Origin of the sequence: Mycobacterium sp. 29Ha (assembly GCF_032883055.1) — a bacterium.
GTDB lineage: Bacteria > Actinomycetota > Actinomycetes > Mycobacteriales > Mycobacteriaceae > Mycobacterium > Mycobacterium gallinarum.
On sequence record NZ_JAMQTI010000015.1, the window covers coordinates 1 to 56,852 of the forward strand.

Sequence of the window (56,852 nt, forward strand, 5' to 3'; positions counted from 1 at the left end):
CCGCTACAGCGAGTCGTCACACTTTCTCAACCAACCTGCCTGGGCAGTACACCTAGGCCAAGCCGTACAGGAGCGAGGCGCAACGCTGCGCACCGAGGAAGTCACAGGCGTGTTCAGCTCAGGCAACTCCGTAGAGGTGCACTTATCCAGCGGGCCGTCGCTGACCGCCGATGCTGCCGTGATCGCGACCGGGGCGTGGCTGTCGCGGCTGGCCGGTAATCGAGTGTCGGTTCCGGTGCAGGCCGGTCGCGGCTACTCGTTCACCGTGCCAGTGGACCGCCCGATGCCCACCCCCATCTATCTGCCGGACGTGCGGGTGGCGTGCACGCCGTACCGAGGGGCCATGCGGGTCTCGGGCACCATGGAATTCCGCGACCCGCACGAACCGGTGATACCGCAGCGGGTGCGCGCCATCGTCGCGTCAGCCGGCCCACTGCTTGAAGGTGTGTGCTGGGCGGAACGCAGCGACGTCTGGGTGGGTCCGCGCCCGGTCACCCCGGACGGTCGCGCCCTAATTGGTGAGATTTCCCGGGGCGTGTATGTGGCTGGTGGCCACGGCATGTGGGGGCTAGCGCAGGGCCCGGTGACCGGCCGGTTGTTGGCCGAACAGATCACTACCGGTAAACAGCCCGAGATCCTGCGGGCGTTCGATCCGCTGCGCCGATCGCTGCGCTAGCCAACCCGCGAGATACCGAGCGCGGCTTGATTCCGGCCGAACGGCCTTACGCCAACCCGGGTCGGAAAGGATGTCAACACTGGCCAGGACCCAGCGCTCCTGAAGAACCACCGCTTTGTGCACGGCGATTTAGTACGAGTCGGTGGCAGGCCACCTGCCATGAAAGGGAACATGATGGGGAACACAGCACGCGGGTGGATTTCACCAGCTCGTTGGCGGTTGGCGAACCCCGAGCCCTCACCTCGTAGCGGCCACGATATGCGTTGTCGGAGCACAACAACGGGCGTGCCAATGATTGTCGACGAGAGGCAACTGTTCGTGGGCCAATGTCGACGACCATTGAGGTAGCAGCAGTATGGCCGAGACCCTCAAGGTCGCGACGACCGACAGTGGCCAAACGTAGCCGCCGACACGACGGCCGGCTGACACAGCTGCCGCAAGCCCAAACAACGGGCACCCGTCCTCACGGCACCCACGCAGAACGAGATACCGAAATGCCCATAAAGAAACATATTTCAATGACACGACAGGCCCGAATCCGCCTGAAGAAGGAACTCGCGACGCTGCGAGGCCGTCCAGGCATCGAAGTCCCCGACGACTACATGGATACCGACGAAAATCGCGACGACTATCGAGCGCGGCAATCGCGCATCGGTGCCATTGAAACGCTACTCACCGACGCGATCGTCGTGGACGATTCGACAGATGACCGCATCGCCGCGCCCGACATGGCGGTCACCGTCTACTACGACGACTCCGGCCACATCGACACCTTCGTCCTAGGCGGCTATGGGGCCGGAGACCACGACAACAAGATCTACCCGTTGCGATCCCCGATAGGCCGCGCCGTAGCCGGCGCATGGCCTGGAGAACACCGCACCTGCATCCTGCCCGGAACAGCCCCGATCGCGGTCACGGTGCTGAAAGTCGAGCCGGCGTCCCGGGTCAGATTGAACACACCCGACATCGGCTCCGGTGCGCAGCGGGCGCCCCAGCCAAAATCCGGGTCGGATAACGGCGACCGAGCTGCGTGAATCCTTGAGTAAACCCGTGTGGGCGTCCAAATATGTTCGAACACATATATTTTCACGCGCGACCCATCGGCTCCGCAGCCGGCCAAACACCGACGCAGTCGCGCGAACGTGTCCGACGTGTCCGATCAGAGCATCCCGCTAGCGACTCGACACACCGATGAAAGGAACAGGTGACACATCATGGTCATGATTGACCGCCTTGACGATATTGGTCTGCGGGACCTCTCCCGACGCACCGACCCGCTCGGCGTGTTATCGGTCTACGTAAACGCTGACCCCCATCAAGACCCGAATCTGCGGGCCGCCGCAATCGACCTTAGAAACAGATTCGTCGAGCTGCAGCACCGGATCAGCCAAGGCAGTGGCGGCGATCGAAGCCATCAGATCGCCGCCCAATTAGAGCGGCTATGGCCGCAGTTGGAGACCCTGACAAGCCCCATCGCATCTGGGCGAGGCCGCATCGCCTTCGCCGCGCTAGGTGCTGACTGGATCGTGCGACTGGAGAGCGCGATGCCGGCACCCACCCGGATGGTGTTAGAAGACGGCCCGTTCATCCACCCGCTACTGGAGCTCGTCGACGAAGGCAGCCCGGCCGGGGTCGTCCTCGTCACCGCCGAAGAGGCCCGTCTGCTGGAGTGGCGGCTCGGCTCGGTGACGACGGTCGACCGGCTGCAGCAGCAATATGTTCAGGCGCCGCACGAGCGCGCTGGCCAAATCGGTGGCGGCCCGAAGGGGCAGCTCCACACGCCGATGCGTGAACAGCGTCAATCTCGGGAAAGACAACGCGCACAGCGATTCTTAGAACGGGTCAGCATGCGTTCAGTCGAACTTGCCGAAAAGCTCGGCTGGGATCGGATCCTGGTCAGCGGCGGCGAACGGTGGACCGAAACAATGATTTCGTTGTTCCCGCAAGCGCTGCGCGACAACATCATCGCTGACCCCCGGAACTTGTACGGGCTTGGTGACGCCGCTCTGGCCGACGCGGTCACCGAGCAGGTCCACAAAGAACACAAGGACCGTGAAAAACGGCTGCTGGCGCGAATCGGCGACGCCGCAGGCGCGGGAATGGCAGCCCTAGGATTGTCCGAAGTGGCCGCCGCCTTGAACGCCGGCAGGGTCGCGCACTTGGTGTATGACCCACAGGTTCGGTACACGGGAGCTGTCGATGCCGACGATGCGCTCTATGGCGGTGACGAGGTCGGCCCCGGCAGCCAGCAGCCGCGACCGGAACCCCGGTTGACCGAACGGCTGGTCGAGCGCGCCCTCGACACCGCCGCACTGATCACTCCTATCGAGGGCGCGGCCGCCGGCGAGCTGGCCGACGCAGCCGGAGTCGCTGCGCTGCTGCGGTGGTGACATACACGGCGGATACGAAACGGAATCACGCTGCCGCCGGTTGGTGAATCCTGAACGGGCCCTGACAGCGCCAGATTGCGACGGCTGCCGACGCCGAGCATTAGCGAGTCCGGTGCGTTCACAACGCGACGGTAGGCCATTCACGGCACGGCATCGGCCCGCAGCGATCGCCCATTGTCCACGGTATTAGCGGACGAGCGCTGAAACCGCGGAGCCAGTGTTGTGCAGCCGGCCTACGAACAGCCGTCAGATGATGCGCGTCGCAGTGTCGAGCAGCCGTCGGGAAACGACAGTGCCCCGGGGACCACCTGAGTCGACAGTGCGAGTGTGACGTGTGACGGCGTCTTCGCCGAGTGCGAACGCGTGCCCGAACGCGGCGCCATCAGAAACCGCCCGCCCCCGCGCCGAACAGTATCGCGATCCCTCGGTATAGCGTTGACCATACGGCGGCGGAAGGTGCGCGCTTTGCGCGCCGACGCCGCCGAGATCGTGGCCTGGCGGCATCGGCGAGGATTGTATGTCGCTTCGGGCGCGGGATAGCGCGGACGCGAGTTGATCCTGCTTCTACGCGGCGTACATCGCAGCACCAGGGATTGACAGAGTGACCAGCATCAGCACGAGCAGGAACCATCCGGCGCCCTGCCATGCCGGCCACGCGCCCTGGTGTTTCCACACCCGGTAGGTCTTCACGAATGCGCCGATCCCGCCGGCCAGCAGAATTGCCGGGATCAGTGAGGCCGCGATCACCGATTCCCGCGCGGTGAATGCGTAGACGGCGAATGCCACCGCGGCCACTGCGACGAACGCCCCTGCATACCGCGCGGCTGCTCGGAATGTGGGGGGCCGATCAAATCGTTTCTCGACATCGTGGGTCATCGGTCTGGATCCTTTGTCAATGCTCGCAACAAGTCACGCGCCGTGCATTTGCAATTTCGTTCTGCGGCGGCCGTTTAGGCCCCCCGAGCTAACCGGCTGATGAAGCCGTCGGCGGTTTCCAGGTGAGCTCGTAGGAACCACTGAAATTTCTCCAGCTCGGCCGCATGCCCGATCAGGACATCTTGGGTAACGACGTCCAAATCCTCTAAGCGCTTGACGTTTTCGCGCGTCTCGGCGATGACCCCGCTGTAGACTCGCTCGAGCGCGGCCAGATGGACGTCGGCACAGTCTCGATCATGCGGGTACTCAGTCCAGCCGTGCTCGTTCATGATCGCGTCCGCAGTGCCCCGCGGCGATCCGCCTAGCGTCGCGATGCGTTCGGCGACTTCGTCGGCGTAGCCCCGTACAAGGGCCACCTGGGGATCGATCATCTGGTGTACCGCGATGAAGTTCGGACCGATAACGTTCCAGTGCACGTGCTTGAGGGTCAGGTGCAAGCCGTTGTATCGGCTCAGCTGTGTTTGCAGCATCGCGGCGACCTCAGCTCCCTGTTTGTCGGACAAACTCGGAACGGTGTAGTGGCTAGACATCAATGACTCCTTCGATTTGATTGAACATTTGCATAATGAGGGCAACTGGCTATGGCACGTTGTTGCCGAAACTATCTCTACGGCAATCTCTTTCGCCAAAAGTGAGGGGGACAGCATACTTCGGACGCTGCTGTGACGTCGCGGCAATCCAGTGTTGCGCACGCGCCACTAACTCGGGCCTGTTGTCACGCCACCTGCGTAGAGCTCGCCGCGAAGTCCGCTACGGCCGCGCCCACACCCACGGTGATTGCCGCCCAGCCAACCCAGGGCTCATTCGAATCCACCACTTCGTGCTCCTTTGACATATTCGTTGACTGCTCTCGTTGCTTTACCTGCAGCGGTCGACTTGGTGGGGGACTATGGGCTCCCCGGCAGCAGCGATCGACTCTTTCCATCGTCGCGCGAGGTGTAGGTCTGGGACTTGCCCGCACTGAACAATCTCGCTGCCTGGCTTTGTCGAGTTTCGACAGCACGAGCGCGGCGGTTCTGCTGTTGAACAAGCTGGAGTCTCGGTCGAAACCCGCCAGTTGAGCGGGCGCCCGCCGACAACCAGGATGCCGCAACATCATTCAGGCCCGAAAACGATGCCGAATTTTCGATGTTGTGGCATACGCGTGTTCGTCGGCGCCGGGCCGAACATACTCGCGTCCGACTCCGGTGTGCCGGGAAACGTGCTCGGCACGTCTGCGCCGAACATCGCTACGACTGTAAACAAGACGGCATACGTGACGCTGAGTTGCTAACCATCCACAGGTTTTAATCGGTCCACCTAGGGTGGGCGGGCCGCCCTGGACAGGGGTCCGCCACCACTCGTCTGCGGCTCAATTTGTCGGCCGCTTCTCCTCAGGCCCGGCACCGTTTCGGCAGGCAACGGTGGCTACGGTCCGGTCTCGACTCGAATTACCGACGCAGTGTTGGTGTCGGACTTTCCATCAAAATGTGACCTGGCGCCGCCTAATCTTTGCGCGACAGGGCCGCGCGCGGGCACTCGGCGATGGCTTCCTCGGCGAGCGCCTGCTGGCCGCCCGGGACGGGGTCGGCAGTGACCACGGCGTAATCGTCATCGTCGAGTGTGAACACCTCAGGCGCAATTCTCACGCACACGGCATTGCCTTCACAGCGGTCACGGTCCACTACGACACGCATATGCGTCCTCCTTCACCTCGCCTTGAGTTAGATACTGGCTGTCCGAGGATGCCGGGGATCACCGTGATGAACGCCGTTGCGGCCAGCGATGCCCTCGCGATGGGTGGACTCATTGCAGGACACCCTTTTCGATCCGATCGCCGAGGTCACGGTCGATGTTGCGCCAGTAGTCGAAGGCGCGTTGCAGTACCGGTTCGCTGACGCCGGCCCGAAGATGATCAACGACGTTGTCCACCAATCGGTCCCGTTCGGCCTCGTCCATCACATCGCGGACAAGGGTGCCGGCCTGGCCCCAGTCGTCGTCGGCGGCGCGCAGCGTGTAGGCGGTGCGCACCATGTCACCATCGGTGTGCCAACCCCCTGCATCGCCGTAACGGGCGGTGTCGGCGGCGGGCCCGCCCTTGGAGTTGGGCGCGTACACCGGATCGGTGGCCAGCTGGTAACGCATGTGACCGGCGGTGCTGTAGCAGTGCACCGGCGACGTGGGTGCGTTGACCGGGAGTTGGTTGTAGTTGGCTCCGATGCGGTAGCGGTGGGCATCGGCGTAGGCGAACATCCGGCCCAACAGCATCTTGTCCGGGCTGGGCGCGATTCCGGGCACCATGTTGGACGGCTCCCAAGCGCCCTGCTCGATCTGGCTGTGATTGTCGGTGGGATTGCGATCCAGCGTCAGCTTGCCGACCTCGATCAGCGGGTAGTCGGCGTGCGGCCACACCTTGGTCAGGTCGAACGGGTTGAACCGGTAGGCCTTGGCCTCGTCGAATCCCATGATCTGCACCTTCAGCGTCCAGGACGGGCGCTCGCCACGATCGATCGACTCGAACAGGTCACGGGTGTGGTGATCGGTATCGAGTTTGACCAGCTCGTCGGCCTCGGCCTGAGTCAGGTTCTGCACGCCCTGATCGGTGATGAAATGGTATTTGACCCAGGATCTTTCGCCGGCGGCGTTGATCCACATGTAGGTGTGGGAGCCGTAGAGGTTCATGTGCCGCCACGTCGACGGGATACCGCGATCGCCCATCAGGTAGGTGACCTGGTGGGCGGACTCTGGTGAGAGCGTCCAGAAATCCCACTGCATGTCGTGGTCGCGCAGGTTGCTGTCGGCGCGGCGCTTCTGCGAGCGGATGAAATGGCCGAACTTGAGCGGGTCGCGCAGGAAGAACACCGGAGTGTTGTTGCCGACGATGTCGTAGTTCCCCTCTGTGCTGTAGAACTTCAGCGCCCAACCGCGCACGTCGCGCCAGGTGTCTGGGCTGCCGCGCTCACCGGCCACAGTGGAGAACCGGATCACCGTCTCAGTGGTGGTGCCGGGCGCAAACACCGCTGCCTTGGTGAACGCACTGACGTCATTGGTGACCTCGAAGCGCCCAAAGGCCCCGCTGCCCTTGGCATGTGGTTGGCGCTCGGGGACGCGCTCGCGGTTGAACGCCGCCATCTGTTCGATCAGATAGTGATCGTGCAGCAGGATCGGCCCGTCGGGTCCGACGGTCAATGAGTGCTCGTCACTTTGCACCGGGATGCCGGCATCGGTCGTCGTCGGCGGTATGGGTGTCGTGTCGGTCATGTCGTTGTCTTTCGGTCGAGGGTGGGTATTCGGGATCTACTGGGCCGATGTGGCCGGCAAGTCATCTCGTGCACGGCGTGTTCGGTATGCACAGCGCGCCAGCGTGATTGGGTCGTGTGCGGATCCGTCGCGCGATGTCTGTCGTCGCCGCCCAGCGCTTGGCCGACTGTGGATGAATCGTTGGCGCTGGTCGCGGTTCTTGGCAGGCCGGATGCGGGGCCGGTGGAGGGCGGTGCAATCACGGCGTCACCGTTCCGACGTGCGGCCGGGATGATGTCCACCGCTGTTGTCGACCAAGTTGTCGAGATCGTGTTGCCATCCGGCGAAACGGATACGGTCACAAACGGCCCGGGTGACGGTGAACAGGGTCGCTGCGATGGCGGCCACGCTAATCCAGATCACGAGCGCGCCCATTGCCGCCTCAACGGCGGCGCGTGTGGTCGGCAGTGGTGCGGGGACCTGCGCTCCGGTGTTGTCGACCCAGATCTCAATGGAGTCACCGGTCTGGGTTGTTGATTGCGCCTTGACCGTGCCGGTGTGTTCGGCGTCGCCGGCCGTCCATCGGGCGGCAACGGTGGTGGTACCTGTTCGCAAGATTTGTTGGGAGGCAGGGACGTCGGCGACCGTCGCGGTCACCGTGTGGCGGGTATGGGCCTGCTCGGCGTAGAGGTGACGGCTCGAGTCATAGACCGCGGTGCCCACGGCCGCTGTGATCGGGAGCGCGAGCAGCGACACCACGACAGCCAGCACCAACACCAGCGCCTCGATCCGATCGGTCGTGCGCACCAGTGGATCGCGACCGACCAGCCGCAGCACGACAGGCCACCGAGGCAACCGCACCGTGAAGGTGTCCATCTCGGCTGCGCCAGCCCGATGGTGAGCCGTCGCGCGTTGATCGTGGGGACGGTGGGGGTTCATCGACGCCACCCTTCGGCGACTCGCCTACGTCCGGCGCTGCACCGACTGCTACCGGTGTGATCAGCAGCGGTGCCATCCATCCGCACGCTGGTGACCATCACCCACCTCCACAGCTCGACCATTCGATGCTTTCCATCGTGGCCTGGATCTCCCGCGCAACGATTGCCGTAGCCAGACAACGAGGCCCCGACGCTTTGTCGGATTCCGACAGCGCGCACGTAGGTCGGCGTCGGTGGCCGTGAGTGTGGTCGCCAAGCTTCATAGCCCGGGCAGGTCGTCGTCATAGATGGATTCGCGGTAGCGCTGAACGGATTTGGCGACGGTGAGCAGTACGACGCTGTCGTCAAGCGCGTGTAGTCCGTGGCGGGTCGGGGGGATGACGAGGTGATCGCCGAGGCGACCATCCCAACGGGTGTTCGCGCTGGTCAGCTGGACTCGTCCGTGTAGCACCTGCAACGTGGCCTCGCCGGGACTGTCGTGATCGTCGAGACGCGTGCCCGCGGTCAGGGCAATTACGGTTTGGCGCAACGTATGTTGATGTCCGCCATAGACGGTGTGCGCGCTGCGGCCGCTGGGGCTGTCGTGCGCGGCCGCCAGCTGCTGTCGGCTAAGCACGGTCAGGGAGATTTTGTCCATGGTGGCTATCGCGATTCTCAGGGGCTCGACGTTCGGCTCAGCTGCCGGTGTAGGTCGGCGATATATCCGTCGTAGGCCGCGGCGACCGCGTCGAGGTCGACCTGCTCGGGCAAGTCGTCGGCGCTCTGACGGTCAATTAGGTAGGCCGCTGTTGCCTCGACGACGCGCTGCTCGTTCTCAGCGATCTGTGCAACCACGGCAGGGTCGGCGTACACGCGCACGACTACGGTGTCCTCGTCCCGCACAAACCGCACGAGGTAGTCGTGATCGCCGAGCGCCTCGAGTTCTGGCTGATGAACGCTCATGTGACTTCTCCTTCCATGTGTCGTTGTCGGGTTGGTCATGCCGCCAGCAGGGCAGCGCCCAGGACGACCAGGGCGGCCGCCTTGAGCACCTCCAACCCGATGTAGGCGTGGTGCGCCCGGGAGCGGGGCGCCTCGTGGCCGGCCAGTACGTACGCCGATCGCCGGTTGAGCCGGGGCTGCACAAACAGGAGTTGAACGGTCAGCAGCACGGCGATCCCCGCACCCACCGCGACCAGCGGGCTCGAAGGCCCGCCGAGGATTAGGCATGTCGCGATGACCACCGCCCAGATCAACTCGACGCTGTTGAGGGCACGGAACACGACGCGCCCGATCGCCAGACCCACCGCCAACTCGAGACCTTCGGCGCGAAACTTCAGCGGTGCTTCCAGAAAGGAGATCGCCAAAACCATTCCCAGCCACATCAGCGTGGCAGCGGCCGCCACCCGGATAGCGATCTCGGTCATGAGGATGCTCGATCACCTGACGGCGCGGCAGCCAGGTGTGCCACACACAAGTCGGGCTCGACGAACGGGTCGAGCCGATCCACCGTGACCGGGGCGCGCATCGCACTCAACGCGCCCTGCATCAAGCCCAAGTGCACCGAGCAGATCACCTCGCCGTGTTCTTCGGCCAGATTCTGGAAAGGACAGTGCCGCAACCGGATCTCGCGTGTACGCGGACCGTCCGCGGGTTCGGGCTCAAAACCCAACTCCGCCAACAACTCCACCAATTCGGTGACCGCGCGGGTTTTCGACGGTGCCCGACGCCGCCCGGGAGGCTCGACCAGCGCCGGGCTCGTCGCACGGCCCAGCTGGGTGGCGACGGTGGCGGGGTCGGGTTCGCGGGCCAGATAGTCGGTGAGAATGCCGGCCAGCAGCCGATAGTTGGTCGGCCCTGTCGGGTCCATCCGGCGGCTGGCGCGAAACAGGAGCGGGGGACGGCCGCGACCGGCGGAGTCACCGAGGACTTGCTCGACGCGGCCAGCGCGCGCCAGCGCGTCGATGTGAAACCGAACCGTGTTCGGGTGCACGCCGAGTTCATCGGCGACGCTGGCGATGCTGCGCGGCTCGGCCGAGGCCCGCAACATCGCCAGGATGACGTCGCGGCGCCCCGGGGGGCCCATCCCCGGTTTGGGTGTGGTCGCGTCGGTGGGCATCAGTCGCCCTGCGGCGGCAGCGCCGCCACCATCGGGGTGTCGGCATCGACGACGCCGAGTTTCGCGGCTCCTCCCGGTGAGCCCAGGGGATCGGCCTGCCCGGGCAGGGTGTCGGTGAAGAACTTGACGTTCTCATCGATGTAGGGCCGCAGCGGTTCGGGCAGGTCGTCTTCGTAGTAGATCGCCTCCACCGGGCATACCGGTTCGCACGCGCCGCAGTCGACACACTCGTCGGGGTGGATGTAGAGCATCCGTGCCCCCTCGTAGATGCAGTCCACCGGGCACTCGTCCACGCAGGCCCGGTCCTTGATGTCCACGCACGGTGCTCCGATCACGTATGTCATGGCCACGACATTACTCCAATTATCACTTGTAGGAATAGGATGTGCTCATGACCCTCTACGACGATCCGCACGCAACCGCTGACACCGACGAGCTCGACGTGCGCCAGATACCCAAACCCCAACGGCACCCGATGATCTTCGCCCGCTTCGACTCACTAGCCGCCGGCGAGTCGTTCGTGCTCGTCAACAGCCACGACCCGATACACCTGCGCGAGGAGTTCGCCCGCTACCGGCCCGGCGCCTATGACTGGCGCTATCTGCAGGGCAGCCAGGCCGACAGACTTTGGCGGATCCGGATCATCCGAATCACCGAACCCGGGCCAGCCGGCCTGCCCTGACAACCACCACGTCAACGACGGGGTGCAGAGGAAACACTGTGACGACATTGTCGACTGACTGGTCGCGCGCGATGGGCCTTGACGCGCCGATCGTCAACGCGCCAATGGGGGGAGTGGCCGGGGGCGCGCTGGCCGCAGCGGTCTCGCGTGCCGGCGGGCTGGGCATGGTCGGGATCGGTAGCGCCGGTTGCGCTTTGGCGCTCGATGAACAACTCCGGCACCTGCGCGAGCTCGGCCACCCGTTCGGCATCGGCCTGGTCGCATGGGTGATTGAGAGCGAACCCCAACTGCTCTCCGCGGCGATCGCCGCCAAACCGGCTCTGCTGTCCGTCAGTTTCGGCGAGGACTTCTCCTGGATTCGGCGCGCGCACGACGCGGGTATCACCGCGGCCACCCAGGTCGGCGACCTTGCGGCCGCCGAGCGCGCAGCCGAGGCCGGATGCGACGTCGTGATCGCCCGCGGAGCCGAAGCAGGCGGGCACGGAGAGCCCACCGTCGGCACCCTGCCACTGTTGGCGGCCATCCTCGATCACCTGCCCGTGCCCGTCCTTGCCGCCGGCGGAGTGTCCTGCGGCCGCGCTCTGGCAGCCGTTTTGGCCGCCGGTGCCTCCGGGGCGTGGCTGGGCACCGCATTCTGTGCCTGCACCGAAACACTGTCCTCCGACGAGGTGCGCCGCGAACTGCGGGCCGCGCAGGACACCGATACCGTGAGCACCCGCGTCTTCGATATCGCCCAGCGATATCCATGGCCGGTATCGATCCCAGAACGGGTGCTGCGCAACAGATTCACCGACCGCTGGCACGGACACGAGCAGGAGCTGTCCGCCGACCATCATGCCCATGAGGCACTGGCAGCGGCCATCGCCGCAGACGATCACCAGCTGGCACCGATCAATGCCGGACAGGGCGTCGCGATGCTGCGAACCGTCCGTCCCGCAGCCGAGGTGATCGAACAACTAAGCGGCCAAGCTGCCCGACTGCTCGGTCGCTTCATTACGCCCTAGCCTGCCCGCGCGCCCTTAACAAATCTTATTTAACGGGCTATAGTCCGTTAAATAGGAGCGATGTAGGAGTTGGTGCACATGGCGCACGAAATCGCCTATCCCCGTGCCGGTGTGGGCACGCCGTGAGCGCCGTCGCTGAACTGACCCCCACCCGGCCGTTCCCGCAGCGTCGTGGACTCAGGGGCACGTTCATATACCGGGTGGTGACGACGACTGACCCCAAGCTGCTCGGGATGATGTACATCGTCACCTCGGTCGCATTCTTCATGGCCGGCGGAGTGATGGCGCTGTTCATGCGAACCGAGCTTGCCGCGCCGGGTTTGCAGTTCTTTTCCAACGAGCAGTACAACCAGCTGTTCACCATGCACGGCACGATCATGCTGCTGCTGTATGCGACCCCGATCGTCTTCGGCTTCGCCAATTGCATTCTGCCGCTGCAGATCGGCGCACCCGATGTGGCGTTCCCGCGCTTGAACGCGCTCAGCTACTGGCTATTCCTGTTCGGCGCTCTCGTTACCGTGTCCGGTTTCCTCACCCCGGGGGGCGCCGCGGATTTCGGATGGACGGCGTACACGCCCCTGAGCGACGCCATCCACTCCCCGGGCGCCGGCGGTGACCTGTGGATCATGGGCCTGATCATCGCCGGCCTCGGCACCATCCTGGGCGCGGTCAACATGATCACCACGGTCGTGTGCATGCGAGCACCGGGGATGACGATGTTCCGGATGCCGATCTTCACCTGGAACATCCTCATCACCATGATCATGATCCTGTACGCCTTCCCCTTATTGACCTCCGCGCTGTTCGGGCTGGCCGCCGACCGCCACCTCGGCGCACATATCTATGACCCGGCCAATGGCGGAGTGATCTTGTGGCAGCACCTGTTCTGGTTCTTCGGCCACCCCGAGGTGTACATCGTCGCGATCCCGTTCTTCGGCATCATCACCGAAATCGTTCCGGTGTTCAGCCGCAAACCGGTCTTCGGCTATACCACCATGGTGTACGCAACCGTGAGCATCGCCGCCCTGTCGACCGCGGTGTGGGCGCACCACATGTTCGCCACCGGCGCCGTACTCCTGCCCTTCTTCTCATTCATGTCGTATCTGATCGCCATCCCGACCGGCATCAAGTTCTTCAACTGGATCGGCACGATGTGGCACGGGCAGTTGACATTTGAGACACCGATGCTGTTCTCGGTGGGCTTCATGACCACCTTCCTGCTGGGCGGTCTTTCGGGGGTCATGCTGGCCAGTCCGCCGATCGACTTCCACGTCACCGACACTTATTTCCTGGTCGCGCACTTCCACTACGTGCTGTTCGGCACCATCGTGTTCGCCACCTACGCCGGCATCTATTTCTGGTTCCCGAAGATGACCGGCCGGCTAATGGACGAGCGGCTGGGCAAGCTGCACTTCTGGCTGACGTTCATCGGCTTCCACACCACCTTTTTGGTGCAGCACTGGCTGGGCAACGAAGGCATGCCGCGCCGCTACGCCGACTACCTGCCGACCGACGGATTCCAGGCGCTCAACGTCGTCTCAACGATCGGGGCGTTCACCCTCGGCGTATCCATGCTGCCGTTCGTCTGGAACATCTTCAAGAGCTACCGCTACGGCGAGCCGACGACCGTCGACGACCCGTGGGGCTACGGCAACTCTCTGGAGTGGGCCACCACCTGCCCGCCGCCGCGGCACAACTTCACCGAGCTGCCCCGGATCCGTTCGGAGCGGCCAGCTTTCGAACTGCACTACCCCCACATGTCGGAGCGGATGCGCGCCGAAGCCCACATCGAGCGCGGGCGCCGTTCCGCTGTGGCCGCGGACGACACTGCCGTTGCAAGCCGCAACCAGCCTCCCGGTCAATGAGCCGGGCCCGGCGCTGGAGATGGCCTCAGACTACGAACCACGAAGTCGTCACAGGCCTTGCTATGCGACGACCATGGCTATAACGGCCCCGCACGATTGTCGATGAATCCACGTGGCACGCAGCGGTAGGCGCGGCGCCGTCGCACCTATCTAACGCCACAGTTCGGCGACGGCTGAGAACTGGACTGCATACTCCGACTTCGTAAGTCAGGGTGAAATCGCCATTCCTGGGATGCTCAGGCTGACGAGCATGAGGGTGAACAAAATCCATCCAGCGCCATGCCAGATGGGCCATGTTCCGCCGGCTCGCCAGACCCGATAGGTCTTGATGAACGCTGCGATCCCGCCGACCAGAAGGACGATCGGGGTTCCCAGCGCCGACAGCGGCACCTCGCGGCCGATGAGCAGAAACAGAATGAACGCAAGGCCGGCCACGGCGATGATCGATGCGACATACACTGATGCTGCGCGAAACGCGGCGGGGTCATGCCAGCGTTTTTCGACGTCGTTCGTCGTCATACGTGTTTGCATAATTGGGTTCTCCCAACGAGATCGGGCGCGCTCACGGGTGCGCCGGGGTCGGCGTGGCAGGGCATGTCGTCGAGGGCGGCGAGCAGTGCGACGAGCGCGGTGTGCTCGGTGATCATGTGATGCTCAAGACCGTCGACCATTCGTCGTAGTTCCGGCAGGGTGCAGGAGGCGGCGTCGATGTGCTCGAGCTGGTCGGTGAGGGCATAGATGTGAGCGTGCTCTGCGCGCAGCTGCGTGAACGGTGCTGCCACCCCGGCAGGGTTCAAACGATCCTCTTCGTTTGTGGCGTGAGGCAGCACCGCGGCTCGCAGGAATGCGGTCAAAGTGTCTAACTCCGCGTACGGCCACGTCCTGGCTGCGGCCAGGGCCAGTACCGAGGCGGCACGGCGCTGCACACCGCGCAGCAGCAGTGCATCGTCTTCAGCCAGCCGACGGAGCTCTGCATCGAGGACGGCCTCGGGCAATGACCGCCCCGCCGTCCGCACTGGTGTCACCATTGCGGCTCCTATCTCTAACTGTCAAATAATCCGTTCGCCCTCGGCGCGGTTGTGCTACCGATCGCTGGTCGCATTGCCGGCGAGGTACATCAACAGCACTTCGGGGTCGGCAAGCTCGGCTGGATCGACGCGTGCACCGGAGCGCACAAGCGCCTCGATGGCATCGGTGACACCCCAGGTGTTGACGTTCATACCGGCCAGCACCCGCCCATCGCGCATCCAGAAGGCGATGAACTCGCCGCTGGCGACGTCGCCGCGGAAGACGACCTCGTCGTAGCCGCCCGGCCCGACATAGCCGGAATACTCCATGCCACAGTCGTATTGGTCGGAGAAGAAGTAGGGCACGCGGTCGTAGGAGGTGAGGGTGCCCATCATGTTCGCCGCCGCGACCGGTCCTTGATTGAGGGCAGCCGACCAGTGCTCGAGGCGCAGGTGGGTGCCCAGCAGCGGGTAGTAGGAGTTGGCGACATCGCCGGCGGCGAATACGTCGGGGTTGGTCGTGGCCAGGTGCTCATCGACGACGATGCCGTTGTCGATGGTCAGGCCCGCCGCGGCGGCCAGTTCGGTGTTGGGCGTGATGCCCACGCCGATCACGACTGCGTCGGCGGGAACGACGTCGCCGTCGACCAGGCGCACGCCGGTCGCCTTGTCGCTGGCGCCGATGATTTCGGCCACCCCGACGCTGGGCCGCAGCTCGACATCGTGCGCGCGGTGTAGCGCGGCGTAGGTTTCGGCCACCTCGGCGCCGAGGACGCCCAGCAAGGGCAGCTTTGCACGCTCGATGAGGGTCACGTGACAGCCGGCGGCCCGGGCGGCGGCCGCGCTCTCCAAGCCGATCCAGCCGGCCCCGATGATGGCTACCCGCTGCGCAGCGGCGAAGGTCTCCTGTAATGCGTCGCTGTCGGCGACAGTGCGCAGGTAATGCACACCGGCCAGGTCGGCACCGGGCACCTCAAGGCGCCGGGGCGAAGAACCCGTCGTCACGAGCAGCTTGTCGTAGCCCAGCGTCTGTCCGCTGGCTGTGGTCACTTCGTGTGCAGTGCAGTCGATTTCGGTGATTCGCGTGCCCAGACGCAGGTCGATGTCGTGTTCGAGGCGCCACTGCGGGGGATGGATGTAGATCTTTTCCCGCTCGGTGCTGCCCTGCAGATAGCCCTTCGACAGGGGCGGTCGGTCGTACGGGCGCTCGGTCTCGGCCCCGATAAGGATGACCTTGCCGCCGAATCCGTTGGTGCGCAACGCTTCGGCTGCCTTGGCGCCGGCCAGCCCGGCGCCCACGATGACAAAAGTCTGTTGTGTGCTCATGTGTGGGTTATCCCTGTCTTCGAAGTAGTGCGGGCACGCGCACGCCGCCCGAATCTCGTTGCGGTGCTGCATTGCGGCGACCTTGTACTGGGACGCTGAGCTTGTCGACGACCCGCCCGAGAGCGCCGGTCCCCGAAGGCTATTGTGCGCGGGCTCGCCGCAACGGCGATCATTGCTGGGTCACCCGTCGTGCCTTGGCGTCCAATGTGACAAGCAGATCGGCGAACGACTTGTGGAAGCCGGCGACGCCTTGGTCTTCGAGGGCGTGCCCGACGTCATCCATGTCGACCCCCACTGTCTTCAAGTCGTGCATGACTCTTTCGGCCTGCTCGATCCCCGTATCGACGGTGCGCGCGACGGTGCCGTGGTCCTCGAACGCGGTGATGGTGGCCTCGGCCATGGTGTTGATGGTGTCGGGACCAATCAGGCTGTCGACGTAGAGGGTGTCGGGGTAGTGGGGGTTCTTCGTCGACGTCGAGGCCCACAACGGGGGCTGCGCACGGGCGCCGCGGGCGGCGAGTTTCTCCCACCGCTCACCGGCAAATCGGTTCCGGAACATCTGGTAGGCCAGACGTGCCTGGGCCACTGCGGCACGTCCGCGCAACGCCAAGGTGTCCTTACCGCCGATCTGCTCCAACCGCTTGTCGACCTCGGTGTCGACGCGGCTGACGAAGAACGACGCCACGCTGCGGACCGCCGCGAGAACGCCGCCGCGTTCGGCGAGGGTTTCCAGGCCTTGCAGGTAGGCCTCGATCACCTGCTCGTAGCGCGACAGCGAGAAGATCAGCGTGATGTTGATGCTCAACCCCTGACCGATCAGCGCCGCGATCGCCGGGATGCCCTCGGCGGTGGCGGGGATTTTCACCAGCAGGTTGGGGCGGGCGATGCGCTCGTGCAATCGGGTAGCCGCGGCGATCGTGGCCTCGGTGTCGCGCGCCAACTCCGGGGCGACTTCGATCGACACGAAACCGTCGCTGCCGTGCGAGTTGTCGAACGTTGGACGCAACACCGCCAGCGCATCGGTGACGTCCTGGATGGCCAGTTCCCAGTAGGCATCCCCGAGCGAATAGCCCTGGGCGGTGAGTAGGTCGAACTGGGTGTCGTAGGCATCGGAGCCTTCGATGGCTCTCGCCAAGATGGTCGGATTGGCTGTCACCCCGCGTATCCCGTCGGCGACGAAGCCGGCCAGTGTGCCGTCGCGCAAGTACGGGCGGGTGAGGTTGTCGAGCCACGGGCTTTGCCGCTGCTCGGTGTAGAGGCTCTCGAGTCGTGTCATGGCCGCCACCGGCTGTCGGGTCGCTCGCTGATTGTGCGGTCAGCCGTGCTGTACGGCGACCGCGTCAAGGACGTCATGGTGACCTCTTCCCCTTCGCCTTTCCTCTGGGCGCCGACGCGCTGTCGGCGGGACTGCGCCGCGACGATGCCTGCGGCGGCGACAGGCGTGCCCGTGGCGGGGTCACGTTGTGCACCACCACGCAGCAGCGCTCGGGGTCTGGATCGAGTTCGGCGTGCGCGCGCGGGTCACCGCAACCCGCGATAACCCCCTGCACGAGGCGCAGATTCAGCCCACACACGACGTCTCGGTGATCTTGGGCGACCGTGTGAAACGGACAATTTCGCAGGGTGATGCGACCGTCATCGCCGGCCCGCGGCAGGTAGCCACAGTTGCGCAGCGCCCCAAGGACGTTGCCGCCTGTCTCGCTGCCCGCGCGCATGCCGGCTTCGGCGGCGGCCGCGTTCACGGCGGATTGCACTGCTCCGCTGTCATCCTGCTCAACGGAGGCGACGAGCAATCTGGCGAGCAGTTCGTAGTCGCGGGGCGGAACGCTGACGGTGAGTTCCCGGGCCGCTCGGGTGTAGAGCTTGGCCGGGCGCCCCGCCCCCGGCCCCCCACGTCCAGGGGGTCGTTGGTAGCTGACGGTCAGCAGGCCCGCCTCGGCCAACTTGTCCAGGTGGTAGGCCGCCAGCGTGCGTCCGATCGACGCGGTGGCAGCGGCCTGCTCACGCGAAACCGGCCCATCGCTTTCGATCACGTACTCGTAGAGCTGCCGCCGCAACGGGTCGTCCAGGTGACGCAGACCGTTCAGCGCGGCCAGGTCGGCGGGGCGGTTGATGGGCATACCCCAATTCTAACACCAAAGAAGTTTGACAAATAGGCGTGAGAGGCAGATTCTAAAAGCAGATCCGATTGGTCTTACAAAGGAGATTGCGATGACCGCCTCAGCACTACCCGGCTCAGCCGCCCACACCCCCTCCGAGATCTTGCAGCGCGCCCGTTCCGATCCGCGCTACGCGGCGTTTCTGCTGCTGCGCATCGGATTCACGGTGCTGCCGATCGTGTTCGGCCTCGACAAATTCACCAACGTGCTCACCAACTGGGAGACCTACCTGGCGCCGTGGATCGTGGACCTGAGCCCGATCAGCGCGCACCAGGTGATGCTGGTGGTCGGAGTGATCGAGATCGTGGCCGGCATCGCCGTGGCGATCAAGCCGCGCTACGCCGCCTACATCGTCGCCGCCTGGCTGGCCGGCATCATCGTCAACCTGGTGAGCTACCCCGGCTTCTACGACATCGCGCTGCGCGACTTCGGGCTGCTGCTGGCCGCGCTGACCTTGGGCCGTCTGGCCTTCGTGTACGACCCGGCCTGGCACCGGCGCACCAGGTCGGGCACCGATACCCCTGTCAGGTAGTCGAACCCACCATGTGCCTCCCTCCGTTCATCCGGCGCCACTACGCCTGCGACGGGTGAACGGAGGGATCCTCTCGTCTCCCGGAAGGAACCCCCGATGCATTCCAGCGCCGCACTGCAACTCGTGCACCCCTCGGCGGAGCGGGATCTGGCCGCCGCGGAAGTCGCCGCCGCGGCATTCCTTCGCGCCCTGGGGATTTCACTGGATTCCGAAAGTCTTTCCGGCACCCCCGCGCGGATGGCGCGCGGCTACGCCGAGCTGTTCACACCGCGGGCCTTCGATCTGACCACCTTCCCCAACGACGAGGGCTACGACGAACTCGTCATTTCGCGCAACCTGCCGCTGCGGTCGGTGTGCGAGCACCACATGTTGCCCTTTGTCGGGATCGCCCACATCGGGTATCTGCCCGGCGCGCGCATCATCGGGCTATCCAAGCTCGCCCGCGTCGCCGAGCACTTCGCCTGCCGACCCCAACGCCAGGAACGACTCACCAAACAGATCGCCGATTGGCTCGACGCACAGCTGCAGCCCCGCGGCGTCGGCGTGGTCATCGAGGCCGAGCACACCTGCATGACGCTGCGAGGCGTGCAGGCCGCCGGATCGGCGACCATCACCTCCACCCTTCTGGGCACCCTGCGCGAAGACCCGCGATCACGCCAGGAGTTCTTCGCACTGACCGGCGCCAACACCTAACGGCGTGGCGGCCGATCGCCCAAGGAGTTCGTCATGCAGACCTTCACCCTCCTGCCGCGGCTGGAAAGGCGCTCGACATGAGTGATTACAAGAGCAACGTGCGAGATCTCGAGTTCAATCTCTTCGAGTTGCTCGACCTGGACAAGGCGCTGGCCACCGGAGTGTTCGGCGACCTCGACGGCGACACGGTGCGCGAGATGTTGGCTGAGGCCTCGAAATTGGCGGCCGGACCGGTCGCGGAGTCCTTCGCCGACGGCGACCGAAACCCGCCGACGTTCGACCCCGAAACCCATGTGGTAGCGCTGCCTGAGTCGTTCAAGAAGTCGCTGCGGGCGTGGCGCGACGGCGAATGGTTCCGGATCGGCCTCGACGAGCATGTCGGTGGGGTGCCCGCACCGGCGATGGTCGCCTGGGCGATCAACGAGTTCGTGCTCGGGGCCAACCCGGCGGTGTTCATGTATCTGGCCGGTCCGCAATTCGCGGACATCCTCTACGACATCGGCAACCCACAACAGCGCCAGTGGGCGGCGATGGCGATCGAGCGCAACTGGGGCGCCACGATGGTGCTCACCGAACCCGACGCGGGTTCCGATGTCGGCGCCGAACGCACCAAGGCGATCGAACAGCCCGACGGCAGCTGGCACATCGAAGGTGTCAAGCGGTTCATCACCAACGGGGACAGCGATGACCTGTTCGAGAACATCATGCATATTGTGTTGGCCCGCCCGCAGGGCGCCGGACCCGGCACCAAAGGGTTGAGTCTGTTTCTGGTGCCCAAATTCCTGCCCGATCCGAAGACCGGTGAGCCGGGGAAACGCAACGGTGTCTTCGTGACCGGTCTGGAACACAAGATGGGCCTGAAGGTTTCGGCGACAACCGAGCTGAGCTTCGGTGAGCATGGGCTGCCGGCGACCGGCTGGCTGGTCGGTGACATCCACAACGGCATCGCGCAAATGTTCAAGGTCATCGAATACGCGCGAATGTTTGTGGGCGTCAAGGCGATTTCGACGTTGTCGACCGGTTACATCAACGCGCTGGACTTCGCCAAGACGCGGGTGCAGGGTGCTGATCTCACCCAGATGACCGACAAGACCGCGCCGCGCGTCACGATCATCCACCATCCCGACGTGCGCCGGGCACTGCTGATCCAGAAGGCCTACGCCGAGGGCCTGCGGGCGCTTTATCTCTATACCGCCGCCCATCAGGACCCGACGGTCGCCGCGATCGCCTCTGGTGCCGACGCCGAGTTGGCTCACCGGGTCAACGATCTGCTGCTGCCGGTGGTCAAGGGCGTGGGTTCCGAGCGCGCCTACCAGCATTTGACCGAATCGCTGCAGACCCTGGGTGGTTCGGGTTTCCTGCAGGATTACCCGATCGAGCAGTACATCCGCGACGCCAAGATCGACAGCCTCTACGAGGGCACCACCGCGATTCAGTCGCAGGACTTCTTCTTCCGCAAGATCGCCCGTGATCGGGGTGTGGCGTTGGGCCACGTCGTCGGCCAGGTGCAGAAATTCCTCGACAGCGCCACCGCCCGCCCGAACTCGCCGACAACCGCAAACTCCTGGCTGAGGCCCTGGAGGATCTGCAGGCCATGGTCGCCGCGCTGACCGGCTATCTGCTCGACTCCGCGCACGATGCCGCAGAGCTTTACCTCGTCGGTCTGGAGGCGGTGCCGTTCCTTCTCGCTGTCGGTGATGTGCTCATCGGCTGGCTGCTGTTGCAGCAGGCCGAGATCGCGCTCAACGCGCTGGACGGCGCTGCGGCGCAGGATGATCGTGCCTTCTACATCGGGAAGGTCGCCACCGCAACGTTTTTCGCGAAGAACATGCTGCCGCTGCTGGCCGCCCAGCGGCGCATCATCGACGCTGTTGACCTGACGGTCATGGAAATGCCCGAGGAGGCCTTCTGAACTTCAGTCATAGTCGGGGACAACCCGTGGCCAGTAGTACGCAACTCGTATTTGTAGAAACAATCCATCCACTCCTGCCGCACATGTCCACCTCGGCGCCGGGAGTGCAGACAGTAAAGGAGTTCGTGACAATGAGCATCGCCGATCGCGCCATGCAGACCACCTGGGAGGGCCCTCTAGCCTCTGGCGAGGGCACGCTATCGCACGGCAGTAGCGCAGCGCTGGACGGCCTGCAGGTGACCTGGGCATCCCGAACCGAACAGCCGGGCGGAAAGACCAGCCCGGAGGAGCTGGCGGCGGCAGCACATTCCTCCTGTTTCGCGATGGCGCTGGCATTGAAGTTGGGCGAGAACAACACGCCGCCACAACGATTGGAGGTGCAGTCCACCGTGACCCTGGACGCCGTCGACGAGGTCCCGACGATCACCACGTCCCGGCTGAAGGTCAGGGCACAGGTGGCGGGGCTGGATGCCGACGCCTTCGCCGCCGTGGTGGATGAGGCCGCAATGTTGTGTCCGGTGTCGCGGTTGTTCGCCGGGGCGAAGATCAGCGTCGATGCCAAGCTCGACTAGGGGGAGAAAGCGATGCCCGTTGGGATTCTATCGGTCGTTCTGAAGCGTGAGCACCACGAAATAGACAGCGCAATAGCGACTTTCATCGGGAAGCTCGACGGCGGCTGCGTGCAACCGGAGCTGCTGAACGCGGCGTTGGAAGCGCTGCGCCGACACATCTACCTGGAGGAGACCATCCTGTTCCCTCCGATCCGCGAGGCCGGCATGACCATGCCGATCTTTGTAATGATGCGCGAACACGGCGAACTGTGGCGCACCATGGACGTCCTCGCCGATCTACTCGTTGGCACAGGCGACAGTGAACAGTTGCGGGATACGTGCCATCGGCTGCTGGGGCAACTCGAGCAGCACAACTCCAAAGAGGAACCCATCATCTATCCGCATGCCGATAGCGAACTTCCAGCCCAGGTAAGCGCGGAACTGGCCCGCTTCATCGAAACCGGCCGCATCCCGGACGGATGGGCTTGCCAGCAGGCTGTTCGATGAGACGCAGCCGCTGCAAGAGTGGAAACAAGCGTCGTAGGACTTGTGGCTGCTGGAGGTTGCGGCGCTGATGGTCGATGCGATGCCCATAATCCCCATGTCGGCATGCCGTGCGATCGTTCGCGTCTAGCATGCCGGAGGTGACGGTCCAGTCTCTGACGCCAGCTCAGCGCCGCGGGTCGGCGTTGCGGTCGACGGTGGTGCTCAAGGCGGCGATGGCGGTCTCGGGCCTGGTCATGGTGCTGTTTTTGCTGGTGCATATGTACGGCAACCTCAAGGCGTTCTCAGGGCGGGCAGCGTTCGACGACTACGCGCACCATCTCCGTACGGTCGGTGAGCCGTTCCTGCCATACGCCGGCGCACTTTGGATCGTGCGGGTGGTGCTAGTAGTCAGCGTGGTGATCCACATAGGTGCGGCGCTGATCCTGTGGAGACGTGCTCGCTCGGCGACGGCGGGGCGCGGCGGTTGGCGCTATGAGAGCACCCGGGCGCGCGGCGGTGTCCAACGCAGCTACGCATCATTCACGATGCGTTGGGGCGGGGTGACGGTGGCAGCGTTCATTGTCTATCACCTGCTGCACCTGAGCACGGACATCATTCACCCGGGCGGGGCCTCGTCGAGCCCGTACGTGCGGCTGGTGAACGGATTTCAGATTTGGTGGGTGGTCGCGAGCTACACCGTCGCGCTGATCGCGGTGGGATTCCATCTGCGGCATGGGTTTTGGAGTGCGTTCGCGACGTTGGGCGCGAACACCAGCGTCCGGCGGCGTCGCCGCCTCAACGTTGCCGCAGTCGTGGTCGCGGTGGTGATCACGGCCGGCTTCCTGATTGTCCCGTACTCGGTGCTGTTCGGATGGGTCGGCCGGTGAACAACTCGCAGACCGAGGTGTCCGCCGGCTACTACACGGTGGGGGATCCGATCGTCGACGAGAAGGCGCCGCCGGGCCCGATCGAGGAACGCTGGGACACCCGCAAGTTCGAGGCCCGGCTGATCAGTCCGGCGAATCGGCGCGAGCTCTCGGTGATCATCGTCGGCACCGGCCTGGCCGGGGCGTCGGCCGCGGCGACGCTGGGCGAGGCGGGCTACCAGGTCACCAGCTTTTGTTATCAGGACAGTCCGCGCCGCGCGCACAGCATCGCCGCGCAGGGCGGGATCAACGCGGCGAAGAACTACCGCAACGACGGTGACAGCGTTTACCGGCTGTTCTACGACACCATCAAGGGCGGCGACTTCCGTTCACGCGAATCCAATGTCTACCGTCTCGCCCAGGTCAGCGGCTCGATTATTGACCAATGTGTCGCCCAGGGGGTGCCGTTCGCCCGCGAGTACGGCGGGCTGCTCGACACCCGCTCGTTCGGCGGTGTGCAGGTCTCTCGCACCTTTTACGCCCGCGGGCAGACCGGCCAGCAGCTGCTGCTCGGCGCGTACCAGGCGCTTGAACGCCAGGTCAGGATGGGCACCGTGGACGTGCATTCTCGTCACGAAATGCTCGACCTGATCGTCGCGGACGGCAGGGCTCGAGGGGTGATCGTGCGCGACATGACGACCGGCGAGATCCAAACGCACGTCGCCGATGCCGTCGTGCTCGCCTCCGGCGGTTACGGCAATGCGTACTTCCTATCCACCAACGCGATGGGGTGCAACGTCACCGCGACCTGGCGCGCGCACCGCAGGGGGGCGCTGTTCGCCAACCCGTGCTTCACCCAGATCCACCCGACCTGCATCCCGGTCAGCGGCGAGCACCAGTCCAAGCTGACGCTGATGAGCGAGTCGCTGCGCAACGACGGGCGGATCTGGGTACCCGCCAACAGCGGCGACGACCGCCACCCCGGCGAGATTCCCGAGTCCGACCGCGACTATTACCTCGAGCGCCGATATCCGGCGTTCGGCAACCTGGTCCCGCGCGATGTCGCTTCCCGCGCAGCCAAAAAGGTGTGTGACGACGGGCGCGGTGTCGGTCCCGGCGGGCTCGGTGTTTACCTCGACTTCGCCGACGCCTTGGCGCGGCTGGGCCGCCCGGTGATCGAGGACCGCTACGGCAACCTCTTCGAGATGTACCGGCAGATCACCGGCGAGGATCCGTTCCGCAGGCCGATGCGAATCTACCCCGCGGTGCACTACACGATGGGCGGACTGTGGGTCGACTACGACCTGCAGAGCACCATTGCGGGCCTGTTCGTGATCGGTGAGGCCAACTACTCCGATCACGGTGCCAACCGGCTGGGCGCCAGCGCGCTGATGCAGGGTCTGGCCGACGGCTACTTCGTGTTGCCCGCCACCCTCACCGACTATCTGGCAGCGGCGCCGTTCGAGCCGATCGACGCCTCGCACCCGGCCGCGCGCGAGGCCGCCGACACGGTCCGCGGGCGGATCGAGGCCCTGCTGTCCATTGGCGGCGACCGGACGGTTCACTCCTTCCACAAGGAACTTGGCACCATCCTGTGGGACCACTGCGGGATGGAACGCACACAGGCGGGCCTGACCGAGGCCATCGAGCGGGTGCGAGAGCTCAAGGCGCAGTTCTGGCGCAGCGTCGCGGTCACCGGTGAGAATGCGGAGCTGAACCAGACCCTGGAGCGGGCGGGCCGAGTAGCGGATTTCTTCGAACTGGCGGAGCTGATGTGCATCGACGCCCTGCACCGCGAAGAGTCGTGCGGGTGTCACTTCCGGGTCGAAAGCCAAACCGCCGACGGTGAGGCGCTGCGCGACGACGACCGGTTCGCGTATGTCGCCGCCTGGGAGTTCACCGGCGCGGACCACCCTCCGGTGCTGCACCGGGAAGACCTCGAATATCGCAGCGTCAAGATGAAACAGCGGAGCTACAAATGAATCTCACCCTGCGGATTTGGCGCCAGAAGGCCCCGGGTGAGGCGGGTGCGATGGTTGGCTATGGGGTGCGGGGCATCTCGCCGGACATGTCGTTTCTCGAGGTGCTCGACGTCCTCAACGAACGGCTCACCCGGGCAGGAGAGGATCCGGTCGCGTTCGACAGCGACTGCCGCGAAGGCATCTGTGGGGCGTGCGGGTTGGTCATCAACGGCGTTGCGCATGGGCCACAAGGCGTGATTACAACCTGCGAATTGTATATGCGCAGTTTCGCCGACGGCGACGTGATCGACGTCGAACCCTGGCGCGCTGCACCGTTCCCGGTCATCAAGGACCTCATCGTCGATCGCAGCGGATTCGACCGGATCATCGCCGCGGGCGGGTATATCACCGCGCCAACGGGCGCTGCCCCCGATGCGCAGGCTGTGCCGGTGCCCAAGACGCGTGCCGAAGCGGCGTTCGACGCGGCGACCTGTATCGGTTGCGGCGCCTGCGTTGCGGCGTGCCCAAATGGCTCGGCAGCGCTGTTCCTGGGCGCGAAGATCACCCACCTCGGCGACCTACCCCAAGGCCAGGCCGAACGTCGGGCCCGCGCGCTCGCCATGATTGACCAACACGATGCTGAAGGGTTCGCCGGCTGCACTCAGATCGGCGAATGTACGGCGGTGTGCCCGAAGGGCATCCAACTCGACGTGATCTCCCGCTACCACCGCGATGTCCTCGGCGCACTGATCCACCGCGAAGACTGACCAGAGCCTGCGCAAGTGTGCGACGCCGACGCGCAGTCGCTTCACGCCGTGGTTGCGGTGAATCCGCGTGGGCAGCGCACTCGCCCATCTAAATCTAAAGGAGTCCGTCGGAATGCAGTGATCGGGCCGTGGCGGCACGGCTACTCGTCATTCGCGGGACTTAAGAAGCTGATCGTCGGGTAACCAATCTCATGAGCCAACACAGCTAGACTGGCTCGCAGACCACCACCGGAATCACGCGGTCGGTCCACGATTGGTATCTCGCCCATCGCGGGTTGTGTGCAATGAGTCGCGGCCAGAGCTGGTTCCGTTCCGCGTCTTCGGCGAGGCGGGCGCGCATGGTGTGGGTCTGCGCTCGGATTTGCACGTGAACCTCAGGATTCGCGCACAGGTTCAGAAACCACTTTGGGTGTGTGGGCAGACCGCCCTGTGATGCCACCAGGACCACATGGCCACCGTCGGCCATGAATATCAGTGGACTCGTTCGGGATAACCCGCTCTTGCGGCCAGTCGTGATCAACAGACACAGGGGCAGCTCCAGCTCGTGGCCGCCGACGCGCCCGTCGGTGGCGCGATAGATTGCCACGTTCGATTTCGACATCCATTTCAAGAGACGGGGAGCCAGAACCGAGATAAATAGCGGCGGCCTCTTGAGTGCCATTCTTTCGAGTATAAAGGGATTGCCGTAGCACGCCCGATGCGAAAAGATGCTCCTGAGCTTGCTGATCGATCAGGGGCTGCCTTGGGCTCTACGCGCTCATCGGTCACCTAGTGAGGTAGCTCGGCGGCTATGTCCCAGCCTGGCTGGCCCGAACCTTCCAGGCGGTTTTCGCTTCGATGTCACGATACTAATTCGCCGTTGGGTGCATGTTGATCGTTTCTGTTGTGTCGATTTCATTCACTCGATTCGGGGAAATCCACGGGTCGGTGTGCCAGGTTGGGACCTTGGTCCTGCGTGCGTGAAGGCCAACGCCCCTTTCGGATCGGCAGTGGGTGAGGTCATCCTCAGGGTGTGTTTGCTAAGCGAACCGGCGCAGATATGCGCGCGAATGATTGAGCGGAGACCGATGATTTCGACACCCGGGCGCGAAGGTCACGACACACCAACGCCGGAGACACGACAATGACAGTCGATCTAGGTGATTCTAGGTTGCCGTACAGTGTTGGGCGACAACCTTTTTGGCTGAACTGCTCATCTTCCGCTCACCACGTGGTTCTCTGGTGGATGTGAACACGGCGACACCGCCGGACACCGGCGCCAGCAGAAGTGTGAACCTGGTGCTGGCCACCTGGGTCTCGGCGATCAACTTCTGGGCCTGGAACATGATCGGCCCGCTGTCCACCACCTACGCCGGCGATCTGAACTTGAGCAGTACCGAGGCCTCGATGCTGGTCGCTACACCGATCCTGGTCGGATCTTTGGGGCGGATCGTCATCGGCTCGCTCACCGACCGGTTCGGGGGACGGACGATGTTCATCGCCGTGTCGCTGGCATCGATCGTGCCGGTTTTGGCCGTCGGTGCGGCCGGAGCAGCAGGGTCGTATCCGCTGTTGCTGGTATGCGGCTTCTTTCTGGGTATCGCCGGAACAATCTTTGCGGTCGGCATCCCCTTCGCGAACAGCTGGTTCGAGGCGTCGCGGCGCGGCTTTGCGACCGGGGTGTTCGGCATGGGCATGGTCGGTACCGCGCTGTCCGCGTTCTTCACACCGCGGTTCGTGCGCTGGTTCGGCCTATTCACCACGCATGTGATCGTCGCGGTTGCCCTCGCGGTAACTGCCGCTGCCTGCGTGGTCGTGATGCGAAACTCACCAGCCTTCGCCCCGAATACCCGACCCGTCGTTCCGAAGTTGATCGCGGCCGCCAAACTGCCGGTTACCTGGGAGATGTCGTTTCTCTACGCGGTCGTGTTCGGCGGCTTCGTCGCGTTCAGCAATTACCTGCCCACGTATATCAAAACGATCTACGGGTTCTCCGCGGTTGACGCGGGCGCGCGCACGGCCGGTTTCGCCTTGGCTGCCGTGTTGGCCCGGCCGATCGGCGGCGCCCTGGCGGACCGGATCGCTCCGAAGCATGTGGTGCTGGCGTCGTTGACGGGTGTCGCTGTGCTGGCGTTCGTCGCGGTCTTTCAGCCCCCACCCGATGTGTGGTCGGCGGCGACGTTCATCACCCTTGCGGTGTTCCTGGGCATAGGGACCGGCGGTGTGTTCGCCTGGGTCGCGCGCCGCTCACCTGCGCAGTCGGTGGGCTCGGTGACCGGAATCGTCGCTGCCGCAGGCGGATTGGGTGGTTACTTCCCGCCGTTGGTGATGGGCGCGACCTACGACCCGGTCGCTAACAACTACACGATCGGCCTGCTGCTACTGGTGGCAACCGCGCTGGTGGCGCTGGGTTACACGGCGTTGCGGCTGCACGCCCACGAACCGGCGACTCAACCCAAGGAGGCCGCGACGTGACGACATCACCGCGCAACGGCGGGCCGATCGAGGAACTGCTGGGGCGCAGCGGCCGGTTCTTCACCCCTGGCGAGTTCTCCGAGGACCTGCGTACCGTCACCCGCCGCGGTGGCCGACAAGGCGATGTCTTTTACCGCGACCGGTGGAGTCATGACAAGGTAGTGCGCTCCACGCACGGGGTGAACTGCACCGGGTCGTGTTCGTGGAAGATCTACGTCAAGGACGGCATCATCACCTGGGAGACCCAGGAAACCGACTACCCCTCGGTGGGCCCGGACCGGCCGGAGTACGAACCGCGCGGCTGCCCGCGCGGTGCGGCGTTCTCCTGGTACACGTACTCGCCGACCCGAGTCCGTTATCCGTATGCCCGTGGCGTGCTGGTGGAGATGTATCGGGAGGCCAAGGCCCGCCTGGAAGATCCGGTGTTGGCGTGGGCCGACATTCAAGCCGACGCCGGGCGGCGCCGCTGCTACCAGCAGGCCCGTGGCAAGGGTGGGCTGGTGCGGGTGACGTGGGCCGAGGCGACGGAGATGATCGCGGCCGCGCACGTGCACACCATCAAGACCTATGGGCCGGACCGTGTCGCGGGCTTCTCGCCGATCCCGGCGATGTCGATGGTCAGTCACGCCGCGGGGTCACGGTTCGTGGAACTGATCGGCGGGGCGATGACGTCGTTTTACGACTGGTACGCCGACCTGCCGGTCGCTTCGCCGCAGGTGTTCGGCGATCAGACCGACGTGCCGGAGTCCGGCGATTGGTGGGACGCGTCGTATCTGATGATGTGGGGCTCTAACGTCCCCGTTACCCGGACACCGGACGCGCACTGGATGGCCGAGGTGCGCTATCGGGGTACCAAGGTGGTCACCGTTAGCCCGGACTATGCCGATAACACTAAGTTCGCCGACGAGTGGATGCCGTGTGCTGCGGGCACCGACGGCGCGTTGGCGATGGCGATGGGTCATGTGATTCTGTCGGAATGCTTTGTTCGTCAGCGTGTCCCGTTCTTCGTCGACTATGTGCGTCGTTACACCGACTTACCGTTCCTGGTCAAGCTCGAGGAGCGTGACGGCGCCCTCGTGGCGGGCAAGAACCTGACGGCGGCGGATCTGGGACAGGACGTGGAGAACGCGGCGTTCAAGCCGGTGTTGCTCGACGGCGCAACCGACGAGGTCGCGGTGCCGCGCGGGTCGCTGGGATTCCGCTATGGCGACGAGGGTGTGGGCAAGTGGAATCTTGACCTGGGTGACGTGGTGCCGGCGCTGACCGTCACGCCGCCGCACGGCGAAGACGGCGAGACCGCGCAGATTCAGCTGCCGCGCTTCGACACTGTTGACGGGCATGGCGAGACCCTCGCTCGAGGGGTGCCCGTGCGGCGGGTGGGTGAGCATCTGGTGTGCACGGTGTTCGATCTGATGCTGGCCCAGTACGGCGTCTCGCGGCCCGGGCTGCCGGGTGATTGGCCCGCCGGCTATGACGATGCGAGTCAGCCCTACACGCCGGCGTGGCAGGAGCCGATCACCGGAGTGTCTGCGGCCCAGGCGATCCGGGTCGCCAAGGAGTTTGCGCGCAACGCCGAGGAATCGGGTGGTCGGTCGATGATTATCATGGGCGCCGGTATCTGTCAGTGGTTCCACGGCGACGCCACCTACCGCGCCGTGCTGGCCCTGCTGCTGTTGACCGGGTCGATGGGCCGCAACGGCGGCGGTTGGGCGCACTACGTCGGCCAGGAGAAATGCCGGCCCGTGACCGGATGGGCGACGATGGCGATGGCCAGCGACTGGTCGCGGCCGCCGCGCCAGATGGCGGGCACCTCGTACTGGTATGCCCACACCGGCCAGTGGCGCTACGACGGCTACCGTGCCGACGCGCTCGCAAGTCCGTTGGGCCGCGGCCGGTTTCGCGACAAGCACACCATGGACGTGTTGGCCACCGCGGTGGCGATGGGTTGGACGCCGTTCTATCCGCAGTTCGAGCGCTCCAGCCTCGACGTCGCCGACGAGGCACGTGCCGCCGGCAAGGAGATCCCGGCATACGTCGCGGAGCTACTCGCTTCGGGTGAGCTCAAGCTGGCTGTGACTGATCCCGACGATCCGGCTAACTGGCCGCGGGTGCTCGACGTGTGGCGGGCCAATCTGCTGGGCTCGTCGAGCAAGGGCAACGAGTACTTCCTGCGCCATCTGCTGGGTACCACCTCAAACGTGCAGGCGGAGCTGACTCCGGAGGCGCTGCGGCCCAACGATGTTGCATGGCGCGACGACATCCCGGAGGGAAAGCTCGACTTGCTGATGTCGATCGATTTCCGGATGACCTCCACGACCCTGCTCTCGGATGTGGTGTTGCCCGCCGCAACGTGGTACGAGAAGGCGGACCTGTCCAGTACCGATATGCACCCGTATGTGCATGCGTTCAGCCCCGCTATCGACCCGCCGTGGGAGACCCGGTCGGATTACGAGGCGTTCGGCGCCATTGCCCGCGCCTTCAGCACCCTGGCAGCGAAGCACTTGGGTACCCGCACCGACGTGGTAATTGGCACGCTTCAGCATGACACGCCTGGTGCGATGGCGTATCCCGGTGGCAGCGAGCATGATTGGCGCGTCACGGGTGAGGCGCCCGTGCCGGGCAAGACGATGGGCCCGGTGGCGGCGGTGGAACGCGACTACGCGGCGGTCGCCGACAAGTGGGCCACGCTCGGGCCGCTTGTCGACACACTAGGAGTCACCACTAAGGGCATCACCACCCACCCGAACCAGGAAGTCCACGAGCTAGCCGCCAAGTTCGGCGTGATGGATTCCGGTCCGGCCCAGGGCCGCGCGGCGATCACCTCGGCGGAGCGGATGGCCGACGTGATCCTGGCGCTGTCGGGCACGTCGAACGGGCGCTTGGCTGTCGAGGGCTTCCGGGAACTGGAGAAACGCACCGGCCGCAGGCTCGTCCACTTGGCCGAGGGCAGCGAGGAACGCCGTATCACCTACGCCGACACCCAGGCCCGGCCGGTTCCGGTGATCACCAGCCCGGAATGGTCGGGTAGCGAAACCGGTGGCCGCAGGTATGCGCCGTTCACCGTGAACATCGAGGAACTCAAGCCTTTCCACACGCTCACCGGCCGGATGCATTTCTACGTCGACCACGATTGGCTCGAAGAGCTCGGCGAGCAGATGCCCATTTACCGGCCGCCGTTGGACATGGCGCGGCTGTTCGGTGAACCGACGCTGGGGAGCGAGGGAATCGGGTTGACGGTACGGTATCTGACCCCGCACTCGAAATGGTCGATCCACTCCGAGTACCAGGACAACCTGTTGATGCTGTCACTGTCGCGGGGTGGCCCGACGATGTGGATGAGTCCGGCGGATGCCGCCAAGGTCGATGTGCGCGACAACGACTGGATCGAGGCGGTCAACCGCAACGGCGTGGTGGTATGCCGGGCGATCGTCTCGCACCGGATGCCCGAGGGCGTAGTGTTCGTCTATCACGCGCAGGAACGCACCATCGACGTGCCGCTGTCCGAGACGACCGGTAATCGCGGCGGTATCCACAATTCGCTGACCCGACTGCTGATCAAGCCCAGCCACCTGGCCGGCGGGTATGCGCAGAACACTTTCGCGTTCAACTATCTCGGCCCGACCGGCAATCAACGCGACGAGGTGACGATGGTCCGCCGTCGCAACCAGAAGGTGACGTACTGATGCACCGAGCGAAGCATGAGCGAGGCAGACGATGAAGGTCATGGCACAGATGGCGATGGTGATGAACCTCGACAAGTGCATCGGCTGCCACACCTGCTCGGTGACCTGCAAGCAGGCCTGGACCAACCGGGCCGGCACCGAGTACGTGTGGTTCAACAACGTCGAAACCCGTCCCGGCCAAGGCTATCCGCGCACCTACGAAGATCAGGAGCGCTGGCGCGGCGGCTGGATACGCGATCGAAAGGGGCGGCTGCGGCTGCGCGACGGCGGCCGGCTGCACAAGCTGCTGCGGATCTTCTCCAACCCGAAGCTGCCCAGCATCGACGACTACTACGAGCCGTGGACCTACGACTACGAGAACCTCATCAACGCGCCGCTCGGTGAACAGATGCCCGTCGCGCCGCCGCGCAGCCTGATCAGCGGCAAGCCGATGAAGGTGTCGTGGTCGGCGAACTGGGACGACAACCTGGCCGGCTCGCCCGAGATAGTGCCCGGCGACCCGATCCTGAAGAAAGTCAGCGAACAGGTCCGCCTCGAGCTCGAACAGACCTTCATGTTCTACCTGCCGCGGATCTGCGAGCACTGCCTGAACCCGTCGTGCGTGGCGTCGTGCCCGTCCGGGGCGATGTACAAGCGCACCGAGGACGGCATTGTGCTCGTCGATCAGGACCGCTGCCGCGGCTGGCGGATGTGCGTGTCCGGATGTCCCTACAAGAAGGTGTATTTCAACCACAAGACCGGCAAGGCCGAGAAGTGCACGCTGTGCTACCCGCGGCTCGAGGTCGGCCTGCCCACCGTGTGCTCCGAGACGTGCGTGGGCCGGCTGCGCTACCTGGGGCTGGTGCTCTACGACGTGGACCGGGTGCTGGAAGCCGCGTCAGTGGTAGACGAGAAGGATCTGTATGAGGCGCACCGGCAGATCCTGCTTGACCCGACCGATCCGGAGGTCATCGCCGGGGCGCGCGCGGAGGGCATCTCCGATGAGTGGATCGAGGCCGCGCAGCGCTCGCCCGTGCACGCGTTGATCAACACCTACAAGGTCGCGCTGCCGCTGCATCCGGAATTCCGGACCGTTCCGATGGTGTGGTACATCCCTCCGCTGTCGCCGGTGGTCGACGCCGTCAGCCGTGACGGTCACGACGGGGAGGAGCTCGGCAACCTGTTCGGAGCGCTGGAGGCGCTGCGCATTCCCATCCAGTATCTGGCCGAGTTGTTCACCGCCGGCGACACCACGGTGGTGGAGGGGGTGTTGCGTCGGCTGGCGGCGATGCGGTCCTACATGCGCGATATCAATCTGGGTCGCGAAACACAGCCGCATATTCCGCAGGCGGTCGGGATGACCGAAGAGCAGATGTATCAGATGTACCGGTTGTTAGCGCTGGCGAAATATGAAGAGCGCTATGTCATTCCGACTGCCTACGCTGTCGAGGCCCACGAGTTGGAGGAGCCGGGCTGCTCACTGTCGTTCGAGGGTGGGCCGGGCATGTACGAGTCCGGTCCGTTCGGGGAGGCCAGCGGTGGGCCTGTGCCGGTGGCGGTGGAGACGTTCCATGCGTTGCGGCAACGGCAGACCGATGAGGGGATGGCCGCCAACGCCGAGCACCCGTCGCGAGTGAACCTGCTCAACTGGGACGGCCGCGGTGTACCCGACGGCATATTCCCCGGCGGGCACGGCAACGGGGAGGCGCATCGCTGATGAAGCTGCTGAACCGCGCCCCGAAGCAGGCGCTGCAGGACCGATTGATATGGCAGTCGGCCTCACTGCTGCTGGCCTACCCCGACGATCGGTGCGCCGAGCGACTCGACACCGTGGAGCGCCTCCTGAATCAGGTCACCGGCGGGGCGGGCGAACTGCTAGCACTGACTGTGGTGACGCTGCGGGCATCCGATCCGCTGCGGGCGGCCGCCGACTACGTCGAAACGTTCGACCTGCAGCGCCGTACGACGATGTACCTGACGTACTGGACCGCCGGTGACACCCGCAACCGCGGCAGCGAAATGCTTGCGTTCGCACGGGCGTACCGCGACGCCGATGTCAAACCGCCACAACATGAGGCGCCGGATTTCCTGCCGGTGGTGCTGGAGTTCGCCGCCACCGTCGACCCCGACGCCGGGCGGCGATTACTCACCGAGCACCGGGTGCCGATCGACGTGCTGTGCACGGCATTGACGGACATGGATTCGCCGTACGCGCACACCGTCGCCGCGGTGTGCCAGACGCTGCCCGCGGCCACCGACCAGGATATGCAACGCGCGCAGCATCTCACGCAAGCCGGGCCGCCCGCCGAAGCCGTTGGACTGCAACCGTTCACATTGACCGTGCCGCCCCGGCGAGCCGAAGGAGACCGGTGAGATGCTGGGCGAAGCGTTCTGGAACACAGTGCCGTATGTGACGCTGGCCATCGTCGTGGTCGGCACCTGGTGGCGATACCGCTACGACAAGTTCGGGTGGACCACCCGCTCCTCGCAGCTCTACGAGTCACGACTGCTGCGGATTGGCAGCCCGATGTTTCACTTCGGCATCCTGGTGGTCATCGTCGGCCACGTCATCGGCCTGCTGATCCCGGAGTCCTGGACCGCCGCAATCGGGATGAGCGAGCACGCCTACCACGTGCAGGCCGTGACGCTCGGCACGATCGCCGGGATCACCACCCTGGCCGGCGCCGCGCTGCTGATCTACCGACGCCGCACCCGCGGACCGGTGTTCATGGCCACCACCGTCAACGACAAGATCATGTACGTCGTGTTGGTGCTGGCCATCGTCTTGGGCCTCTACGCCACGGCGCTGGGATCCGGTGTCGTGGGCGAGGCTTATAACTACCGCGAATCGGTGTCCGTGTGGTTTCGCTCCATCTGGGTGCTGCAGCCGCGCGGTGATCTGATGGCCGAGGCGCCGCTGTACTACCAGCTGCACGTGATGATCGCGTTGGTGTTATTCGCGCTGTGGCCATTCAGCCGACTGGTGCACGCGTTCAGTGCGCCGATCGGCTACCTATTCCGGCCCTACATCGTCTACCGCAGTCGTGAGGTGGCAGCGAAGGACGAGTTGGTGGGGTCGCACCCGCGGCGCCGAGGCTGGTGACGCCATCTGATCACATCGCTAACGAAATGCGGGACCGACGCGCACGCTGCCGGTGTGGGCGCCGTGCCCGGTCATGTGCTCATGGTCGGGTAGTCGGGCAATTCGAAGTCGTCGCGCACGCTTCGGGTGAGGAGCAGCCCGGCGAGCGGACGGAAGTCCATCGCCCTCATGGCCAGGTTGCGAAACCAGATGCCCAGCCTCGTCTGTGTCGCGAAGACAGGAAGGTACTTCTGGGCGGCGCCCTGTTTGGCTTCGACGAAACGGCGCAGTCGCGTCTCGTAGGCGTCGAAGGCCCGCCAGTAATCCCCACGGGCACAAACGAGTTCGCCCGCTAGCACATAGGCCTCTGTCATCGCCAGACCGGTGCCCTCGCCGGCCAGCAAGGAGACACAGGCGGCTGCGTCGCCGACGAGCGCGGTCCGGCCACGCGACCAGCGATCCAACCGAATCTGGCTGACGACATCGAAGTACAGATCATCGACGCCGTCCAGCGCTGTAAGGATGTGGGGGCATTCCCAGCCTGCAGCACCGTATTCGCGGCGCAGAATCTCCTTGCGCGCCTCAACGTTGCCGGGGTCGGCGGCGTGGCTAGAGCGGAACACGAACAGAAACAAGGTGCGATCGCCCCGCAGGGTAAACCGTCCGATAGATCGACCCGGCTCGCTGTAGGTCACGTAGACCAGGTCATCGCGGGGCCGATACGTCTCGACAACACAGGCGGCGACCCGGCAGCCCAAATAGTGTTCGACGTCTGACTCGGGCCCGAACGTCAGGCGACGCACGTTGGAGTGCAACCCGTCGGCACCGATGACGAGGTCAAAATCCCGGGACTTGGCTTGGGCGAAGCTGACTCTCACGCCGTCGGGGTGTTCGTTGATGGCGGTGATGGAATCACCGAAGATCGTTTCGACGTCGTCTTCTATGGTGGCGTAGATGGTGGCGGCCAGGTCCCCGCGCGGCAGGCTGGTGAAACCGGCGCCAGTTGCGCGCCGGAAAGCGTCGACGCCCACGCTGGCTCGCACTTGATTGTCGGGCCCGACCGAGCGGATCGACTGCACCTGGTAGCCGGCCTCGCGGATGGCCGCCTCGATCCCCATCAGTTGCGCGACGCGGTAGCCCACTCCCCAGAAGTCGATCACGTAGCCGCCGGTGCGAAAGTGCGGCGCTCGCTCGATCAATGTCGGCTCGTGGCCGCTTCGGTGCAGCCAGTGCGCGAGCGCCGGCCCCGCCACACCAGCTCCGCTGATCGCAATTTTCAAAGCCTCAGCTCCTCTGACCGATCAGATAGCGATGTTATCGATGACCACTAAAGCGTCCTCGATACCAACCCGCCGACTGGAATGCATGTGCGGGGAGCAACAAGTTCAGCCCACCAATAATGCGTCGAGTTCGCTTGCGTCGACGCCTCGCAGCCGGCGGTGCATCGCTTTGGCGATTCTGGCGGCCTGGATCGCCGCGCGTTCCGCGACAGGACCGTGGTACTTCTCGTCGATGGCGGCATTCCACAGTTGTAGCCAGCGCACAAAGTGGTTGGCGGACAATGGATGCCGATCGTGAAGCCGCCGATGAACCACCAGGGCGCTGCCGTGGTAGAGCCCCGCGCGGAACAGGACGGTCTCCCAGAAGTCGCACATCACCGCAAGATGCGACTCGAGCCCCTTCGCCCGTAACTCGATGAACGGTTCGGCGAGGACATCGTCGACGAACACCCGGCCGTAGAAGCGCCGCAACAACTCCTCCACGTCAGCACGGCTGGCCAGATCCGTCATAGGTCGCCCGATTTGCGCGCGACGATGGCCACGGCGGTCAATCGGTCGCGATGCTTGACGAAGGTGCGACGCATGCCAAGCACACGTCGGCGCGCATCGCGGTGGGTGAGCACATTCTTGGCGAACCGCAGCGCGCCGAGAAGGCCCTCGTCGGAAACCAGCCGTCGTGGTTGCAGCAGCGCCATGGGGGCGGTCTCGATGTGGTCCACGCGCAGGCCCTGGTCGGCCAGCAGCTGTTGCCACTCGGCGACGGTGAGCGGACGCGCGTTGACTTTGATCGACTTGGCTAGGGCCTGGCGGATGTCGGTCTTGACATCGTCGGGCAGCTCGTCGGGCGTCAGGGCGAGTTCGTGGATGGCGTATCGGCCCCCGCGCCGCAGTAGCCGCGTCGCCTCAGCGACGATGGCCGCCTTGGCTTTATCGTTCTGCATGGTCAGCATCGCCTCGCCGACCACAACATCTGCACTCCCGTCGGGTAGCCCGGTGTCGGCCGCGTCGGCGACGCGGGCGTGGCCGTATCCGGACACGATCGACCGGACCGCCGCGGCGGCGTTGGGATCCTGCTCGACTCCCACATAGGAACGCGGGCGGCGGTGAATGATTTCGGCTGCGGTGCGACCCAGTCCTGGTGCCAGTTCGACCACATCGCTGGCTGCTAGGTCGGCCAGCGCCAACAGTTTGTGGGTGAGTTCTGCCCCTCCTGGTCGAAGCACACGCTTGCCGAGGCGCGCCAGCAGCCAGTGGCCCTGCACCGCGGCGTCGTGGCGAGTGGCCAACGGCAGGGGCAGATCGGCGTCGGCCGTGTCGCGCTGAGACATTCATATCTCCCTCTATGCTTTTACAGGTGCTGTTGTATAAACTCTAGTTCATGACATACGTGATTGGGAAGCCATGTGTCGACGTGATGGATCGGTCCTGCATCGAGGAGTGCCCGGTCGACTGCATCTACGAAGGCGGGCGCGCGTTGTACATCCACCCCGACGAGTGTGTCGACTGCGGCGCGTGTGAGCCGGTGTGCCCGGTGGAGGCGATCTTCTACGAGGACGACCTCCCCGAAGAGCAGGGGCCTCACCTGGCCGACAATGCGGCTTTCTTTACAGAATCTCTGCCCGGCCGCGACAGCCCACTGGGATCACCGGGCGGTGCGGCGAAAGTCGGTCCGCTCGGGGTGGACACGCCACTGGTGTCGGGGCTGCCGAGGGTACAAGAGTGAGTCGAGAAGGTGTGCTGGCCGTTTTGAGGGGTGCGACCACTGCGTTGACGATCCCGCAGATCGCCGATGAGCTTGGGGTGCATCCGAATACGGTCCGGTTCCATCTGGACACCCTGGTCACCGAGGGCCGGGTCGAACGTGTCGAGCCCGACCGCAGGCGCCCGGGCCGTCCGCCGCTGATGTTTCGCGCTGTGCGTGGGATGGACCCCGGCGGGACCCGGCGCTACCGAGTGCTCGCCGAGATCCTCACGTTGGCCCTTGCCGGGGACCGCAACGCCAGCGCCAAGGCACTCGAGGCCGGCCAGGCGTGGGCACGGCGGGTGACCGGCCCGACGAGAAAGGCGCCAGGCGCCCAACAGTCGATCAATCGGCTGGTCGAGTTGCTCGACGAACTCGGGTTCGCACCGCAACGACGGACAGCTCACGGGCAGCCGCAAATCGGGCTGCGTCATTGCCCGTTCCTCGAACTGGCGCAGGATCGCTCGGCGGTCGTCTGCCCGATCCACCTGGGGCTCATGCAGGGGGCGCTGGCGACGTGGAGTGCACCGGTCACAGTTGACCGGCTGGATCCGTTCGTGGAGCCGGACTTGTGTCTGGCCCACCTCACGCCGGCCGCGGCATCGTGAGTCCTGCGTCGGCGTTCGCGGTCGCTCTCACCTTCGTTTGGCTGGGCATGGTGCTGGCCATCTCGTTCCTGGAAGCGCCACTGAAGTTCCGGGCTCCGGGCGTAACGCTGCAGATCGGACTGGGCATCGGGCGCATGGTCTTTCGTGCGCTCAACACCGTTGAGTCGCTACTCGCCGTCGGCATCCTCGCTGCCTTGACGCTCAGTCGCCCATCAGTCAGCGTCGTCGTGGCGTTCGCGATCGCCGTCGTCGCGCTGGTCGGCCAGCTGCTGGGCGTGCGACCGCGGTTGGCGCGCCGCTCCGATGCGGTGTTGGCGGGCGACGAGGGGTCCCGCTCGCGCGCGCATTACGCGTACGTTTTGCTCGAAGTGGTCAAGGTGATCGGCCTTGCCCTCGGCGGAATACTGTTGCTGTCCGGCTGAACAGGAGAGATATCCCGAGATGGAATCAATTTCACTGATCGACATGGCCGAAGAGAAGCTGACCGAGGCGCGCACGGCGCACAGCGGCCGGGCTGCGCACACCATTCACGGTGGTCACGATCACGAATTGCGGCAGACGGTCATGGCGTTGGCGGCTGGGCAGGAGCTGGCTGAGCACGACAGCCCGGGTGAGGCGACGCTTCAGGTGCTACGCGGCCACGTCCGCCTCCACACGAAATCTGATGCGTGGGAAGGTAAGACGGGCGATCACGTAACGATCCCATCCGAGCGGCACGCGCTGACGGCGATTGAAGACTCGGTGATTTTGCTGACGGTCGTTGCGCAGCTTCCGCGCGCGTGATCACGCTGCGCGACACGTTCGTGGAGTCGGCCGGTGGTGCAGTCAATCACCGGGCGATCATGCGTCTGCCTGGGTGCGCGGCATGCCATGCGTCGATCGATGCGTCCCACTCGTCGCCGTCGAGCGCGGTCAGCGAGGCGGGGAAGAGTCCGTCCTCCTCCTTGCTGATGTGTTCATACAGGTCGGACATCGCGTCGCGGATGGCCTGCTTGCCGTCGGCTGTGGAGATCTCGACCGTGGCGAGCAGTTCGGCCAGCTCGCGGTGCTCGCGAACCAGTGGAGCGATGTGCTCTGCGTACATCTCCTCGCGCGACATCACCCGAAACAGCCCGGTTTCCTCGCCGAGCCAGTGCGCGGCCAGTTCTGTCGCCATCTCAGCGAGCAGGTGCCGTGCCTGGGCCAGGTCGCCCCGATCGATGGCCCGCACCGCGTCGCCGCCGAAGTTGATGGCACGTTCGTGTTCGGCGATGTAGTCGCGCAGCAGCGGCATCTCTCGACACCCGCAGTAGTGGCACATCACTTCCAAACGCTACGCGTCGGTCCGTCGGGGTGTCCGGACTCACCGGAGTCGGTGGTAGGCCGCCGTGGCAGCCATCGCGTCGTTCAACATCGAACGAACGGCCATGGTGAAGGCCGTCACCTCGACTCGATGTGTTGGTGCGCCGCACCGTCGAAATCGCCGCCGCCGACATGACACCGGGTCGTTCTAGGCTGACCCGTTATTGGCGTCATACGGCGTGGACGAAGGCATCGGTGGCTGCCTGCAGAAAGCGCGCCCCGATGGCGGATGGTCTGACAGGCTGATGGTTGCGATGACACCAATGGCGCCAGAACGGCACGTGGTCCACGACGCGGTGATGCTGGCCTGCCGCGCGCCGTCGTTGCACAACAGCCAACCCTGGCGCTGGGTGGCCGACGGCGCGTGCCTTCACTTGTTCTCCGATCGTCAACGGCTGTTACAGGCCGCTGATCCCTCCGGCCGGGAGTTGCTGTTGAGCTGTGGAGCGGTGCTCGATCACCTCCGGGTCGCGATGGCCGCGGCAGGCTGGGACGCCCACACCGGCCGGTTCCCGAATGCCGACCAACCCGACCACCTGGCGAGACTCGACTTGGCTTGGATTCCGACGCCGACAGAGGCTCAACGCCTACGCGCGGAGGCGATCCTGCGACGTCGCACGGACCGATTACCGTTTGCCGTCCCGAGGAACTGGGCCGCTCTGGAGTCACAACTTGCCAGCGCGATCGGCGCGCATGGCGTGACGCTGGACGTCGTGCCCGATGATGCGCGCCAACAGCTTGCAGAAGCGTCGCGACTGACCGAGGACCTGCGACGCCACGATCCCACCTATCAGTCCGAATTACGTTGGTGGACATCACCGTTTGAGCTCGATCAGGGTGTGCCGCCGAATTCGCGGGTCGCGGCGTCGGAGGCTGGTCGCGTCGACGTCGCACGATCGTTCCCGACCGCCGGATACGGCAGGCGTCGCCCCCAGATCGAGCAGGACGACTCCAAGATCCTCGTGCTGTCCACCCGCGACGACGACCGAGTTGACGTCTTGCGCTGTGGTGAGGCGTTATCGACAGTGCTGCTCGAGTGCACCGTCGTTGGTCTGGCCACCTGCACCCTTACCCACATGACCGAGGTTTCGCCCAGTCGCGACCTCATCCGCCAGATCACAGGACAAGACGGTTTGCCTCAACTGTTGATCCGAGTCGGCAGGACGCCGGTCAATGAGCAGCAGGTTCGGCCAACGCCGCGCCGCCCGCTCGGTGAGGTCCTCGCATTCCCCAGGTAACCGCTTCATTCGGCTGAACACGCTCAACATCAAACGGTTGTCCCCAGCCTCAGACGCGACGATGATGGCAGTCATCGGCGTGCGGCCGCCGATCTACCCACGTGCGGCGGTCACGAATGACGGAACGACACACAGGACACCGACACCGGTCGGTGCCGGTCTGGAGGCCCTGATGACCGCCGAAGCGCCCCCGCTGCCAGGACTCAAGGCACGCCGGCCGTTCCCGGCGCGGCTCGGGCCCAAGGGCAACCTGGTCTACAAGCTGGTGACGACCACCGATCACAAGCTGATCGGCATCATGTACATGGTTGCCTGCTTCATCTTCTTCTTCATCGGCGGGCTGATGGCCTGTTCATATCGCACCGAGCCGGCCGACCGCGTTCCCGCTGGCGGCACGTTGCTGCGGTGGTCAGCTCCACTGCCGTAAGGGCTCATCGTCCAGCCACTCGACGACGTCCGTCAGTGGGCGGCGAGGGGTCGATGGAAGCGGGTCGGCATTAACCGGCGCCCAGCCGATACGCAACAACATCTGCGGATAGCCGCTGTCACCAAATACATCTTCTTTGACGGCTTCTCGCGTTTCGGCGATCTCGAGAGGCTCGGTGACCGGGCAACTCGCCAGCCCCAGCGCGGTGGCCGTGAGCAGCATCAGGCTGGTGGCCTCACCGGCGCGTAGCCGGGCCAATGGGCTGTCGTCTTTGGTCCCGAGCGCCAACACCGTAGCGGCGTCGTCTTCGGGTGGAACATTGGGCGGCTGCGCCAACGCGGGACCGGCGAACAGCCGACCCGGAATCGGGGCGGTCGGATCCGACTGCGGTGTGTTTCGGGCCGGCACACCCGCCAACGCTGCATGTCGACCGCTCCAGGTCGATAACTCAACGAGATAATCGTGATCTGTTGCATGCTGCCAAACCGCTTGGGCCACAATGCGTTGAAGCTTCGGAAGCAACGCGACTTGCCGCAACATCACCCCGGCGCGCGCCGCGCGAGCACCCATCAGCGCCACGTCGGTGTCCGGAACGCACCACGCGTTGTAGCGCCGGCGGTCGGTGCGTCGCTTCGGTATCGCCGCCGCCGACACCACGTCAAGGTCACTGGCGGGGTGGCGATAAACCTCGATGGCCGCCAGATGGTCCGGGTCAGCGGGGTTGGGCAACCGGTGCACTTTGGTCTGCCATCCGAGTGCCGCCAATGCGACGACAGCGTGATTCAGCGATGCGCCACAACTCAGCAGCAGATCGCGGGTGTCCGGATCGGTGTTGGGCAGACGCCGGTCCGGATCGGCATACAGATGCAGACTCTGGGTGCCCACCCGCCACCGCCAGGGTTGGGAATTATGGATCGACGGCGCCCGAGTGGCGAGCGACAACGCGGTGTGGATCGTGTCGTGATCCGGGAAGCGAGCGTTCATGGCCCTTACTGCTCTCCGTGTGTAGAGGTTCTTACGACTTCCAGAGTCACCGCTGACCGGTGCCGCCCGCTAGGGACGAAAGCCCCGGTTACCTGAGCATTTGGTATGGCGACCTAAAGGCATTCCTGAACTGCATTGACACAAACACGTCCCCGCCTCTGCTGGAGGGGCACCACCACCAACCACTTTGCCGACTGGTCAGATAGGCAACGGTCCCGCCTGCCACGCGTTTACGACTCGACCTGCGCCGCAGCCCACCAGTGAGGGCAAGTGCCGAGATAGACGCATGACCATTCAGCACCTACTGATATTTCGCATTGCCAGCACCGGCGGCCCGGCAGTCTCGGGACGCTGATGTCCGGATTTCAACGACTGCCCGCAGCGGCCCGCGCATCGACTACCTCAGCGGTGCCAGCGCCCCGGTGCAGCGCCTCGACGTTCGCGCTACCGGCGGTGTCGGGGGGCCGGGGCGCGCCCGGGGGGTTGTGTCGGCTGCGGGGTGGTGACCGAGGACCTGGGGATCGGTCTGGTGATCGGGTCGCCTGCGGTCACCGTGATCGGCTGTCCATGGTGGCTGATGAGCAGCGGTTCACCCGTGTGCAGGGTGTAGGTCGCCGATGTCGCTGTGATCTGCATGTCGAGGCGGCGTCCGCGCATCGCGATGGTGAAGGCGAGCCTGGTCAGTGCGTCGGGGAGGCGGGGCGCGAACGTGAGGGCACCGTTTTGGTCTCGCATCCCGGCCAGCCCGGCGATCAGGGCGATCCAACTTCCGGCGAGGGCGGCGATGTGCAGGCCGTCGCGGGTGTTGTGTTCGAGGTTGTCGAGGTCCATCAGGGCGGCCTCGGCGAGGTAGTCATAGGCCAGGTCGGTGTGGCCGACCTCTGCGGCGATGACCGCCTGAGTGCAGGCCGACAGCGACGAGTCGCGGACGGTGAGCGGTTCGTAGTAGGCGAAGTTGCGGGCTTTCTGCTGCGCGGTGAACGCATCGGTGCGCCGGTGCATGGCCAGCACCAGGTCGGCCTGTTTGACCACCTGTTTGCGATACAGATCGAAATACGGGTAGTGCAACAGCAGCGGGTATTGGCCGGCGGTGGTAGCGGCGAAATCCCAGATTTGGTGGGCGGTGAAGCCGTCGGCCTGCGGGTGCACGCCTAGCTCCTCGTCATAGGGGACATACATGGCATCGGCGGCGTCTCGCCAGGCGGCGGCTTCTTCCGCGTCGACGCTGAGGTTGCGGGCGATGTCGGGGTGTCGGCCGACGGCGTCGGCGGCCGCGCGCAGGTTCTGTTGGGCCATCAGGTTGGTGTAGACGTTGTTGTCGGCGATCGCGCTGTATTCGTCGGGGCCGGTGACCCCGTCGATGCGGAAGTTGCCGTCGGTGTCGTGGTGGCCCAAACTTGCCCACAGCCGGGCGGTTTCGGTGAGCAGCTCAACGCCGACCTCGCGGTCGAAGTCCCGATCGCCGGTGGTGTCGAGGTAGCGGATGACGGCGTCGGCGATGTCGGCGTTGATGTGAAACGCATCGGTGCCGGCGGGCCAGTAGCTGGAGCATTCTTCGCCGTGGATGGTGCGCCACGGGAAGGCGGCACCGGCGAGCCCGAGCTGGGTGGCGCGTGCGGTGGCCATCGGCAGGGTGGAGTGGCGCCAGCGCAGCGCGTGGGCGGCGGCATCCGGGGCGACCTGGGTCAGTACCGGCAACACGTATTGTTCGGTGTCCCAGAAGCTGTGCCCGTTGTAACCGTTGCCGGTGAGTCCTTTGGCGGGGATCGCGCGGCCCTCCGCGCGAGCGCCGGCCTGCAGCACGTGAAACAGCGAAAACCGCACCGCCTGTTGAATTTCGGGATCCCCGTCGAGTTCGACATCGGCGCGAGCCCAGAAGTCGTCAAGGTAACCGCGTTGTTCGGCGCACAGTCCGTCGAAGCCGGTGTGTCGTGTACCGGCCAGTGCAGCGTCGGCCTGATCCCACACCGCGGGCAGCGACCGGGTTGCTGACCATCCATAGGCGACGAACTTGTCCAGCCGAAGCCTTTGGCCGGGTTCGAGTTTCGCCGTGACGGTCACCCGACCCAGATCCGGGAAGGTTTCGGACTCCACCACGGTGCCTGCCGGTCCGTCGACGACATGATCCATCACGGCGGCGATGCGCAGCTCGCTGCGCTCGGTGGAATGAACCAACCCGGCGCGGGCGCCCTTGGCCGCGTGTTTCTCGCCGATCAGCGGCGCCGTATCTGCCGGCCCGGCCCTGGGGTCACCGGTCGGCGCCGGCAGCGCTTCATTGGCGACCAATTCGGACTGCACCACCACCCGCATCGGTCGGTCGAGCGCCTCGACCTCATAACGGATCGCACCGATCGACCGGTGCACAAGCGACACCAGCCGGGTCGAGGACACCCGCACCGCGCATCCCGCCGGCGATGTCCAGTCGGTACGGCGGTTCAATACGCCGTCCCGGAAGTCCAGACACCACTCGTGGGCATCCACCCGGCCGTGGGTGACGTCGAAGGGTTCGTCGTCGACGAGTAGGCGGATCACCTTGCCGTTGGTGACGTTGATGATCGTCTGGCCGGACTCGGGGTAGCCGTAGCCGGGCTCGGCGTACGGCAGTGTCCGCAGCTCATGCACTCCATTGAGGTAGCTGCCGGGCAACCAATGTGGTTCGCCCTCATCGAGATTGGCCCGCCAGCCGATATGCCCATTGGACAGCGCGAAAACCGACTCGGTCTGCCCGAGCACGTCCAGGTCGAGTTCTGTCGCGCGCAGGCACCAAGGTTCGATGCTGAACGACGGATGGTTGATCATCGCTGGCTCATCGGGTTGTCGAGCCCGACCGCGGCCGGTCTGCGCTGCCGAAAGGCGGCGGCGATCGGTAACCGGCGCATGTCAGCAGTTTGCGCCCCGCCGGTTCGATCCGCAGAGGAACGCGCCGGGCATCAAGCCAGTGGTGGTTCGGAATGACCCGCGCCGCTGCAGACGACATCTGCCCATAGAGATCATCGGTGAGCGACCACCTCGTTCCAGGCCCGGCGCGCAGGGTTAGATGCACAGCCCTCGGGCCCATTCTTTTCACTGTCAGCAGCGCAGGTCGACGTAGACCGTCTGGTTGGTGACGGTGGTCACGGGATGGTTGGCTCCGGGGACGCCGGAGTCTGTGCGTGCGTAAGTCTGGCCGGGCCGGACCGAGGTCACTGTGCATTGCTCTAGTGGCGCATTGCCGACCTTGTTGAGGACGACGTTGAAGCCACTGGCCTGTAACGAGTTCACCGTGTCCTGCGCCGTTCCGGGGCCTGTCGGCGCGGCCACTGCTGGGGCAACCAGTCCCAGGCTCGCCGCGACCAGAGAACTAGCAGCAAGCGTCGCAAATGCGATATATTTCATGACAATGCCTTCCGCTATTTATTTTTCGGTATGTGCAGCGAAGATCGCAATTCTGCTTCAAGTTGACGACTTTTTCGCTTTACATCTGGTTCAACACGCAGGTCAGATGTTCCGTTCCGGTTGTGGGCGACGTCTCACTTCAGCGAGATCACCATTCGTCGCGGCGCGAATTTGTGCGGATCGACGACTATCCCGGCGATAGAAAGTCCAGTGCGTCACAGCAAAATTAATTGGGCTTCTGATCGAGGAGCCAGGCGCGCGCACGGCCGTTGCTTCGCCGCAACCGGCTCACCGGTGAGTCCGATGCTCGGCGCTGGGGATGCTCGTGCTGATATGAAACTTTGCTGAGGTGTGTCCTGTCGCGGCGGCGAAAGCCGCATCTGAGGTGTGGCCACGCCGGCCGAAAGGGTGGTCGTGCGAAACGCGGCAGACTTGATATATCGCGTGAACCGTGTGCATCACGGGCGCCCGAACTCGAAAAAAGTAGTGCACCGCGGGGGGCATCATGTCGACCATTTACACCGTCGGTCATTCCACTCGCACGGTGCAGGAATTCATTGGGGTGCTGAAGTGCTTCGGCATCGACCTCGTGGCCGACATCCGGACGGTGCCCAAGTCCCGGCACAATCCGCAGTTCCACATCGACCGATTCCCAGGATCGTTGGCCTCGGCTGGAATCGACTACCGGCATCTGCCCGGGCTCGGCGGATTACGCCGGCCAGCCAAAGAGTCAATCAACACCGGATGGCGAAACGCCTCCTTCCGCGGGTACGCCGACTACATGAGTACTTCGCCTTTCCAGGACGCGCTCGCCGAGCTCATTGCCCTTGCTGCACAACGCATTACCGTCATCATGTGCGCCGAAGCCGTCTTTTGGCGGTGTCATCGTGCTCTTGTCGCCGACGCTCTGCTTGTTCGCGGCGTCGATGTTCAGCACATTATCGGCGCTGGAAAGCTGACGCCTGCAACGATGACCAGCTTCGCGAAGGCCGACGGATCACAGATCACCTATCCCTCAATGTGATCGGCCGGCCGCCAATCACCCGACGATCACCATGTTGGCGCGCGCAGCAGGTGCCCACGGGTCGCCACCCGCATCGAGGAGAACTTCCGCGAACCGTTGCCGAACACGCTGATGCCTGAGGTCTGCATAAGGATCACCCAGCGGTGTCGTTGGGCATCGGACCGAGCAAGCTCGGGGAGGGTGCTCGACGGAAAACACAATCTGGCCTCGCCGCTCGACGACGACCTGTCCGGTCATCTTCAGGTGCACTGGGAGACAGCCCGCTCGAGGTTTCGTCCGTGTCGATCGAACAACACCGGTTTGGTCTCACCCCAGCTTGGCCACGGTTAGCAAGATTGCCGAGTCTTCAAGCGCTTGCAGGCCGTGACGAGCGTTGGGAATCTTCAATAAGTCACCGGCGCGGCCCTCCCAGGCCTGGCCTTCAGATGTCAGGCGGACCCGCCCGCGCAAGACGTGCACCGTCGCCTCGCCGGGGTTGTTGTGCTCGCCCAGTTCGCTGCCTTTGATCATGCCGACCACCGTCTGGCGCAGCACACGCTCATGACCGCCGACGACGGTATCGGCGGCGGGTCGCCCGCCATGAGCGGCAGCCAACTCGAGCTGCTGCGTGGCCAGGGCATCCAGAGAGATCCGTTGCATGCCTCTCAGTATGCTTGCTCGTCACCGACCCCCCAACGTGGCCGGCGGGCATAGCGGAGGACAACCCAAGCAGCGCTCGAGAGGGGCGCCCGAAGACCGATCACACCGAGGACGACGACGCGTTCGCGACCACACTTGAAGCCGTCCATCACGAAGCCCGGCTGCACAGTCCGCAGCGTGTCGACGACGTCCAGGAAAGTCGGCCAATCACGCTCGAACCCATAGCCTCACCTTCCAACGTCCTGCGCGCGCGGGCGTGCGGTGGCCTTCGCGATCGTCAACGCCAGGGATCTGTACCTACGCGTCTGGTTTCGCAACGCCGGGCCGATGCGGGGATCATGTGACACGGTTACGTGAACGGCGTAGCGTCGAAATCGCTGAGCAGCAAACCGTTCCGACGCTATGGTGCCGCCATCAGATCAGACCCTTCGTGAGCGCATCCGCATCACGGGAACTCACAATTGTCGAAACCTGATCCGCGCCTCATCTTGTGTCGCCGCCCGGGGATGTCGCCCACATTGTGGCGGAGTAGCTGAGCGCGTGGACCACACGGAGCCGTAATGACCGAACGCAGCACCGTCAACCACGGTGACGACGGCGACGCTCTCCCACCTCCGGGGGACGAACCGACCGACCCGCCGGCCGATCGGCCTGTCACACCAGACACGCGCGTCACCCCGGAGGTGGTAGCGAGTTTCGTTCGCAACTCACCGTCGGCGAGGATGTGGTGGATCCGAGTACGTGGGCCGGTTCGGTGCCGGTCGCGCACGGAATCGCGCCGCGCGTCCGGATCGGAGGCAGCAGGTGGTTCAACCTGTTGTGGTTGCTGCCGATCGGCTTCGTACTTCTGATCGTCGCGGTCGCCGCCGCCAAGGGTCTACGTGACATGAGCTCGGTGCAGGACTTCATCGCGCGCAATCCCGGCACCGTCGTCTCGGCCGACGCGGTACGCCATCCGGGGTTGCCGGTCTGGGTCGGGGTGCAGCACTTCTTTAATCTGTTCCTGCTGCTCTTCATCGTCCGTTCGGGACTACAGATCCTCAGTGATCATCCGCGCCTGTATTGGACCCGGCACAGCACCCCGGGCCGCGACTGGTTCCGTGTCCAGAAACCGGTTCCCGCTGATCCGCTGTGGACGGCGAAAAAGGACTCCATCAGCCTCCCCGGCCAGATCGGGCTACCAGGCATCCGGCATTCGATCGGGCTGGCCCGCTGGTGGCATCTAGGCGTGAACACCCTCTGGCTGCTCAACGGCGCGGTCTTCTACGTGCTGCTCTTCACCACCGGGCAGTGGCGACATGTGGTGCCCACCAGTTGGTCGGCGATCCCGAACTCGGTGTCGGTGCTGATCCAGTACCTGTCGCTGGACTGGCCGATCGAAAGCGGCTGGGTGGCCTACAACAGCCTGCAGTTGATCGCCTACTTCATCACCATCTTCATCGCCGCCCCGTTGGCGTTCTTGACGGGGCTGGGTATGTCCCCGGCACTGTCGACCCGGTTCAAACCGGTCAGCAGGCTATTCAGCATCCAGGTGGCCCGGTCCCTGCACTTCCTCGTGCTGGTGTGGTTCCTGCTGTTCATCACAATCCACGTCGCGCTTGTGTTCACTACCGGTCTGCTGCGCAACCTCAACCACATCTACGCCGGCCGCGACGCGACGGACTGGGACGGTTTCGCGATTTTCGCGGCGTCGATGGTGGTGGTCGTGGTGGGCTGGGTGGCGGCCACCCCATTCACCCTGCGCCACCCGCGAGTGGTGCAGCGCGTTGGCTTCGCGCTGATCGGGCCGGCGCAACGGCTCTTCGAACACCTTGACGCCACACCAGGCCAGTACAGCGAAAAAGACATCTCCGCCTACTTCTGGCACAACGGTCAGTACCCCGACTCGCCTGAATACACCGCCCTGTTCGACGGGCACTTCGCCGACTATCGGCTGCTGATCAACGGCCTCGTCGAGCACCCGGTCGAGCTCACCATGACGCAGCTGCGGGCGCTGCCGCACCATGAGCAGATCACCCAGCACTTCTGCATCCAAGGCTGGTCGGGCATCGCGAAGTGGGGCGGGGTGTCGATGCAGACCATCCTCGACCTCGTCGCGCCTGCGCCCGAGGCGAAATGGGTGGTGTTCTACTCGCTGGGCGACGGCCCCGATGCAGGCATCTACTACGACGCGCACCCCATCGAGCAGATGAGCAACCACCTCACCATGCTCGCCTACGACATGAACGACGAACCGCTGTCCTTCGGCCACGGGGCGCCGCTGCGGCTACGCAACGAGAACCAGCTCGGATTCAAACAGGTGAAATGGATCAAGGGCATCGAGTTCGTCGCGCACTTCTCCGAAGTCGGCGGTGGCTACGGTGGCTACAACCAAGACCACGAGTTCTTCGGCTACCGGCAAAGCATCTAGCCGATCCAGCCAGCAAAGACATCGACTGAGACTGTGCACCCGATAGGTCCCTTCTTAATATAAAGCATTTTATCCCTCTATATTGCTGTTGGCGGGTAGAGTGGCTCAGTGAGGCCAGCGCTGCGGGCGCGACGAGCACCGCCACGGCCCGGCAGCGCAGAGTGGAGATGCGCCATGTCCGATTCGTTGTATCAGCCGGCAACACGAGAGATGTCGGCTCGCCGAAAAGCTTTGGCGCCCAACATCCACGACGCCTTCGACGGCTTTTCCCGGGCGGTGTTCGCCGAGGGGGCGCTGCCCGAGAAGACCAAACAGCTCATCGCCGTCGCGGTGGCACACGTGACTCAGTGTCCGTACTGCATCACCGGCCACACCAAGCTGGCGCGGCGTAAGGGTGCGAGCCCCGAAGAGATCATGGAGGCCATCTGGGTCGCCGCGGAGATGCGGGCCGGCGGCGCGTTTGCCCACGCCGCGTTGGCCATTCATGCGATGGATCAAGTCGACGCCCACACGCACACCCCGGGTGCGGATGGCGCGCCGTCGTGAGCCTCAACAGTTTCGGCGCCCGTGATCGCCTTGTTGTCGACGGCGACAGTTACGAGATCTTTCGCCTGGACCGGGTGCAGACCTCCCACCGGCTTCCCTACAGCCTGCGGGTGCTGCTGGAGAATTTGGTGCGCAACGAGGACGGCCGTCTGGTCACCGGCGAGCAGGTGGCGGCGTTGGCCGCGTGGAATCCCGTGCAGCAGAGCAACACCGAGATCCAGTTCACCCCTGCCAGGGTGTTGATGCAGGATTTCACCGGCGTGCCGTGCGTGGTCGACCTGGTCGCGATGCGTGATGCGATGACCGCGCTGGGCGGGGACCCGGGGAGGATCAACCCGCTGATCCCCACAGAGCTGGTGATCGATCACTCGGTGATCGCCGACGTGTTCGCACGCCCCGACGCGTTCGGCGTCAACGCCAGCTTGGAGTTCAGCCGCAACCGGGAGCGCTACCAGCTGCTGCGGTGGGCGCAGCAGGCGTTCGACGATTTCCTGGTTGTCCCGCCCGACACCGGAATTTGTCATCAGGTCAATCTCGAGTATCTGGCCCGGGTGGTGTTCACCCGGGCCGGCACAGACGGCCCCCAGGCCTATCCGGACACCCTGGTCGGCACCGATTCGCACACCCCGATGGTCAATGGGCTCGGTGTGCTCGGTTGGGGGGTCGGCGGGATCGAGGCCGAGGCCGCCATGCTCGGGCAGCCGATGAGCATGTTGATCCCGCAGGTGCTCGGTCTCAAGCTCACCGGAGCGCTGCGCGAGGGCACGACCGCGACCGACCTGGTGCTCACCGTCGCCGAACTGCTGCGCCAGACCGGGGTGGTGGGCAAATTCGTCGACTTCTACGGCCCCGGCGTGGCGAACGTGCCGCTGGCGAACCGGGCGACCCTGGGCAACATGAGTCCCGAATACGGGTCGACGTGTGCGATCTTCCCGATCGATGCGGAAACGCTGACCTATCTGCGGCTGACCGGACGCCCCGAATCCCAGATACGGCTGGTCGAGGCGTACGCCAAGGAGCAGGGTTTGTGGCATGACCCGGATGACGAGCCGGTCTACAGCCAAACCGTCGAACTGGACCTGGCCGGTGTGGAACCGTCGATCGCCGGGCCGAAGCGGCCACAGGACCGCATCCCGCTATCGATGGCCGCACATGCGGTCGGTTCACTGCTCGCCAGCGGCCCTCGGCCGGTCGTGGCGGCGGCCGGGCTTGATGAGGCGTTAAGCGAATCATTCCCGGCCAGCGACCCGGTCGCCATCGATCACGACCGCGACGACGATGTCCCATCCGCGCCATGCGGCTGCGGCCAATCCCACGAATTACCGTCAGACCCGGTGTCGCTGACCCTGGCCGACGGCACCCGTGCGGCAATCGGTCACGGACACGTGGTGATCGCGGCGATCACCTCGTGCACCAACACCTCCAACCCGTCGGTCATGATCGGCGCGGGCCTGCTGGCCAAGAACGCCGTCGAGCGCGGCCTGTCCCGAAAACCCTGGGTGAAAACAACACTCGCGCCGGGCTCACGTGTCGTGACCGACTACTACGACCGCGCCGGGCTGACCCCCTACCTCGAGCGGCTCGGGTTTTCTTTGGTCGGCTACGGCTGCACCACCTGTATCGGCAACTCAGGGCCGCTGATCCCGCAGGTCAGCGCCGCCGTGACCGGACACGACCTGACGGTGTGCTCGGTGCTGTCGGGAAACCGCAACTTCGAGGGCCGCATCCACCCCGAGTGCAAAATGAATTTCCTGACCTCCCCACCACTGGTGATCGCCTACGCGCTGACCGGCACCATGCTGGTCGACCTGCTCAACGACCCCCTCGGCACCGACCCCAGCGGGCAGCCGGTATATCTGCGCGACATCTGGCCCAGCACCCAGGAAGTCAAAGAGGTGATCGACGAGTGCGTACGCGCGGAGATGTTCACCCGCGGCTACGCCGACGTGCTCGTCGGCGACGACGATTGGCGGGGCCTGGAGGTCGCTACCGGGCAGATCTTCGACTGGGACGACGCCTCCACCTATGTCCGGCGCCCCCCGTACTTCGACGGCATGAGCCGCGAACCACAGCCCATCCGTGACATCACCGCAGCCAGAGTGCTTGCCGTCCTGGGTGATTCGGTGACCACAGACCATATCTCGCCCGCCGGTGCGATCAAGACCGACGGCCCTGCCGGGAACTACCTGAGCGGTCACGGGGTCGAACGGGGCGACTTCAACTCCTACGGCTCGCGCCGCGGCAACCACGAGGTGATGATTCGGGGCACGTTCGCCAATATCCGGCTGCGCAACCTGCTCGCCCCCGGCACCGAGGGCGGAGTCACCCGCCATCTGCCCGGCGGCGAGCCGATGAGCATCTTCGACGCGTCCACCGCGTATGCCGCCGACGGGGTGCCGCTGATCATCCTGGCCGGCGCAGAGTACGGCTCGGGTTCCTCGCGCGACTGGGCGGCCAAAGGCACTCTGCTGCTCGGGGTGCGCGCGGTCCTGGCCACCTCCTTCGAACGGATCCACCGCTCGAACCTGATCGGCATGGGAGTGCTGCCCCTGCAATTCCAGGCCGGCGCATCACGGGAAAGCCTCGGACTCACCGGAGAGGAGCTGTATTCGATCACCGGACTCGACGGCGACGACCCCACCGCAGTATTCCCGAGCCAGGTCACCGTCCACGCCGAACGCGACGGGCAAAACACCGAATTCGTCGCCACCGTGCGCATCGACACCCCCGCCGAGGCCGCCTACTACCGGCACGGGGGCATCCTGCAATACGTCCTGCGACAACTGCTCGCAAGCAAAGACTCAGCGAACCGGTAAAAAGCGAAAGGTCGTGAAGCAATGGAGAAGTCGGTTACCGAACGTGTGGTGGTGGTGACCGGCGCCAGTGCCGGGGTGGGCCGGGCTGTGGCGCGCAAGTTCGCCGCGCGTGGCGATCGGGTGGCGCTGTTGGCACGCGGTGAGCGCGGGTTGGATGGCGCCGCGCATGACATCAAGGATGCGGGTGGGGTCGCGTTGCCGATCGCGCTCGATGTCGCCGACTACCAAGCGGTGGAGCAGGCCGCCCCACAGGTGGAGCAGGCGCTCGGACCGATCGACGTGTGGGTGAACAACGCGATGACCTCTGTGTTCGCCCGCTTCGAGGACATGTCGCCCGAGGAGTTTCAACGGGTCAACGACGTGACCTACATGGGCTACGTGCATGGCACGAAGGCGGCGTTGACGTGTATGCGTGACCGGGATCGCTGGGGCGATCGTGCAGGTGGGCTCCGCGCTGGCCTATCGGGGGATTCCGCTGCAGTCGGCCTACTGCGGCGCCAAGCACGCGATTCAGGGGTTCACCGAGTCGTTACGCTGCGAGCTGCTGCACGACCGGTCGGACATCCACGTCACGATGGTGCAGTTACCGGCGATGAACACCCCACAGTTCGATTGGGTGTTGTCGCGGCTGCCGCGGCAATCGCAGCCGGTGCCACCGATCTATCAGCCGGAGGTCGCCGCCGATGCGGTCGTGTTTGCCGCCGACCACCCCCAGCGGCGCGAGTATTGGGTGGGCAGTTCCACGGTGGCGACGTTGATCGCCGACAAATTCGCACCCGGACTATTGGACCGCTACCTGGCGCGCAAAGGGTTCGCCTCGCAGCAGACTGAGCAACCACGCGATCCTGGGATGGCCACGGATTTGTGGGAGCCGGTCGACGGTGCTGCTGGCGCCGATTTCGGCGCGCATGGCCGATTCGATCAGCAATCGCGCGGGCGCAGCGTGCAACTGTGGGCTTCGCAGCATCACCGGACGCTCGGCGCGGCCGCGGTGGGCGCCGCTGCAGCGTTGGGGGCCGTCATGACGCGGCGGTGGTGAACGCGCCGATGATGGCCCCGTAGCCAATGTGGACCAGCACGGTGGCCACCGGGGTGCCGATGCCGTAATTGAGCAGCATGAACCCGGGTGGTTCCAGCATCGCGACGTCGGGGGCACTGGTGGTCGACGTTCCCATGCGCGGATGCAGCACGGGCAGAAGAACATTCACGATGGCGGTGCAGGCGACCAGGCCGTGCAGCAAGCCAAGAATGGCCCCGAGCCAGACGTTGGCCTCTTGGATGGCGGCGAACACCGCGTAGTAGCCGAGGCCGAATATCTGCCCGTTGAGGAAGTGCATCAGGTAGCCGATCGCTTTGGCCCGGCCGCGGTTCACCGTGACGACCGTGCCCAGCAGGAATGGTAGATCCATGCGGGTCAACTTGAATTCGGTGGCGGCGCGCAGTGCGGTGGTGAGCACCAGCGTGCCGACGAACGCACCGGCCATGGTTCCCCAGATGTTCACCCGTCCTGCTCCTCAATGAGCGCTGCGATGGTGCAGGCGGCGTTGATCAGGGCCAGATGGGTTAGTCCCTGCGGGAGGTTTCCCAGGAAGGCGCCGGTGTGTGGGTCGATTTCTTCGCTGTAGAGGCCGACATCGTTAGCTAATTCGACCAGCTCATCCACCAGGGTGATCGCCTCCGCGAGGCGGCCCGTGTGGGCGAGGGCTTCCGCGAGCCAAAAAGAGCACGCCAGAAACGCCCCCTCGGTGCCTTCGAGTCCGTCCTCGGTCCGGTAGCGGTATACGTAGGGGCCTTGGCGCAGGTCATCGTTCACCGCCTCGATGGTGGCCCGCATGCGGGGATCATCAGCGTCGGTGTATCCGTGGATGAGTCCGAGTAGCACGGCGGCATCCAGGTCCTCGCTGTCGGCGCAGCGCACGTAGCAGCCGCGGCGCGCCGATACGCAGCGCGTCTGCACGAACTCACGGATCTGCTGCTGGGCCGAACGCCACCGTGCGAGGCGCCGGTCGGGGATCAGGCCGCGTTCGGCGAGGTCGGCCGCGCGGTCCAGCGCGATCCAGCACATCATCTTGGATTGGGTGAAATGCTGTGGCTCGTCGCGGACCTCCCATATCCCGGTATCGGGTTGTTGCCAAGTGGCACAGACGAAGTCGGCCAGCCGGGCCAGTCGGCGGGCTACATCTGCGTCCAATCGGCCGGCGGCTTCTGCATGCAGGCGGCTGGTGTGCAGGAGTTCGCCGTAGGTGTCGAGCTGCAGTTGGTCGGCCGCGGCGTTGCCGATGCGTACCGGCTGGGAACCGCAGTAACCGGAAAGCGGAAGGGTGCGCTCGGTGTTGGGTGTTCCGCCGTCGAGGCGGTAAAGCACGCGCAGTCGTGGGTAAGTGAGCTGGGTGGCGTGCATCAGCCACCAGAAGTAGCTGTCAGCCTCAGCCGTGCAGCCCAGGCGCAGAAACGCGTTCAGGGCGAACACGGAGTCACGAATCCACGAGTATCGGTAGTCCCAATTGCGGTCGCCACCAATGTATTCCGGTAGTGATGCGGTCACCGCCGCGGCCACCGCACCGGAGGGCGCGAACACCAGCAGTTTGATCGCCAACGCGCTGCGCAGCACCGCGTCGCGCCATCTGCTCGGAGGAGTGCGACGCATTGTCCAGTCACGCCACGCGGCCACGGTGCGGGTCATGCGCGCGTCACAGTCCGCCCGCGAGGGCAGCACCAGCGGCTCCTGGTCGGCAAACGTCAGTGCTAGCAGGGCGGTGTCGTCCTCGCCGACGGTGAACCGACCCCCAATGGTGCCATTGTCGACTTCCGGTGTTGCCGCGTCCCAGGTGGAAAGCGCCACCGCGGCAGACTTGTGCGTCGCTACCGCCACCCCGGCCCGCCATGACAGCCGCGGTGTATGGGTGCCGTAGCCGAAGCGTGGCTGTACATTCCAGCGCAAAGCCACGCTGCCGGAGAGTCCGTCGATGCGTCGTTGTAACTCGCGCACCGGGGTCAGCGTTGCATCGTCGGACAGTGTCAGCGCATCGGTCACCCGCACCGTTTCGGCACGTGTGACGAAGGTCGTTTCCAGCACATTAGTGTCGGGCAGATTGTTCCGAGAAACGCGAAAAGACTGCTCGGGTTGTAGTGAAAATCGGCCGCCGGCCTCGGCATC

General features: G+C 65.0%; 51 protein-coding genes and 5 pseudogenes (1 of these 56 running past the window's edge). 30 read left to right on the forward strand and 26 right to left on the reverse strand.

Annotated elements, in window-relative coordinates; all coding sequences use genetic code 11:
- The 3 genes from M1248_RS19560 to M1248_RS19570 form a co-directional block, all read left to right on the forward strand.
- A partial coding sequence (locus M1248_RS19560) for an FAD-dependent oxidoreductase (protein WP_317149456.1) occupies nucleotides 1-676 on the forward strand: 676 nt, incomplete at its 5' end.
- 518 nt (nucleotides 677-1,194) lie between these two features.
- Nucleotides 1,195-1,710: a GreA/GreB family elongation factor gene (locus tag M1248_RS19565; protein ID WP_317149457.1), complete on the forward strand. Its 516-nt coding sequence runs from the start codon at nucleotides 1,195-1,197 to the stop codon at nucleotides 1,708-1,710.
- Between the two features lie 180 nt (nucleotides 1,711-1,890).
- Entirely contained in the window at nucleotides 1,891-3,066 is a 1,176-nt protein-coding gene (locus M1248_RS19570; RefSeq protein WP_317149458.1) for a hypothetical protein, read from the forward strand.
- Nucleotides 3,067-3,630: 564 nt separating this feature from the next.
- Here the strand turns inward: M1248_RS19570 and M1248_RS19575 are convergent.
- From M1248_RS19575 to fdxA (M1248_RS19620), 10 genes are all read right to left on the reverse strand, one after another.
- Complete coding sequence (locus M1248_RS19575) at nucleotides 3,631-3,942, reverse strand: hypothetical protein (RefSeq protein WP_163732465.1); 312 nt, start codon at nucleotides 3,940-3,942, stop codon at nucleotides 3,631-3,633.
- Between the two features lie 74 nt (nucleotides 3,943-4,016).
- Nucleotides 4,017-4,532, reverse strand: a complete 516-nt coding sequence (locus M1248_RS19580; protein WP_317149459.1) for a DNA starvation/stationary phase protection protein — start codon at nucleotides 4,530-4,532, stop codon at nucleotides 4,017-4,019.
- A 954-nt stretch (nucleotides 4,533-5,486) separates the two neighbouring features.
- On the reverse strand, nucleotides 5,487-5,678 hold the full coding sequence (locus tag M1248_RS19585) for a ferredoxin (RefSeq protein ID WP_163732460.1): 192 nt from the start codon (nucleotides 5,676-5,678) through the stop codon (nucleotides 5,487-5,489).
- A 109-nt stretch (nucleotides 5,679-5,787) separates the two neighbouring features.
- Nucleotides 5,788-7,242: a catalase gene (locus tag M1248_RS19590; protein ID WP_317149460.1), complete on the reverse strand. Its 1,455-nt coding sequence runs from the start codon at nucleotides 7,240-7,242 to the stop codon at nucleotides 5,788-5,790.
- A gap of 246 nt (nucleotides 7,243-7,488) precedes the next feature.
- Nucleotides 7,489-8,160 (reverse strand): hypothetical protein, encoded by a 672-nt coding sequence (locus M1248_RS19595; protein WP_410506696.1) that lies wholly within the window; start codon nucleotides 8,158-8,160, stop codon nucleotides 7,489-7,491.
- Nucleotides 8,161-8,418: 258 nt separating this feature from the next.
- Entirely contained in the window at nucleotides 8,419-8,796 is a 378-nt protein-coding gene (locus M1248_RS19600) for a cupin domain-containing protein (RefSeq protein ID WP_317149461.1), read from the reverse strand.
- 17 nt (nucleotides 8,797-8,813) lie between these two features.
- A complete protein-coding gene (locus M1248_RS19605) occupies nucleotides 8,814-9,101 on the reverse strand; it encodes a hypothetical protein (protein WP_317149462.1) in 288 nt (95 codons plus the stop codon).
- 35 nt (nucleotides 9,102-9,136) lie between these two features.
- Nucleotides 9,137-9,565: a hypothetical protein gene (locus M1248_RS19610; RefSeq protein WP_317149463.1), complete on the reverse strand. Its 429-nt coding sequence runs from the start codon at nucleotides 9,563-9,565 to the stop codon at nucleotides 9,137-9,139.
- Nucleotides 9,562-10,257 carry a helix-turn-helix transcriptional regulator gene (locus tag M1248_RS19615; protein WP_317149464.1) on the reverse strand — a complete coding sequence of 232 codons (696 nt, stop codon included), beginning with the start codon at nucleotides 10,255-10,257 and terminating at the stop codon, nucleotides 9,562-9,564. Before M1248_RS19615 ends, M1248_RS19610 begins: the two co-directional genes overlap by 4 nt.
- A complete protein-coding gene (fdxA, locus tag M1248_RS19620; RefSeq protein WP_317149465.1) occupies nucleotides 10,257-10,601 on the reverse strand; it encodes a ferredoxin in 345 nt (114 codons plus the stop codon). Before fdxA (M1248_RS19620) ends, M1248_RS19615 begins: the two co-directional genes overlap by 1 nt.
- A 47-nt stretch (nucleotides 10,602-10,648) precedes the next feature.
- On the opposite strand from fdxA (M1248_RS19620), the gene M1248_RS19625 reads away from it, so the two are divergent.
- The 3 genes from M1248_RS19625 to ctaD all read left to right on the forward strand — a co-directional run bounded on the left by M1248_RS19625 (nucleotide 10,649) and on the right by ctaD (nucleotide 13,808).
- Nucleotides 10,649-10,939: a DUF2249 domain-containing protein gene (locus tag M1248_RS19625; protein ID WP_317149466.1), complete on the forward strand. Its 291-nt coding sequence runs from the start codon at nucleotides 10,649-10,651 to the stop codon at nucleotides 10,937-10,939.
- 71 nt (nucleotides 10,940-11,010) lie between these two features.
- Nucleotides 11,011-11,943, forward strand: a complete 933-nt coding sequence (locus tag M1248_RS19630; protein WP_317149559.1) for a nitronate monooxygenase — start codon at nucleotides 11,011-11,013, stop codon at nucleotides 11,941-11,943.
- 122 nt (nucleotides 11,944-12,065) lie between these two features.
- Nucleotides 12,066-13,808: a cytochrome c oxidase subunit I gene (gene ctaD, locus M1248_RS19635; RefSeq protein ID WP_317149467.1), complete on the forward strand. Its 1,743-nt coding sequence runs from the start codon at nucleotides 12,066-12,068 to the stop codon at nucleotides 13,806-13,808.
- 207 nt (nucleotides 13,809-14,015) lie between these two features.
- Here the strand turns inward: ctaD and M1248_RS19640 are convergent, their stop codons facing one another.
- The 5 genes from M1248_RS19640 to M1248_RS19660 form a co-directional block, all read right to left on the reverse strand.
- On the reverse strand, nucleotides 14,016-14,327 hold the full coding sequence (locus M1248_RS19640) for a hypothetical protein (protein ID WP_317149468.1): 312 nt from the start codon (nucleotides 14,325-14,327) through the stop codon (nucleotides 14,016-14,018).
- Nucleotides 14,324-14,836 carry a hemerythrin domain-containing protein gene (locus tag M1248_RS19645; protein WP_317149469.1) on the reverse strand — a complete coding sequence of 171 codons (513 nt, stop codon included), beginning with the start codon at nucleotides 14,834-14,836 and terminating at the stop codon, nucleotides 14,324-14,326. Before M1248_RS19645 ends, M1248_RS19640 begins: the two co-directional genes overlap by 4 nt.
- A gap of 54 nt (nucleotides 14,837-14,890) precedes the next feature.
- A complete protein-coding gene (locus tag M1248_RS19650; protein ID WP_317149470.1) occupies nucleotides 14,891-16,141 on the reverse strand; it encodes an NAD(P)/FAD-dependent oxidoreductase in 1,251 nt (416 codons plus the stop codon).
- A gap of 169 nt (nucleotides 16,142-16,310) precedes the next feature.
- Complete coding sequence (gene tal, locus M1248_RS19655) at nucleotides 16,311-17,417, reverse strand: transaldolase (protein ID WP_317149471.1); 1,107 nt, start codon at nucleotides 17,415-17,417, stop codon at nucleotides 16,311-16,313.
- Nucleotides 17,418-17,490: 73 nt separating this feature from the next.
- A complete protein-coding gene (locus tag M1248_RS19660; RefSeq protein WP_317149472.1) occupies nucleotides 17,491-18,261 on the reverse strand; it encodes a helix-turn-helix transcriptional regulator in 771 nt (256 codons plus the stop codon).
- A 91-nt stretch (nucleotides 18,262-18,352) separates the two neighbouring features.
- Between M1248_RS19660 and M1248_RS19665 the strand changes: the two genes are divergently transcribed.
- The 8 genes and pseudogenes from M1248_RS19665 to M1248_RS19700 all read left to right on the forward strand — a co-directional run bounded on the left by M1248_RS19665 (nucleotide 18,353) and on the right by M1248_RS19700 (nucleotide 26,068).
- A complete protein-coding gene (locus M1248_RS19665; protein ID WP_317149473.1) occupies nucleotides 18,353-18,832 on the forward strand; it encodes a DoxX family protein in 480 nt (159 codons plus the stop codon).
- A 96-nt stretch (nucleotides 18,833-18,928) separates the two neighbouring features.
- A complete protein-coding gene (gene folE / locus M1248_RS19670) occupies nucleotides 18,929-19,525 on the forward strand; it encodes a GTP cyclohydrolase I (protein ID WP_317149474.1) in 597 nt (198 codons plus the stop codon).
- A 77-nt stretch (nucleotides 19,526-19,602) separates the two neighbouring features.
- Nucleotides 19,603-21,437: pseudogene (locus tag M1248_RS19675) on the forward strand (acyl-CoA dehydrogenase).
- Nucleotides 21,438-21,568: 131 nt separating this feature from the next.
- Nucleotides 21,569-22,009, forward strand: a complete 441-nt coding sequence (locus M1248_RS19680; RefSeq protein ID WP_317149475.1) for an OsmC family peroxiredoxin — start codon at nucleotides 21,569-21,571, stop codon at nucleotides 22,007-22,009.
- Nucleotides 22,010-22,021: 12 nt separating this feature from the next.
- Entirely contained in the window at nucleotides 22,022-22,495 is a 474-nt protein-coding gene (locus M1248_RS19685) for a hemerythrin domain-containing protein (protein ID WP_317149476.1), read from the forward strand.
- A gap of 128 nt (nucleotides 22,496-22,623) precedes the next feature.
- Nucleotides 22,624-23,361, forward strand: coding sequence for a succinate dehydrogenase cytochrome b subunit (locus M1248_RS19690; protein ID WP_317149477.1), 738 nt, complete (start codon nucleotides 22,624-22,626; stop codon nucleotides 23,359-23,361).
- A complete protein-coding gene (locus tag M1248_RS19695; protein WP_317149478.1) occupies nucleotides 23,358-25,322 on the forward strand; it encodes a fumarate reductase/succinate dehydrogenase flavoprotein subunit in 1,965 nt (654 codons plus the stop codon). The genes M1248_RS19690 and M1248_RS19695 overlap by 4 nt, the downstream gene beginning before the upstream one ends.
- Nucleotides 25,319-26,068: a succinate dehydrogenase/fumarate reductase iron-sulfur subunit gene (locus M1248_RS19700; protein ID WP_317149479.1), complete on the forward strand. Its 750-nt coding sequence runs from the start codon at nucleotides 25,319-25,321 to the stop codon at nucleotides 26,066-26,068. Before M1248_RS19695 ends, M1248_RS19700 begins: the two co-directional genes overlap by 4 nt.
- Nucleotides 26,069-26,273: 205 nt before the next feature.
- Here M1248_RS19700 and M1248_RS19705 read toward each other — a convergent pair whose 3' ends face one another.
- The gene (locus tag M1248_RS19705; RefSeq protein WP_317149480.1) at nucleotides 26,274-26,729 is read right to left on the reverse strand and encodes a nitroreductase family deazaflavin-dependent oxidoreductase; all 456 of its coding nucleotides are present in this window, start codon (nucleotides 26,727-26,729) and stop codon (nucleotides 26,274-26,276) included.
- 566 nt (nucleotides 26,730-27,295) lie between these two features.
- On the opposite strand from M1248_RS19705, the gene M1248_RS19710 reads away from it, so the two are divergent.
- The 5 genes and pseudogenes from M1248_RS19710 to narI all read left to right on the forward strand — a co-directional run.
- A complete protein-coding gene (locus M1248_RS19710; protein WP_317149560.1) occupies nucleotides 27,296-28,522 on the forward strand; it encodes a nitrate/nitrite transporter in 1,227 nt (408 codons plus the stop codon).
- Nucleotides 28,519-32,205: a nitrate reductase subunit alpha gene (locus M1248_RS19715; protein ID WP_317149481.1), complete on the forward strand. Its 3,687-nt coding sequence runs from the start codon at nucleotides 28,519-28,521 to the stop codon at nucleotides 32,203-32,205. Before M1248_RS19710 ends, M1248_RS19715 begins: the two co-directional genes overlap by 4 nt.
- 31 nt (nucleotides 32,206-32,236) lie before the next feature.
- Complete coding sequence (narH, locus tag M1248_RS19720) at nucleotides 32,237-33,901, forward strand: nitrate reductase subunit beta (RefSeq protein ID WP_317149482.1); 1,665 nt, start codon at nucleotides 32,237-32,239, stop codon at nucleotides 33,899-33,901.
- On the forward strand, nucleotides 33,901-34,557 hold the full coding sequence (gene narJ / locus M1248_RS19725) for a nitrate reductase molybdenum cofactor assembly chaperone (protein ID WP_317149483.1): 657 nt from the start codon (nucleotides 33,901-33,903) through the stop codon (nucleotides 34,555-34,557). The genes narH and narJ overlap by 1 nt, the downstream gene beginning before the upstream one ends.
- A pseudogene (gene narI / locus M1248_RS19730) lies at nucleotides 34,550-35,287 on the forward strand (respiratory nitrate reductase subunit gamma); the annotation flags it as partial. The gene narJ and the pseudogene narI, both read left to right, overlap by 8 nt.
- Before the next feature lie 71 nt (nucleotides 35,288-35,358).
- Here the strand turns inward: narI and M1248_RS19735 are convergent.
- From M1248_RS19735 to M1248_RS19745, 3 genes are all read right to left on the reverse strand, one after another.
- On the reverse strand, nucleotides 35,359-36,546 hold the full coding sequence (locus M1248_RS19735; protein WP_317149484.1) for an FAD-binding domain: 1,188 nt from the start codon (nucleotides 36,544-36,546) through the stop codon (nucleotides 35,359-35,361).
- Nucleotides 36,547-36,651: 105 nt separating this feature from the next.
- Complete coding sequence (locus M1248_RS19740; protein WP_260755020.1) at nucleotides 36,652-37,056, reverse strand: group III truncated hemoglobin; 405 nt, start codon at nucleotides 37,054-37,056, stop codon at nucleotides 36,652-36,654.
- Nucleotides 37,053-37,874, reverse strand: coding sequence for a class I SAM-dependent methyltransferase (locus M1248_RS19745; RefSeq protein ID WP_260755019.1), 822 nt, complete (start codon nucleotides 37,872-37,874; stop codon nucleotides 37,053-37,055). Before M1248_RS19745 ends, M1248_RS19740 begins: the two co-directional genes overlap by 4 nt.
- 50 nt (nucleotides 37,875-37,924) lie before the next feature.
- Between M1248_RS19745 and fdxA (M1248_RS19750) the strand changes: the two genes are divergently transcribed.
- From fdxA (M1248_RS19750) to M1248_RS19765, 4 genes are read left to right on the forward strand one after another with little or no spacing between them, the layout of a single operon-like run.
- Nucleotides 37,925-38,269: a ferredoxin gene (fdxA, locus tag M1248_RS19750; RefSeq protein WP_260755018.1), complete on the forward strand. Its 345-nt coding sequence runs from the start codon at nucleotides 37,925-37,927 to the stop codon at nucleotides 38,267-38,269.
- A complete protein-coding gene (locus M1248_RS19755; RefSeq protein WP_260755017.1) occupies nucleotides 38,266-38,895 on the forward strand; it encodes a helix-turn-helix transcriptional regulator in 630 nt (209 codons plus the stop codon). The genes fdxA (M1248_RS19750) and M1248_RS19755 overlap by 4 nt, the downstream gene beginning before the upstream one ends.
- Nucleotides 38,892-39,317 (forward strand): hypothetical protein, encoded by a 426-nt coding sequence (locus M1248_RS19760; protein WP_260755016.1) that lies wholly within the window; start codon nucleotides 38,892-38,894, stop codon nucleotides 39,315-39,317. Before M1248_RS19755 ends, M1248_RS19760 begins: the two co-directional genes overlap by 4 nt.
- Before the next feature lie 19 nt (nucleotides 39,318-39,336).
- Nucleotides 39,337-39,678, forward strand: a complete 342-nt coding sequence (locus tag M1248_RS19765; protein WP_260755015.1) for a cupin domain-containing protein — start codon at nucleotides 39,337-39,339, stop codon at nucleotides 39,676-39,678.
- A 46-nt stretch (nucleotides 39,679-39,724) separates the two neighbouring features.
- Here M1248_RS19765 and M1248_RS19770 read toward each other — a convergent pair whose 3' ends face one another.
- Nucleotides 39,725-40,168 (reverse strand): hemerythrin domain-containing protein, encoded by a 444-nt coding sequence (locus M1248_RS19770; protein WP_260755014.1) that lies wholly within the window; start codon nucleotides 40,166-40,168, stop codon nucleotides 39,725-39,727.
- 322 nt (nucleotides 40,169-40,490) lie between these two features.
- Between M1248_RS19770 and M1248_RS19775 the strand changes: the two genes are divergently transcribed.
- Complete coding sequence (locus M1248_RS19775) at nucleotides 40,491-41,474, forward strand: Acg family FMN-binding oxidoreductase (protein ID WP_410506704.1); 984 nt, start codon at nucleotides 40,491-40,493, stop codon at nucleotides 41,472-41,474.
- 172 nt (nucleotides 41,475-41,646) lie between these two features.
- Nucleotides 41,647-41,847, forward strand: a pseudogene (locus tag M1248_RS19780) (cytochrome ubiquinol oxidase subunit I); the annotation flags it as partial.
- 36 nt (nucleotides 41,848-41,883) lie between these two features.
- Here M1248_RS19780 and M1248_RS19785 read toward each other — a convergent pair.
- From M1248_RS19785 to M1248_RS19795, 3 genes and pseudogenes are all read right to left on the reverse strand, one after another.
- Nucleotides 41,884-42,894 (reverse strand): annotated as a pseudogene (locus M1248_RS19785) (Acg family FMN-binding oxidoreductase); the annotation flags it as partial.
- A gap of 435 nt (nucleotides 42,895-43,329) precedes the next feature.
- Complete coding sequence (locus tag M1248_RS19790; protein ID WP_317149485.1) at nucleotides 43,330-45,684, reverse strand: glycoside hydrolase family 65 protein; 2,355 nt, start codon at nucleotides 45,682-45,684, stop codon at nucleotides 43,330-43,332.
- Nucleotides 45,685-45,954: 270 nt separating this feature from the next.
- Entirely contained in the window at nucleotides 45,955-46,260 is a 306-nt protein-coding gene (locus M1248_RS19795) for a hypothetical protein (RefSeq protein ID WP_317149486.1), read from the reverse strand.
- Nucleotides 46,261-46,765: 505 nt separating this feature from the next.
- Between M1248_RS19795 and M1248_RS19800 the strand changes: the two genes are divergently transcribed.
- Nucleotides 46,766-47,284 (forward strand): DUF488 domain-containing protein, encoded by a 519-nt coding sequence (locus tag M1248_RS19800; protein WP_317149487.1) that lies wholly within the window; start codon nucleotides 46,766-46,768, stop codon nucleotides 47,282-47,284.
- 306 nt (nucleotides 47,285-47,590) lie between these two features.
- On the opposite strand, the gene M1248_RS19805 is transcribed toward M1248_RS19800, so the two are convergent.
- The gene (locus M1248_RS19805) at nucleotides 47,591-47,923 is read right to left on the reverse strand and encodes a cupin domain-containing protein (RefSeq protein ID WP_317149488.1); all 333 of its coding nucleotides are present in this window, start codon (nucleotides 47,921-47,923) and stop codon (nucleotides 47,591-47,593) included.
- Between the two features lie 727 nt (nucleotides 47,924-48,650).
- Here M1248_RS19805 and M1248_RS19810 point away from each other — a divergent pair.
- From M1248_RS19810 to M1248_RS19825, 4 genes and pseudogenes are all read left to right on the forward strand, one after another.
- Nucleotides 48,651-50,333: a molybdopterin-dependent oxidoreductase gene (locus M1248_RS19810; RefSeq protein WP_410506697.1), complete on the forward strand. Its 1,683-nt coding sequence runs from the start codon at nucleotides 48,651-48,653 to the stop codon at nucleotides 50,331-50,333.
- A gap of 174 nt (nucleotides 50,334-50,507) precedes the next feature.
- Nucleotides 50,508-50,879, forward strand: coding sequence for a carboxymuconolactone decarboxylase family protein (locus M1248_RS19815; RefSeq protein WP_317149490.1), 372 nt, complete (start codon nucleotides 50,508-50,510; stop codon nucleotides 50,877-50,879).
- Nucleotides 50,876-53,695, forward strand: a complete 2,820-nt coding sequence (locus tag M1248_RS19820; RefSeq protein WP_317149491.1) for an aconitate hydratase — start codon at nucleotides 50,876-50,878, stop codon at nucleotides 53,693-53,695. The genes M1248_RS19815 and M1248_RS19820 overlap by 4 nt, the downstream gene beginning before the upstream one ends.
- Before the next feature lie 21 nt (nucleotides 53,696-53,716).
- A pseudogene (locus tag M1248_RS19825) lies at nucleotides 53,717-54,734 on the forward strand (SDR family oxidoreductase).
- Here M1248_RS19825 and M1248_RS19830 read toward each other — a convergent pair.
- Both M1248_RS19830 and M1248_RS19835 read right to left on the reverse strand, forming a co-directional pair.
- Entirely contained in the window at nucleotides 54,715-55,179 is a 465-nt protein-coding gene (locus M1248_RS19830) for a hypothetical protein (RefSeq protein ID WP_317149492.1), read from the reverse strand. The pseudogene M1248_RS19825 and the gene M1248_RS19830 sit on opposite strands and share 20 nt — an antisense overlap.
- A 14-nt stretch (nucleotides 55,180-55,193) precedes the next feature.
- Nucleotides 55,194-56,852: the 3' portion of a glycoside hydrolase family 15 protein gene (locus tag M1248_RS19835; protein WP_317149493.1), read on the reverse strand. 51 nt of this gene lie beyond the right edge of the window; 1,659 of the gene's 1,710 nt are visible here — the last part of the coding sequence; its start codon lies beyond the right edge, outside the window; it ends in the stop codon at nucleotides 55,194-55,196.

Bases quoted from the DNA above. Each gene is read 5' to 3' on its own strand.
- M1248_RS19830 (WP_317149492.1), bottom strand. From the start codon at position 55,179: ATGGCCGGTGCGTTCGTCGGCACGCTGGTGCTCACCACCGCACTGCGC.
- M1248_RS19805 (WP_317149488.1), bottom strand. From the start codon at position 47,923: ATGCAACGGATCTCTCTGGATGCCCTGGCCACGCAGCAGCTCGAGTTG.
- M1248_RS19745 (WP_260755019.1), bottom strand. From the start codon at position 37,874: ATGTCTCAGCGCGACACGGCCGACGCCGATCTGCCCCTGCCGTTGGCC.
- M1248_RS19665 (WP_317149473.1), top strand. From the start codon at position 18,353: ATGACCGCCTCAGCACTACCCGGCTCAGCCGCCCACACCCCCTCCGAG.
- M1248_RS19630 (WP_317149559.1), top strand. From the start codon at position 11,011: ATGGGCCTTGACGCGCCGATCGTCAACGCGCCAATGGGGGGAGTGGCC.
- M1248_RS19605 (WP_317149462.1), bottom strand. From the start codon at position 9,101: ATGAGCGTTCATCAGCCAGAACTCGAGGCGCTCGGCGATCACGACTAC.
- M1248_RS19700 (WP_317149479.1), top strand. From the start codon at position 25,319: ATGAATCTCACCCTGCGGATTTGGCGCCAGAAGGCCCCGGGTGAGGCG.
- M1248_RS19800 (WP_317149487.1), top strand. From the start codon at position 46,766: ATGTCGACCATTTACACCGTCGGTCATTCCACTCGCACGGTGCAGGAA.
- M1248_RS19705 (WP_317149480.1), bottom strand. From the start codon at position 26,729: ATGGCACTCAAGAGGCCGCCGCTATTTATCTCGGTTCTGGCTCCCCGT.
- M1248_RS19600 (WP_317149461.1), bottom strand. From the start codon at position 8,796: ATGGACAAAATCTCCCTGACCGTGCTTAGCCGACAGCAGCTGGCGGCC.
- M1248_RS19740 (WP_260755020.1), bottom strand. From the start codon at position 37,056: ATGACGGATCTGGCCAGCCGTGCTGACGTGGAGGAGTTGTTGCGGCGC.
- narH (WP_317149482.1), top strand. From the start codon at position 32,237: ATGAAGGTCATGGCACAGATGGCGATGGTGATGAACCTCGACAAGTGC.
- M1248_RS19815 (WP_317149490.1), top strand. From the start codon at position 50,508: ATGTCCGATTCGTTGTATCAGCCGGCAACACGAGAGATGTCGGCTCGC.
- M1248_RS19625 (WP_317149466.1), top strand. From the start codon at position 10,649: ATGACCCTCTACGACGATCCGCACGCAACCGCTGACACCGACGAGCTC.
- M1248_RS19770 (WP_260755014.1), bottom strand. From the start codon at position 40,168: ATGCCGCTGCTGCGCGACTACATCGCCGAACACGAACGTGCCATCAAC.
- M1248_RS19570 (WP_317149458.1), top strand. From the start codon at position 1,891: ATGGTCATGATTGACCGCCTTGACGATATTGGTCTGCGGGACCTCTCC.
- M1248_RS19590 (WP_317149460.1), bottom strand. From the start codon at position 7,242: ATGACCGACACGACACCCATACCGCCGACGACGACCGATGCCGGCATC.
- M1248_RS19575 (WP_163732465.1), bottom strand. From the start codon at position 3,942: ATGACCCACGATGTCGAGAAACGATTTGATCGGCCCCCCACATTCCGA.
- M1248_RS19595 (WP_410506696.1), bottom strand. From the start codon at position 8,160: ATGAACCCCCACCGTCCCCACGATCAACGCGCGACGGCTCACCATCGG.
- M1248_RS19615 (WP_317149464.1), bottom strand. From the start codon at position 10,257: ATGCCCACCGACGCGACCACACCCAAACCGGGGATGGGCCCCCCGGGG.
- M1248_RS19690 (WP_317149477.1), top strand. From the start codon at position 22,624: ATGCCGGAGGTGACGGTCCAGTCTCTGACGCCAGCTCAGCGCCGCGGG.
- M1248_RS19680 (WP_317149475.1), top strand. From the start codon at position 21,569: ATGAGCATCGCCGATCGCGCCATGCAGACCACCTGGGAGGGCCCTCTA.
- folE (WP_317149474.1), top strand. From the start codon at position 18,929: ATGCATTCCAGCGCCGCACTGCAACTCGTGCACCCCTCGGCGGAGCGG.
- M1248_RS19775 (WP_410506704.1), top strand. From the start codon at position 40,491: ATGACACCAATGGCGCCAGAACGGCACGTGGTCCACGACGCGGTGATG.
- M1248_RS19645 (WP_317149469.1), bottom strand. From the start codon at position 14,836: ATGGTGACACCAGTGCGGACGGCGGGGCGGTCATTGCCCGAGGCCGTC.
- tal (WP_317149471.1), bottom strand. From the start codon at position 17,417: ATGACACGACTCGAGAGCCTCTACACCGAGCAGCGGCAAAGCCCGTGG.
- M1248_RS19790 (WP_317149485.1), bottom strand. From the start codon at position 45,684: ATGATCAACCATCCGTCGTTCAGCATCGAACCTTGGTGCCTGCGCGCG.
- M1248_RS19565 (WP_317149457.1), top strand. From the start codon at position 1,195: ATGACACGACAGGCCCGAATCCGCCTGAAGAAGGAACTCGCGACGCTG.
- M1248_RS19650 (WP_317149470.1), bottom strand. From the start codon at position 16,141: ATGAGCACACAACAGACTTTTGTCATCGTGGGCGCCGGGCTGGCCGGC.
- M1248_RS19640 (WP_317149468.1), bottom strand. From the start codon at position 14,327: ATGACGACGAACGACGTCGAAAAACGCTGGCATGACCCCGCCGCGTTT.
- M1248_RS19585 (WP_163732460.1), bottom strand. From the start codon at position 5,678: ATGCGTGTCGTAGTGGACCGTGACCGCTGTGAAGGCAATGCCGTGTGC.
- M1248_RS19610 (WP_317149463.1), bottom strand. From the start codon at position 9,565: ATGACCGAGATCGCTATCCGGGTGGCGGCCGCTGCCACGCTGATGTGG.
- M1248_RS19685 (WP_317149476.1), top strand. From the start codon at position 22,022: ATGCCCGTTGGGATTCTATCGGTCGTTCTGAAGCGTGAGCACCACGAA.
- M1248_RS19580 (WP_317149459.1), bottom strand. From the start codon at position 4,532: ATGTCTAGCCACTACACCGTTCCGAGTTTGTCCGACAAACAGGGAGCT.
- M1248_RS19765 (WP_260755015.1), top strand. From the start codon at position 39,337: ATGGAATCAATTTCACTGATCGACATGGCCGAAGAGAAGCTGACCGAG.
- fdxA (WP_260755018.1), top strand. From the start codon at position 37,925: ATGACATACGTGATTGGGAAGCCATGTGTCGACGTGATGGATCGGTCC.
- M1248_RS19660 (WP_317149472.1), bottom strand. From the start codon at position 18,261: ATGCCCATCAACCGCCCCGCCGACCTGGCCGCGCTGAACGGTCTGCGT.
- narJ (WP_317149483.1), top strand. From the start codon at position 33,901: ATGAAGCTGCTGAACCGCGCCCCGAAGCAGGCGCTGCAGGACCGATTG.
- M1248_RS19795 (WP_317149486.1), bottom strand. From the start codon at position 46,260: ATGAAATATATCGCATTTGCGACGCTTGCTGCTAGTTCTCTGGTCGCG.
- fdxA (WP_317149465.1), bottom strand. From the start codon at position 10,601: ATGACATACGTGATCGGAGCACCGTGCGTGGACATCAAGGACCGGGCC.